General features: G+C 49.6%; 71 protein-coding genes (2 of these 71 only partly in view). 23 read left to right on the top strand and 48 right to left on the bottom strand.

Annotated features, from left to right (window positions below; translation table 11 throughout):
* A protein-coding gene (locus tag QFX30_RS01290; protein ID WP_300487089.1) for a hypothetical protein crosses the window boundary here: on the top strand, positions 1-121 show its 3' portion. 404 nt of this gene lie to the left of the window's left edge; the window shows 121 of its 525 coding nt (coding positions 405-525); the start codon falls outside the window, past its left edge; it ends in the stop codon at positions 119-121.
* Positions 122-648: 527 nt separating this feature from the next.
* Here QFX30_RS01290 and nikR read toward each other — a convergent pair.
* The 5 genes from nikR to QFX30_RS01315 form a co-directional block, all read right to left on the bottom strand.
* Complete coding sequence (gene nikR, locus QFX30_RS01295) at positions 649-1,068, bottom strand: nickel-responsive transcriptional regulator NikR (RefSeq protein ID WP_300487375.1); 420 nt, start codon at positions 1,066-1,068, stop codon at positions 649-651.
* Positions 1,069-1,358: 290 nt separating this feature from the next.
* Positions 1,359-1,652 carry a hypothetical protein gene (locus tag QFX30_RS01300; protein WP_300487092.1) on the bottom strand — a complete coding sequence of 98 codons (294 nt, stop codon included), beginning with the start codon at positions 1,650-1,652 and terminating at the stop codon, positions 1,359-1,361.
* Positions 1,649-1,855, bottom strand: a complete 207-nt coding sequence (locus QFX30_RS01305; protein ID WP_300487094.1) for a hypothetical protein — start codon at positions 1,853-1,855, stop codon at positions 1,649-1,651. Before QFX30_RS01305 ends, QFX30_RS01300 begins: the two co-directional genes overlap by 4 nt.
* Before the next feature lie 43 nt (positions 1,856-1,898).
* On the bottom strand, positions 1,899-2,147 hold the full coding sequence (locus tag QFX30_RS01310; protein WP_300487096.1) for a hypothetical protein: 249 nt from the start codon (positions 2,145-2,147) through the stop codon (positions 1,899-1,901).
* Entirely contained in the window at positions 2,144-2,554 is a 411-nt protein-coding gene (locus tag QFX30_RS01315) for a histidine kinase dimerization/phosphoacceptor domain -containing protein (protein WP_300487099.1), read from the bottom strand. The genes QFX30_RS01310 and QFX30_RS01315 overlap by 4 nt, the downstream gene beginning before the upstream one ends.
* Between QFX30_RS01315 and QFX30_RS01320 the strand changes: the two genes are divergently transcribed.
* Positions 2,483-2,893, top strand: coding sequence for a 4Fe-4S binding protein (locus QFX30_RS01320; protein ID WP_300487102.1), 411 nt, complete (start codon positions 2,483-2,485; stop codon positions 2,891-2,893). The genes QFX30_RS01315 and QFX30_RS01320 overlap by 72 nt on opposite strands.
* Positions 2,894-3,023: 130 nt before the next feature.
* Here the strand turns inward: QFX30_RS01320 and QFX30_RS01325 are convergent, their stop codons facing one another.
* Positions 3,024-3,521 (bottom strand): hypothetical protein, encoded by a 498-nt coding sequence (locus QFX30_RS01325; RefSeq protein WP_300487105.1) that lies wholly within the window; start codon positions 3,519-3,521, stop codon positions 3,024-3,026.
* 225 nt (positions 3,522-3,746) lie between these two features.
* Between QFX30_RS01325 and QFX30_RS01330 the strand changes: the two genes are divergently transcribed.
* Positions 3,747-3,908: a 4Fe-4S binding protein gene (locus QFX30_RS01330; RefSeq protein WP_013295546.1), complete on the top strand. Its 162-nt coding sequence runs from the start codon at positions 3,747-3,749 to the stop codon at positions 3,906-3,908.
* Positions 3,909-3,916: 8 nt separating this feature from the next.
* On the top strand, positions 3,917-5,098 hold the full coding sequence (locus QFX30_RS01335) for an NAD(P)/FAD-dependent oxidoreductase (RefSeq protein ID WP_300487378.1): 1,182 nt from the start codon (positions 3,917-3,919) through the stop codon (positions 5,096-5,098).
* A 53-nt stretch (positions 5,099-5,151) separates the two neighbouring features.
* On the opposite strand, the gene QFX30_RS01340 is transcribed toward QFX30_RS01335, so the two are convergent.
* Positions 5,152-6,000: a UbiA family prenyltransferase gene (locus QFX30_RS01340; protein ID WP_300487108.1), complete on the bottom strand. Its 849-nt coding sequence runs from the start codon at positions 5,998-6,000 to the stop codon at positions 5,152-5,154.
* Complete coding sequence (locus QFX30_RS01345; RefSeq protein WP_300487111.1) at positions 5,958-6,698, bottom strand: ATP-binding protein; 741 nt, start codon at positions 6,696-6,698, stop codon at positions 5,958-5,960. Before QFX30_RS01345 ends, QFX30_RS01340 begins: the two co-directional genes overlap by 43 nt.
* 45 nt (positions 6,699-6,743) lie before the next feature.
* Between QFX30_RS01345 and QFX30_RS01350 the strand changes: the two genes are divergently transcribed.
* Complete coding sequence (locus tag QFX30_RS01350) at positions 6,744-7,199, top strand: YbhB/YbcL family Raf kinase inhibitor-like protein (protein WP_300487113.1); 456 nt, start codon at positions 6,744-6,746, stop codon at positions 7,197-7,199.
* A gap of 60 nt (positions 7,200-7,259) precedes the next feature.
* Here the strand turns inward: QFX30_RS01350 and QFX30_RS01355 are convergent, their stop codons facing one another.
* Positions 7,260-7,868, bottom strand: a complete 609-nt coding sequence (locus QFX30_RS01355; RefSeq protein ID WP_048175191.1) for an acyltransferase — start codon at positions 7,866-7,868, stop codon at positions 7,260-7,262.
* A gap of 179 nt (positions 7,869-8,047) precedes the next feature.
* On the opposite strand from QFX30_RS01355, the gene QFX30_RS01360 reads away from it, so the two are divergent.
* On the top strand, positions 8,048-9,070 hold the full coding sequence (locus QFX30_RS01360; RefSeq protein ID WP_300487118.1) for an ATPase: 1,023 nt from the start codon (positions 8,048-8,050) through the stop codon (positions 9,068-9,070).
* Here the strand turns inward: QFX30_RS01360 and QFX30_RS01365 are convergent.
* From QFX30_RS01365 to QFX30_RS01500, 28 genes are all read right to left on the bottom strand, one after another.
* The gene (locus QFX30_RS01365) at positions 9,063-9,203 is read right to left on the bottom strand and encodes a DUF3096 domain-containing protein (protein ID WP_171770393.1); all 141 of its coding nucleotides are present in this window, start codon (positions 9,201-9,203) and stop codon (positions 9,063-9,065) included. The genes QFX30_RS01360 and QFX30_RS01365 overlap by 8 nt on opposite strands.
* A gap of 120 nt (positions 9,204-9,323) precedes the next feature.
* Complete coding sequence (gene argH / locus QFX30_RS01370) at positions 9,324-10,733, bottom strand: argininosuccinate lyase (RefSeq protein ID WP_300487121.1); 1,410 nt, start codon at positions 10,731-10,733, stop codon at positions 9,324-9,326.
* Positions 10,734-10,741: 8 nt separating this feature from the next.
* The gene (locus QFX30_RS01375; protein WP_300487124.1) at positions 10,742-10,897 is read right to left on the bottom strand and encodes a 30S ribosomal protein S27ae; all 156 of its coding nucleotides are present in this window, start codon (positions 10,895-10,897) and stop codon (positions 10,742-10,744) included.
* A complete protein-coding gene (locus tag QFX30_RS01380; RefSeq protein ID WP_300487127.1) occupies positions 10,898-11,200 on the bottom strand; it encodes a 30S ribosomal protein S24e in 303 nt (100 codons plus the stop codon).
* A 1-nt stretch (position 11,201) separates the two neighbouring features.
* On the bottom strand, positions 11,202-11,690 hold the full coding sequence (locus QFX30_RS01385; protein ID WP_300487130.1) for a GTP-dependent dephospho-CoA kinase family protein: 489 nt from the start codon (positions 11,688-11,690) through the stop codon (positions 11,202-11,204).
* Complete coding sequence (spt4, locus tag QFX30_RS01390) at positions 11,690-11,872, bottom strand: transcription elongation factor subunit Spt4 (RefSeq protein ID WP_300487133.1); 183 nt, start codon at positions 11,870-11,872, stop codon at positions 11,690-11,692. Before spt4 ends, QFX30_RS01385 begins: the two co-directional genes overlap by 1 nt.
* Positions 11,865-12,413 (bottom strand): DNA-directed RNA polymerase, encoded by a 549-nt coding sequence (gene rpoE, locus QFX30_RS01395; RefSeq protein WP_300487381.1) that lies wholly within the window; start codon positions 12,411-12,413, stop codon positions 11,865-11,867. Before rpoE ends, spt4 begins: the two co-directional genes overlap by 8 nt.
* Positions 12,414-12,442: 29 nt before the next feature.
* A complete protein-coding gene (locus QFX30_RS01400) occupies positions 12,443-12,973 on the bottom strand; it encodes an inorganic diphosphatase (protein ID WP_300487136.1) in 531 nt (176 codons plus the stop codon).
* A gap of 14 nt (positions 12,974-12,987) precedes the next feature.
* Positions 12,988-13,341: a PIN domain-containing protein gene (locus QFX30_RS01405; protein WP_300487139.1), complete on the bottom strand. Its 354-nt coding sequence runs from the start codon at positions 13,339-13,341 to the stop codon at positions 12,988-12,990.
* A gap of 24 nt (positions 13,342-13,365) precedes the next feature.
* The gene (gene eif2g, locus QFX30_RS01410) at positions 13,366-14,592 is read right to left on the bottom strand and encodes a translation initiation factor IF-2 subunit gamma (RefSeq protein ID WP_300487142.1); all 1,227 of its coding nucleotides are present in this window, start codon (positions 14,590-14,592) and stop codon (positions 13,366-13,368) included.
* Between the two features lie 24 nt (positions 14,593-14,616).
* Positions 14,617-14,997: a 30S ribosomal protein S6e gene (locus QFX30_RS01415; RefSeq protein WP_300487144.1), complete on the bottom strand. Its 381-nt coding sequence runs from the start codon at positions 14,995-14,997 to the stop codon at positions 14,617-14,619.
* Positions 14,998-15,018: 21 nt separating this feature from the next.
* Positions 15,019-16,803, bottom strand: a complete 1,785-nt coding sequence (gene infB / locus QFX30_RS01420) for a translation initiation factor IF-2 (protein WP_300487145.1) — start codon at positions 16,801-16,803, stop codon at positions 15,019-15,021.
* Between the two features lie 14 nt (positions 16,804-16,817).
* Positions 16,818-17,273 (bottom strand): nucleoside-diphosphate kinase, encoded by a 456-nt coding sequence (gene ndk, locus QFX30_RS01425; RefSeq protein ID WP_300487147.1) that lies wholly within the window; start codon positions 17,271-17,273, stop codon positions 16,818-16,820.
* Positions 17,270-17,431 (bottom strand): 50S ribosomal protein L24e, encoded by a 162-nt coding sequence (locus QFX30_RS01430; protein ID WP_300487150.1) that lies wholly within the window; start codon positions 17,429-17,431, stop codon positions 17,270-17,272. The genes ndk and QFX30_RS01430 overlap by 4 nt, the downstream gene beginning before the upstream one ends.
* 18 nt (positions 17,432-17,449) lie before the next feature.
* Positions 17,450-17,656, bottom strand: a complete 207-nt coding sequence (locus QFX30_RS01435; protein ID WP_013295525.1) for a 30S ribosomal protein S28e — start codon at positions 17,654-17,656, stop codon at positions 17,450-17,452.
* A 51-nt stretch (positions 17,657-17,707) separates the two neighbouring features.
* Entirely contained in the window at positions 17,708-18,079 is a 372-nt protein-coding gene (gene rpl7ae, locus QFX30_RS01440) for a 50S ribosomal protein L7Ae (protein ID WP_300487153.1), read from the bottom strand.
* A 289-nt stretch (positions 18,080-18,368) separates the two neighbouring features.
* Positions 18,369-18,572, bottom strand: a complete 204-nt coding sequence (gene hmtB, locus QFX30_RS01445; protein ID WP_013295523.1) for a histone HmtB — start codon at positions 18,570-18,572, stop codon at positions 18,369-18,371.
* Between the two features lie 225 nt (positions 18,573-18,797).
* Complete coding sequence (gene thrC, locus QFX30_RS01450; RefSeq protein WP_300487384.1) at positions 18,798-20,000, bottom strand: threonine synthase; 1,203 nt, start codon at positions 19,998-20,000, stop codon at positions 18,798-18,800.
* 64 nt (positions 20,001-20,064) lie between these two features.
* A complete protein-coding gene (locus tag QFX30_RS01455; protein ID WP_300487155.1) occupies positions 20,065-20,709 on the bottom strand; it encodes a stage II sporulation protein M in 645 nt (214 codons plus the stop codon).
* On the bottom strand, positions 20,699-21,793 hold the full coding sequence (locus QFX30_RS01460; RefSeq protein ID WP_300487158.1) for a tryptophan--tRNA ligase: 1,095 nt from the start codon (positions 21,791-21,793) through the stop codon (positions 20,699-20,701). Before QFX30_RS01460 ends, QFX30_RS01455 begins: the two co-directional genes overlap by 11 nt.
* Positions 21,794-21,805: 12 nt before the next feature.
* Positions 21,806-22,312 carry a tRNA-intron lyase gene (gene endA / locus QFX30_RS01465; protein WP_300487161.1) on the bottom strand — a complete coding sequence of 169 codons (507 nt, stop codon included), beginning with the start codon at positions 22,310-22,312 and terminating at the stop codon, positions 21,806-21,808.
* 119 nt (positions 22,313-22,431) lie between these two features.
* Complete coding sequence (gene hxlB / locus QFX30_RS01470) at positions 22,432-23,016, bottom strand: 6-phospho-3-hexuloisomerase (protein WP_300487164.1); 585 nt, start codon at positions 23,014-23,016, stop codon at positions 22,432-22,434.
* Positions 23,017-23,079: 63 nt separating this feature from the next.
* Complete coding sequence (gene npdG / locus QFX30_RS01475; protein WP_300487167.1) at positions 23,080-23,754, bottom strand: NADPH-dependent F420 reductase; 675 nt, start codon at positions 23,752-23,754, stop codon at positions 23,080-23,082.
* A gap of 35 nt (positions 23,755-23,789) precedes the next feature.
* Entirely contained in the window at positions 23,790-24,533 is a 744-nt protein-coding gene (locus QFX30_RS01480) for a sugar phosphate isomerase/epimerase (RefSeq protein WP_300487170.1), read from the bottom strand.
* A gap of 9 nt (positions 24,534-24,542) precedes the next feature.
* Positions 24,543-26,375, bottom strand: coding sequence for a PINc/VapC family ATPase (locus tag QFX30_RS01485; RefSeq protein ID WP_300487172.1), 1,833 nt, complete (start codon positions 26,373-26,375; stop codon positions 24,543-24,545).
* The gene (hisI, locus tag QFX30_RS01490; RefSeq protein ID WP_300487175.1) at positions 26,376-26,795 is read right to left on the bottom strand and encodes a phosphoribosyl-AMP cyclohydrolase; all 420 of its coding nucleotides are present in this window, start codon (positions 26,793-26,795) and stop codon (positions 26,376-26,378) included.
* 71 nt (positions 26,796-26,866) lie between these two features.
* Positions 26,867-28,150 carry a histidine--tRNA ligase gene (hisS, locus tag QFX30_RS01495; RefSeq protein ID WP_300487178.1) on the bottom strand — a complete coding sequence of 428 codons (1,284 nt, stop codon included), beginning with the start codon at positions 28,148-28,150 and terminating at the stop codon, positions 26,867-26,869.
* A gap of 49 nt (positions 28,151-28,199) precedes the next feature.
* A complete protein-coding gene (locus QFX30_RS01500; RefSeq protein ID WP_300487182.1) occupies positions 28,200-28,862 on the bottom strand; it encodes an RNA ligase partner protein in 663 nt (220 codons plus the stop codon).
* Positions 28,863-29,020: 158 nt separating this feature from the next.
* Between QFX30_RS01500 and QFX30_RS01505 the strand changes: the two genes are divergently transcribed.
* From QFX30_RS01505 to QFX30_RS01515, 3 genes are all read left to right on the top strand, one after another.
* Positions 29,021-29,869, top strand: a complete 849-nt coding sequence (locus QFX30_RS01505; protein WP_300487387.1) for a shikimate dehydrogenase — start codon at positions 29,021-29,023, stop codon at positions 29,867-29,869.
* Between the two features lie 138 nt (positions 29,870-30,007).
* Positions 30,008-30,961 carry a replication factor C small subunit gene (locus tag QFX30_RS01510; protein WP_300487185.1) on the top strand — a complete coding sequence of 318 codons (954 nt, stop codon included), beginning with the start codon at positions 30,008-30,010 and terminating at the stop codon, positions 30,959-30,961.
* A gap of 12 nt (positions 30,962-30,973) precedes the next feature.
* Positions 30,974-32,386, top strand: a complete 1,413-nt coding sequence (locus QFX30_RS01515; RefSeq protein ID WP_300487188.1) for a replication factor C large subunit — start codon at positions 30,974-30,976, stop codon at positions 32,384-32,386.
* A gap of 88 nt (positions 32,387-32,474) precedes the next feature.
* Here the strand turns inward: QFX30_RS01515 and QFX30_RS01520 are convergent, their stop codons facing one another.
* Positions 32,475-33,083 (bottom strand): hypothetical protein, encoded by a 609-nt coding sequence (locus QFX30_RS01520; protein ID WP_300487191.1) that lies wholly within the window; start codon positions 33,081-33,083, stop codon positions 32,475-32,477.
* A 99-nt stretch (positions 33,084-33,182) separates the two neighbouring features.
* On the opposite strand from QFX30_RS01520, the gene QFX30_RS01525 reads away from it, so the two are divergent.
* The 4 genes from QFX30_RS01525 to QFX30_RS01540 are packed head-to-tail and all read left to right on the top strand — an operon-like array spanning position 33,183 to position 34,932.
* On the top strand, positions 33,183-34,106 hold the full coding sequence (locus QFX30_RS01525; protein ID WP_300487194.1) for a hypothetical protein: 924 nt from the start codon (positions 33,183-33,185) through the stop codon (positions 34,104-34,106).
* Positions 34,107-34,156: 50 nt separating this feature from the next.
* Positions 34,157-34,444 (top strand): hypothetical protein, encoded by a 288-nt coding sequence (locus QFX30_RS01530; RefSeq protein WP_300487402.1) that lies wholly within the window; start codon positions 34,157-34,159, stop codon positions 34,442-34,444.
* Positions 34,375-34,755 carry a DedA family protein gene (locus QFX30_RS01535; RefSeq protein WP_367186118.1) on the top strand — a complete coding sequence of 127 codons (381 nt, stop codon included), beginning with the start codon at positions 34,375-34,377 and terminating at the stop codon, positions 34,753-34,755. The genes QFX30_RS01530 and QFX30_RS01535 overlap by 70 nt, the downstream gene beginning before the upstream one ends.
* 54 nt (positions 34,756-34,809) lie before the next feature.
* Positions 34,810-34,932, top strand: a complete 123-nt coding sequence (locus tag QFX30_RS01540) for a hypothetical protein (RefSeq protein WP_300487197.1) — start codon at positions 34,810-34,812, stop codon at positions 34,930-34,932.
* Positions 34,933-34,934: 2 nt separating this feature from the next.
* Here the strand turns inward: QFX30_RS01540 and QFX30_RS01545 are convergent, their stop codons facing one another.
* From QFX30_RS01545 to QFX30_RS01555, 3 genes are all read right to left on the bottom strand, one after another.
* Positions 34,935-38,879 carry a cobaltochelatase subunit CobN gene (locus QFX30_RS01545; protein ID WP_300487200.1) on the bottom strand — a complete coding sequence of 1,315 codons (3,945 nt, stop codon included), beginning with the start codon at positions 38,877-38,879 and terminating at the stop codon, positions 34,935-34,937.
* Between the two features lie 297 nt (positions 38,880-39,176).
* Positions 39,177-39,713 carry a DUF483 domain-containing protein gene (locus QFX30_RS01550; protein WP_300487203.1) on the bottom strand — a complete coding sequence of 179 codons (537 nt, stop codon included), beginning with the start codon at positions 39,711-39,713 and terminating at the stop codon, positions 39,177-39,179.
* Between the two features lie 11 nt (positions 39,714-39,724).
* Complete coding sequence (locus tag QFX30_RS01555; RefSeq protein WP_300487206.1) at positions 39,725-40,375, bottom strand: 2,5-diamino-6-(ribosylamino)-4(3H)-pyrimidinone 5'-phosphate reductase; 651 nt, start codon at positions 40,373-40,375, stop codon at positions 39,725-39,727.
* Between the two features lie 156 nt (positions 40,376-40,531).
* On the opposite strand from QFX30_RS01555, the gene QFX30_RS01560 reads away from it, so the two are divergent.
* Positions 40,532-40,900, top strand: coding sequence for a carboxymuconolactone decarboxylase family protein (locus QFX30_RS01560; RefSeq protein WP_300487209.1), 369 nt, complete (start codon positions 40,532-40,534; stop codon positions 40,898-40,900).
* A 12-nt stretch (positions 40,901-40,912) separates the two neighbouring features.
* On the opposite strand, the gene QFX30_RS01565 is transcribed toward QFX30_RS01560, so the two are convergent.
* The 3 genes from QFX30_RS01565 to mtxX all read right to left on the bottom strand — a co-directional run bounded on the left by QFX30_RS01565 (position 40,913) and on the right by mtxX (position 43,265).
* Positions 40,913-41,695, bottom strand: coding sequence for a TatD family hydrolase (locus QFX30_RS01565; RefSeq protein ID WP_367186119.1), 783 nt, complete (start codon positions 41,693-41,695; stop codon positions 40,913-40,915).
* 61 nt (positions 41,696-41,756) lie between these two features.
* Positions 41,757-42,524 (bottom strand): polyprenyl diphosphate synthase, encoded by a 768-nt coding sequence (uppS, locus tag QFX30_RS01570; RefSeq protein ID WP_300487212.1) that lies wholly within the window; start codon positions 42,522-42,524, stop codon positions 41,757-41,759.
* Between the two features lie 33 nt (positions 42,525-42,557).
* Complete coding sequence (mtxX, locus tag QFX30_RS01575; RefSeq protein WP_300487215.1) at positions 42,558-43,265, bottom strand: methanogenesis marker protein Mmp4/MtxX; 708 nt, start codon at positions 43,263-43,265, stop codon at positions 42,558-42,560.
* A 219-nt stretch (positions 43,266-43,484) separates the two neighbouring features.
* Between mtxX and QFX30_RS01580 the strand changes: the two genes are divergently transcribed.
* Both QFX30_RS01580 and QFX30_RS01585 read left to right on the top strand, forming a co-directional pair.
* Positions 43,485-44,195, top strand: coding sequence for a DUF4012 domain-containing protein (locus tag QFX30_RS01580; protein WP_300487218.1), 711 nt, complete (start codon positions 43,485-43,487; stop codon positions 44,193-44,195).
* Between the two features lie 114 nt (positions 44,196-44,309).
* Positions 44,310-44,912 (top strand): hypothetical protein, encoded by a 603-nt coding sequence (locus tag QFX30_RS01585; RefSeq protein WP_300487220.1) that lies wholly within the window; start codon positions 44,310-44,312, stop codon positions 44,910-44,912.
* A gap of 45 nt (positions 44,913-44,957) precedes the next feature.
* On the opposite strand, the gene hemL is transcribed toward QFX30_RS01585, so the two are convergent.
* The 4 genes from hemL to hisD form a co-directional block, all read right to left on the bottom strand.
* A complete protein-coding gene (gene hemL / locus QFX30_RS01590) occupies positions 44,958-46,220 on the bottom strand; it encodes a glutamate-1-semialdehyde 2,1-aminomutase (RefSeq protein WP_300487223.1) in 1,263 nt (420 codons plus the stop codon).
* Between the two features lie 70 nt (positions 46,221-46,290).
* Positions 46,291-46,908, bottom strand: a complete 618-nt coding sequence (locus QFX30_RS01595; RefSeq protein ID WP_300487395.1) for a cobalt-precorrin-8 methylmutase — start codon at positions 46,906-46,908, stop codon at positions 46,291-46,293.
* A gap of 12 nt (positions 46,909-46,920) precedes the next feature.
* The gene (aspS, locus tag QFX30_RS01600; protein WP_300487226.1) at positions 46,921-48,234 is read right to left on the bottom strand and encodes an aspartate--tRNA(Asn) ligase; all 1,314 of its coding nucleotides are present in this window, start codon (positions 48,232-48,234) and stop codon (positions 46,921-46,923) included.
* 42 nt (positions 48,235-48,276) lie between these two features.
* On the bottom strand, positions 48,277-49,554 hold the full coding sequence (hisD, locus tag QFX30_RS01605; protein WP_300487229.1) for a histidinol dehydrogenase: 1,278 nt from the start codon (positions 49,552-49,554) through the stop codon (positions 48,277-48,279).
* Positions 49,555-49,869: 315 nt separating this feature from the next.
* Between hisD and QFX30_RS01610 the strand changes: the two genes are divergently transcribed.
* The 7 genes from QFX30_RS01610 to thsA all read left to right on the top strand — a co-directional run.
* Entirely contained in the window at positions 49,870-50,178 is a 309-nt protein-coding gene (locus QFX30_RS01610) for a UPF0058 family protein (RefSeq protein ID WP_300487232.1), read from the top strand.
* 147 nt (positions 50,179-50,325) lie between these two features.
* On the top strand, positions 50,326-51,714 hold the full coding sequence (locus tag QFX30_RS01615) for a cyclic 2,3-diphosphoglycerate synthase (protein WP_300487235.1): 1,389 nt from the start codon (positions 50,326-50,328) through the stop codon (positions 51,712-51,714).
* A gap of 15 nt (positions 51,715-51,729) precedes the next feature.
* Positions 51,730-52,260, top strand: a complete 531-nt coding sequence (locus QFX30_RS01620) for a RimK/LysX family protein (protein ID WP_300487238.1) — start codon at positions 51,730-51,732, stop codon at positions 52,258-52,260.
* A 153-nt stretch (positions 52,261-52,413) separates the two neighbouring features.
* Complete coding sequence (locus QFX30_RS01625) at positions 52,414-53,226, top strand: 4Fe-4S binding protein (RefSeq protein ID WP_300487241.1); 813 nt, start codon at positions 52,414-52,416, stop codon at positions 53,224-53,226.
* A gap of 130 nt (positions 53,227-53,356) precedes the next feature.
* Positions 53,357-54,577, top strand: a complete 1,221-nt coding sequence (locus QFX30_RS01630; protein ID WP_300487244.1) for an FprA family A-type flavoprotein — start codon at positions 53,357-53,359, stop codon at positions 54,575-54,577.
* 3 nt (positions 54,578-54,580) lie between these two features.
* On the top strand, positions 54,581-54,994 hold the full coding sequence (locus QFX30_RS01635; protein ID WP_300487247.1) for a hypothetical protein: 414 nt from the start codon (positions 54,581-54,583) through the stop codon (positions 54,992-54,994).
* A 136-nt stretch (positions 54,995-55,130) separates the two neighbouring features.
* On the top strand, positions 55,131-55,214 hold the 5' end (the start) of the coding sequence (gene thsA, locus QFX30_RS01640; RefSeq protein ID WP_300487250.1) for a thermosome subunit alpha. It continues 1,542 nt past the right edge of the window; only the first 84 of its 1,626 coding nucleotides appear in the window; its start codon is at positions 55,131-55,133; its stop codon lies off the right edge, out of view.

Consider the following 55,214-nt stretch of genomic DNA (forward strand, 5'->3'; position numbering starts at 1 on the left):
AACAGCAGATTGGGCATTTGAGGATGGATACTACCCTGAGGATATAGCCTCCTTTGGTTTAACAGCCAGGGGTAACCTCTTAACACCCTCAGGAACTTTATGTGGGGTGAAGATAGAGTGATCTGACGTGCTCCTTTCCATCAGGTGAAGAGGAGGGTGAGAAAGAGGGATATCGCCAGACCCATGAGGAACAAAATTCCAACTGTACAGCAGCATGCAGAGATATCCCTTGCCTCCTCAGGAACAGGCATTCATACACACCCCCATCCTCTAATTAATTTTTTTAGGGAACTGGGATTCCATGAGACCTGCTGATTTCATTGTACTGAGACTGTCAAAATTTTTATTAAAGATTAAATGTCCTCCAATGACACTCAGGAGCTTTATTTTTCATATCATTTATTATCTACTTGATTATAATATTTTGATGAACATATATATAACATATGTTGAATGGGTGAACTTATTGTAAAGTCCGGGCCAGAGGATTAAAGATAGAAAACCCGATAAGAGGAAAGATACAGATCTAAACAGCTGAAAAACTGCTCTGAACCCCTAACAGAACATCCCTGCAGTCCCATGAAAGTGATAAGTGGTTGGGGGTCAGAATCAAATTCAGAACCCGCCAGTTATCCACCTCTTAAACCATCACCTCTCATATTCCACATCCTCTTCAGCTGAGACACTGGTGAGTCGCACGTGTTCAACTCCCCGGAGACCCATCATCCTCTCTGTGAGTTCACGTATCTCTGCAACATCACCCCTCACCACGAGGACCTCAAGGCGATGTTTTTCTGTGAGGTGAACCCTCATGACAGCGTCTATGTACTCCCTGTAGTGGTGCTGTATGTCGGCTATTTCCTCCATTGCCCCTGTGTGGTGGTTGTAGATCACCGAGACTATCCCTGTCCTCTCACCCTCCATCTCATTCATCCACTTGTACCTGACAATGTAGTCCTTTATGGCATCCCTTATCCCCTTGGACCTTGACTGGTATCCACGGTTCCTGAGTACCTCATCAAATTCTTCAAGAAGTTTACTTGGAAGAGACATGCTTATCCTGGTCATCGTGGCCATGGTATCACCCCTAATCTGTGACACCCTTAAATATGTGTATGAAGTATAAATAATTAAATATTATTAAATAGTATAATAATGCAATATAAGTATTACTATAACCTTATAACATTATCCATAGATGTATGGGGTATCATAAAGGTTCTGTAATCATCCTCCTGCTTTTAAAGATAGGGTAACCCTGTCAGATTACCACTCCAAAATGAATTACTCTCCTCAGAGGTTCCTCCCTGCCCTGCGGGTCCTCATGAGGTTTATCTCCCTGCAGGAGTCATCCCCCGCTACCTACCCCCAGGGATCTCCATGGTGACACTCCCAACACCCACCCCGAGCAGCCTGTCACCTAACATACCACTGGGCATGCTCTCTGCAATGCCTGTCCCCTCAAGGTGTTCCTTGGGTGGCCTGCAGAGCACCACAGCCTTTTCAATATCGATCCTCGTACGCCCTCCATCCTCATAAAGGTGGGCGTACCCGTAGACCCGGTCAAAACCATACATTGAGTTTCGCGGGGCAGTCACTCCACCAGAGGGGATATATGAACGCAAGGGCATCGGTCCTCCCGCTCTTCTCATGCTCCCCCCATAACATCCCCTGATAATGGTAGCCCCGCGTCCTGGCTGATCTCCCTGAGGTACTCCTCCTGACTCAGCTCCGACCTGAACTTCATCCTGTAGAGGTCCCTGACCCCATATGTGTGTCCTGCTTCACTGAGGCCCTCTGGACATCCCTGAGAAGGACGTCCTGGATGGATGCGCAAGGAGAATATAGACGTCATATTAATCCCCTACCATGTTATGTTGCAGGACACATCCACAACCTCAGGATGTCCAGAAATCGATTTTACAGGAGTATAACAGTCTTATTCCGTAGTGAAGCTCCCTGAAGGGTACAATTACCTCTGTAACCCCTCCATCCTCCCTGAGGAGTATCCTCAGGTCCCCATTTATCTGCCTGGCAAGGTTCAGTGCAAGTTCAAAGCCCATCCTCTTTTCACCTGAAAACCCCACACCATCATCCACTACCCTCAGACAGTACTCTGAGTTCATTCTGCTGATTTCAACCTTCACGGTTCCTCTACCTTCAGGAAATGCATGCTGAATGGAGTTGGATACCGTTCATTTACTATGAGGGCCAGTGGCATTGCTGTCTCAACGTTGAAGACATGGCGGGCGTCTATGTGGAATTCAACATCCACTGCATCAAATACTGATCTCAGGTGTTCAGCTATCCTCCTTATGCACTCATGCATCTTCACCTCTGCCAGGCTCCCCAGCCCATAAACGGATTCATGGATGGCTGCCAGGGTCTGGACTCTGGTTGATGTCCGGACGAGAGCCTCCCTTGCATCCTCACCGGCGGATCTTATCTGCGTGTTTATGAGGCTAAAGGAGAGGTTCAGGAGATGCCGGCACCCTACAAGTTCAAGATAGTGGTTAGTGGCTGTCCAAACAGGTGCATGAAGCCCCAGATCCACGATGTGGGTGTCGCGGGTGTTGAGTTCCCTGAGACGGTTGAGGAAATCTGTAACGACTGCGGCAGGTGCTTCGAGGTCTGCAAGGTGGAGGCCATAAGCGTACGTGGTGAGACATCCTACACCAACCATGACCTCTGCGTTGGCTGCGGTAAATGCATAAGGGAGTGCCCACACACTGCAAGGAGGGCCCGTGAAGAGGGTTATATACTCTACATAGGCGGTAAGGCTGGTAGAGAACTGGTTGAGGGTATAAAGACCCATGTTGACACTGTTGATGAGATACTGGAATACATAGACGCTGTTATCAGGGTCTACACCAGGTATGCCAGTAAGCCGTAGAGGAAGAGGCTCGCGTCAACCATGAAACTTGTCGGTGAAGAAAAGTTCATGGGTGAGGTGAGGGGGCTCCTAAAGGAGAGATCACATAACCAGTGAGAAGGAATAAAAAAAGGAGGAATCCCAGCGGGGATCACTCTAACTTTACAGTCTCAAGTATGGAGTCAAATGTTGCGTCATTCTTTGGTCCGCTGTACATGAATGCATAGCCGCTTGTCCTGTTGAGTTTCAGGTACACGAAGACCGTCTGGGTCGTTGAATCGGTGGCCTTAACCATTGCTGCGTTACGCCCGGCGACCTTTATTATGCTGGATGATACAACACCCTCATTGCTGGCCATCTCCTTCCTGACGGTTTCAGGATCCTTCAGGTAGTAACCTGCGCTTGCAGTGACCTCTGCAACTGCAAGTTCTGATGTGCTGTTACCAAGGTAAACTATGACATCCTTGGAGATTCCCGCCTCCTTCTGAAAGGCCTCCTGAGCCCCTGCAGGGTCAAGGGTCTCCCATGATGCGGGATATGTGAAGTTCAGTTTTCCGTCAGAGAAGCTCTTATACTGGGGCTCCTCACTCACACAACCAGATACAAGGACCGTTGCAGCCACAAGAAACAGAAATAAAATTTTCTTCATATTCAACCTCCCATAATAATTGTTGTCATGGATATGATTTATAATTTATCCCGGAGCCCACCAACATATATAGGTGGCCGTTGAAAGATCAGGAACTATGCGTGGTGGCCATGTGGCGGCCAGGTCAGGGTTTTTGGGAACTATATATATACTTCCTCCCCAAAGTATAAACACCCGCATGATTAAAGATTCATGATCTGTAGAATTGATTTTAGGTTGATAACCATGAAGGTGAAGGAATGGTGTATGTTCTGTGGGGAATGTGCAGGTGTGTGCCCACGGAACCTCATAGAGGTCAGGGAGAATTCCCTGAAATTTTCAGAGGACCAGTGTAGGGAATGCAACATATGCATACAGGTGTGCCCTGTTAGGGCCCTTGAGAGGTGATTGACATGGTGACTGAAGTTGATGTCCTTGTGATTGGCGCTGGACCAGCCGGTTCAACAGCAGCAAAACACGCCGCCATGGGCGGGGCAAGTGTACTCCTCATTGACAAGAAATCAGAGATAGGGGCTCCCAAGCGGTGCGCCGAGGGGGTCTCTGTTGGGGGCCTCGAGTCCCTGGGGATAGAGCCAAACCCCCGCTGGATCACAAAGAAACTTGATGGTGTGCGTCTGGTCTCCCCCAACGGCACAGATGTATGGCTGACCTCAGATAAGGTGGAGCTGCCAGAGGCAGGATACATACTTGAGAGGAAGGTCTTTGACAAGCACATGGCAATGGACGCTGCAAGGGCAGGGTCACGGATCATGGTGAAGACCCTTGCAACCGGGATGGAGAAGACCGATGATGGGTACCTTGTCAGCGCAGAATGCATGGGAAGGGAGTTTGAGATAAAGGCCAGGATAGTCATTGCAGCCGACGGGCCCGAGTCAAGGGTTGCAAGGTGGGCAGGCCTAAACACAACCACAAGGCCCAAGGACATGGAGTCAGCTGCCCAGTTCGAGATGGTCGGGGTGGAGATGGAGGACAATAACTGCATTGAATTCTACTTTGGAAGCGTGGCCCCAGGTGGATACGCCTGGATCTTCCCAAAGGGTGATGATATCGCCAACGTGGGCCTGGGTGTTCTCTCAACAGAGACCGATAAGAGCGCCTATGAGCACCTGCTTGAATTCGTTGAGTCATGCCCTGCAACAAGAAACGCCCAGCCTGTTGAACTCAACATAGGTGGGGATCCGGTTGGTGGCATGCCAAAGGAACTTGTGGCAGACAGCCTTATGGTTGTTGGGGACGCTGCAGGTCAGGTGAACCCCCTCACAGGTGGCGGTATAATAAGCGGTATGACCGGTGGTATGCTGGCAGGAAGGGTTGCTGCTGCAGCGGTCAGTGAGGGTGATGTCAGCAAAAAGAGGCTCAGTGAATACGAGAGGCTCTGCCGTGAGGAGATCGGGAAGGAGATAGACAGGTACCTCAAGGTCAAGGACTACATGCTTACACTCAGTGACAGTGAACTCGATTCAATCGCAGAGGCATTCCAGGATGTTGAGTTCGAGAAGGTGAGTACCAGAGAACTTGTTAAGAAGCTCATAAAGGTCTCACCAAAGGCCCTGCTTAAACTCGGCAAACTATTCTAAATTTATTCATTAACAGTACCCAACTTAAATCCTATCTCTTTTTAATCTAAGATTTAATACCTTAAAGGATTGAAAGAGTGAATATTAACAATTAGAATTACCGCTATGCATATCAGATAGAATACCACAAGAACCCTGTGGTAAATGAGATCAGCCATCTCCACCATACGCTCCCTTTCTGTAAAGTTTGATAGATAAAGTGGGACAGTGGCTATGAATGGCGGGACTATTACAAGGAGGATCTGCAGCATGCTAATGTAACCTCCAGTATAGCTCCAGGCAAGTAGAACACAGAACAGAACAGAAACCAGGGTTGTCGGAACCTTTCTCTCCTTGTACATCAGGTATGTGCCCATACCTGCAAGGTACATTAAAATGTAGACCGGAAGCGGGACAACGAGAATACCCCCCAGGAGGACAGCGGCGGATGCCAGCCTCAGAACAGTGTTTGTCGCGGTACTTGCAAATGGTGCAAGAGGAGTGTCCTTCAGTCTGATGGGTGGGATTGTATAGATGAACTGGTTAAGGACCATGAGAAGTAGTATCAGACAGAATACCGGATGAATGAGATATGCCACCACGGTGGACACCACGAGAAGGACGCCTATAAAAAGCAGGACCTCCCTGGGTTCAACATGGTTCTCTATGAAGGGCCTTCCCCTTTTCATGCGGTCGTTCCTGTCAGTTTCAATGTCAGTGAAGTCGTTAAGTGAATAGAGAGCCCCCCAGAGGAGCGTCACGGTGAAGAGTCCTGAAATGAATCTGATGGGGTCTGCATCTGAGGCATAGGTGAGTGCCAGAAGGTACATGTGGATGTTCTTGGCACACCAGCTCATTCTCGTTGAACGCAGGAGTGTACTCAGCATGATCTCATCTTCTCCAGAACTGTTCTTGGTCTGCATCCATATAATTCTATGTAACGCCTTATCTCTTCCTCATCAGCACCTGAATGGGCCCTTATTATATTTAAGGTTTCAGTTACTGTGTAATCTATCCTCACAGCCGTGAAGGGGATCCGGAGGGAGTGGAAGAGCACTGAAGAGAGGATGGGTATGTCAGTGAAGAGGTCCATCTTTTTACCCCTGAAGTAGAATCTCCAGGCTGTCTGGAAGATTATGTTCATGTTCCTGAATGCCCCCCTGTTTCTGATGTACTCATGGATGCATCTGAGGTAGAACTTCAGTGTTTCAGATCCCGCCGTGGCTGTCCACTGACTGAAACCCTTGAATTCTGAGAAATAGTGGCTGTCATGGAACCTGTCAGCAAAGACCACAGCATCAAATTCAGCAAGTTTCTTGTAAAGATCCCCCCTGTTATCTGCACCGAGCTCCGCCTTCATCTCATCCAAGAGGTGCCTGAACACATAATCTGCGTCCACATCGGCTGACTCAAGGTTACACGGCACTTCATATACATCAAGCCCCACCTCCTGGATACCCCTGTAGAGGTTGGCTGATTTACCTGTCCCTGGGGCGCCCACAACATGGAGTATGTTCCCGCGGGACTCCCTGATGACCTCAAGGGCTTCAAGGAGCCTTCTGTAGGACTCAGTCTCAACGAAGACGGTGTTATCAGATACCGAGTTAACCTTGTAGTCCATAATAATAATTAATGACAGGGAACATATAATCTGTTAGGTGATACCATGAACCTCAAGACCCGTGCATTCAATGATGGCGGAAGAATACCCTCAAGGTACACGTGTGATGGTGAAAACATATCGCCACCCCTGGAATGGGATGGCGTCCCTCCAGAGGCCCGGTCCCTTGCCCTCATATGCGATGACCCCGATGCCCCAACAAAGGTCTGGACCCACTGGGTGATATTCAACATACCCCCAGACTCCAGGGGCCTTGACGAGAATGTTCCAGACCTGGAAAGGCTACCTGATGGCTCAGTGCAGGGCTACAACGACTCTGGAACCATAGGCTACAGGGGCCCCTGCCCCCCATCCGGTGTGCACAGGTACTTCTTCAGGCTCTACGCCCTTGACACCATGCTTGACCTTGAACCAGGCACAGGCAAGGAGGACGTCCTCGAGGCGATGGAGGGTCATGTACTGGCTGAGGCAAGGATAGTGGGACTTTACAGGAGAGAATAGCTCATTCAATCAGTAGAGGTCACTGCAGACTGGAAAATCTAAGTAATACAGAAAAATCAACTAAATATTGTTGGGAACCCTAAGCTTGGCAGGAAGTGCCTTTATACGGGCAGGTGCACCTATTGCCAGTGACCAGGGGGGCACGTTCCTTGTTACAACCGCACCTGCCGCCACCATTGCACCCTCACCCACCTCTATCCTGGAGAGGAAGGTGGAGTTTGCACCTATGGATGCCCCCTGCCTTATTATGGGGCCCCTCAGTTTGTACTTGACCCTTATGGGGTAACGGTCGTTGGTGAAACAGGCACAGGGTCCTATGAAGACGTTATCCTCTATATAACTGTTCTTGGGCAGATACACATTTGACTGAATGCTGACATTGCTCCCTATCTTTGAGTGGCCCTCAATGACCGTATTTGTACCGATAAGTACATCGTCACCTATGGTTGTCTTCTCCCTTATGAGGACATTGTGACCGGTTCTGAGGTTATCACCTATGGTAACATCATTGTATATAACGGTGTTTGAGCGCAGAAGGGGGTTTTTACCTATAACAGGGGGTTTACTGAACTTCTTGTAACCATAACCCACTATTATATTCTCACTTTCCCTTTTATAACCCCATTCTTCTTCCTGATCACCGAAAAGAAGGCTTTTAATGTTTGGCATTTGCCTATGCATCCCCCAACACGGTTTTATTAAATTCAGGTACTAACAGGAAATGAAATCCAAATCCTCTCATTATATTAATATTGAGCGCATCTATAATATACTTTACTTCATGCAGATCATATCATTTAATTGGACCATAAAAGTAGTTCACCACATCTGAAGCTAGGAAGGATTCTATGGATGCAGATGAACTTGCGGTTCTCATAAGGGAGATCAGATCCGAGATAGGCCATGAGGATATGGAGGTACGGATAGCTGATACCATATTCAATGGGGAAAAAGATGAGCTCCTCATAGTCGCACCTGACCGTTCAGATAAGTCCATCATAATAGGAAAGGGTGGATGGGTTGTGGGCAGACTACGGGAGAGACTTGGTATCAAGAGGATCCATGTTGAATCAGAGATTGACCTCATCATGAGGAGGGAACGGGTTAAATTTGCACTTGAACGGCTGGCTGAACTCAGGGGATCCTTCAGGGTGCTCTCTCTCCTTGAGAAACCCCTGAGGAAACGCCTTGAATACCCAGCGGGACTTGACTTTCTCACAGAAAGTGACAGTGCACCCCTCAACTCCATAAGAGAGCCAGAAACTGCCGTGGCACTATCAGGGGGAACTGACAGTTCATTTTCACTCATAGCGGCTGTTAAACTTGGTTTAAAACCTATGGCATTGACTGCTGACCCCGGCACCATCGTACTGCCGGGGCACGTCAGGTGGGCTGTGGATGAACTCACAGCCTCCCTTGGGGTGAGACACCATTACATCAAGATGGACCTCAGTGAACTTCAGAGGGATGCCCTCGAGGGGAGGTTACACCCCTGCGGCAGGTGCTCATCCATGATTGAGGAAGTCATCATGGAGAAAATAAAGAATGAGGCAATTGATACTGTGATATTCGGTGATCTCCTCTCAACGGGATACGGTTCCCTCCAGGTGCACGATGATATCCTCCGTGTTAATCTACCGGCACTCTTTGCAGCCTCAAAGCAGGAGCTGAAGTCCGCTGTATCCACTTATGGCCTCAGGGCCACTTCAGGGTTTGGCTGTCCCCTTCTGGGGGAGGTTCACCGCAGGTATCCGTATATGAGGCGCTATTCAATCCAGAGGGTCCTCAGGGAGACCCGTGCTGGTGTTCTTGAACCTGGTGAGGCCCTGGAACTTGTATGGAGTATCTGTGGCTCCCGGAGAACTAACTGAATATCTTGAGGAGACCGTAGGCTATGAGGAACACGCCAACCAGATACCCCACAAGCTGGGGGTAGATTATCATCAGTATACCGATAAGCACCGCCAGAAGTCCAACAACCCTCGTTTCAGTTTCAGATTTCATGTAATAACTATATCTCAAAAATGATATATAAAATTTCTGTTCAGCGATAAAAAAATAACCCTTAAAAGGCCCTTCCAGACTCCAGTATATAAAATTTCTGGCCACTGGAAAAAACAACCCCTAAGTTGTCCTCTCAGACTTCACAAAGGCCCTGATTTCATCAATGGCTGCCCTGACCATCTCAGGGGCTGGTCCACCTGGAATCATCCTCATCCTGACATTTTCAAGTGGATCAAGGGCCCTCTTCACAAGTTCCTGGTCAAGTTCAAGTCTCTTCCCAGTGACCTCGAGGCTGACCTCGTCAAGGTACTCTGAATCTATGTCAGAGGGCCTGAGTCCATCGGCGATTGCCCTTGTGACCAGCCTTCCAACTATCCTGTGGGCCACCCTGAAGGGTATGCGGCGCTCCCTGACAAGGATATCTGCAAGGTCCGTTGCGGTTGCAAAGTTGGCCCCTGCAAGTTCAAGTGCCCTCTCCCGGTTAACCCTTATGCCCAGGAGCATTCCCCTCACGACACGGATCATTGACAGTGCAGTGTCGGTGGCCCTCCAGAGGTGTGGTGTGATCTCCTGGAGGTCCCTGTTATAGGTGTAGGGGAGGGCCTTCATGATTCCAAGTACAGAGAAAAGTGCCCCCTGGACCGTGGAGGTCTTTGCCCTGGCTATCTCGGCAACGTCAGGGTTCTTCTTCTGGGGCATTATCGATGATGTTGATGAGAATTCATCGGGGAGCTCTATCAGGCCAAACTCGTAGGTGCTCCAGAGTACCATCTCCTCTGAGATCCTGCTGAGGTTCACCGCCAGCACTGAGAGGTCAAATATTGCCTCTGCTATGAAGTCCCTTGCACTCACCGCGTCCATGGAGTTACCCATGTAATCAGAGAACCCCAGAAGTTCCGTTGTGAGTTCCCTGTTTATCGGGAAGGTTGTGGTTGTCATGGCCGCAGAGCCCAGCGGGTTGATGTCAATCCTCTTAAGGGCGTCCTGGAGCCTCTCATAGTCCCTCTTGAGGGAGTGGGCATAGGCCATGAGGTGGTGGGCAAGGGTTGTTGGCTGGGCATGCTGGAGGTGGGTGTAGCCAACCATGACAGTCCCTGTGTGCTCAAGTGCCATTTCAGCTATCCTATCAATAAAATCAAGGAGTTCGTGGCTGATTATTTTTATCTTCTCCCTCAGGGCCAGTCGAAGGTCAGTTGCAACCTGATCGTTCCTGGATTTACCTGTGTGCATGAACCCTGCTTCCTCGCCTATCCTAGCTGTCACGTAGTTCTCAACAGCCATGTGGATATCCTCCACCGAAGGGTCCATGTCAAGGGCCTCGAACCCCTCCTCCCTCAGGGTTTCAAGGGCTTCTATGATCTTATCCGCCACTTCCTCAGGTATTATACCCTCATGGGCCAGCATGGTTGTGTGTGCAATGTTACATTCAACATCCGCCTCAAATATGTGGTGGTCGAATGTGAGGGATGAGGTGAACTCTGCTGCCTCATCCTCCATACCCCTATTTAATCTGCCAGCCCTCAGGTTCAAGTTTCCACCTATTCCCTGTTTTTCCATTCGGTGTATCCGCATTTACCGCAGGCGTACCTGTCTCCATGGTCAGCCATGAAGACACCGTTTGAGCACCTCACACAGAAGGGGTTCTTCCTTATGAGTTTATCCCCCTTTACCTCATAGAGTTCGAACTTCTTCATCTATTCCTCCTCCTCTTCCTCTTGTGCCTCTGTGTTCTTCTTTATGATGTGTCCAGGTTCTATCTCAGTGAGTTTATCCATTGAATCATATATCTTGGCGTACCCTGAGGCCCTTGGCTCGCCGAATCCCTGGTCGATCTTGTCGACCACAAGGAGGTCCTTATCGGCGTCGAGCATTGCAACGAGTTTGTTCTTAACATCAAGGACCTTTGGTGTTGACTCACCCTCATATAAGCATTCGAACCTTATCTCCTTTCTGTTTAAGAGTGTATTTTCCTTTTCCTCGATTATTCTGATCTCCATTCTATGCCTCCTCAAAGTTTTTTATGAGTTCTTCAGCTCTTTTCCGTGTTTCAATGGCCCTCACCAACACAACACCCTCATTTGGCTGTCCATAAAGGATGATGGTGTCTGCCGGGGCCATTAAGATTGATGGTAAAACAGCCAGGTCCTCCTCTCCATCAACGACTATCATAAAGCGTTCGCCGGCTCTGGACCCATCTATGGCCTTTTTGATGGAGTTCCAGAGATCCTCTGTTATGGTGCCTGGCGGGTTTGTGGATCTGATAATGGTTGCTGTGTCATTGAATTCATGATCAGAATCCCTTCTCTGGATCCTGTTGTCTATTATGCTGATGTCCGGTTTCAGGCCATGCTCCAGTGCATTACGTGTTGTGACATCACCAACCGTTATGAGAAACGAATCCCCCACATCAATGTCTCTGAAGGATTCGTAGAGCTCTCCAAGAGGTTTCTTGAGCTCTGCCCTGAGTTTTTCCGGTAGAATGTACACTATCTGACCCTCAGTGCGTATTCACCAGGAAGTTTTATATCCAGTTCCCTGGCTATATCTGATTTCTCCGGATCTATGACTATGAGCAGTCCGCTCCAGTTGGTGGATGCTGGAACATTGCAGACCGGGCAGCGTTCGTCGCTGGTGATTCTCTTACACCTTGTGCATGCCTTCTCAGTCATTTTTACTCTTCCTCTTTTCTTCTTCAATCCATTCGAATTTACCAAGACCGGGCTGCCTCATGGTGAGTCCAACCTTCACGCCCTCTCTTCGTCCCTTGAGGCTCAGTGCGACTATCCTTGCCCTTACAAGGTCGCCCTCATCCAGGCGCTTACCTGTCTCCTTACCTGTGAGGGAGCCCTTCTTGGCATCATAGGTTATGTAATCGTCTGTAACCTGTGAAACATGAACAAGACCGTCCACCGGCCCAATGCGCACGAATGCCCCGAACTCTGCAATCTCTATTACCTCGCCCTCAACGATCTCATGGAGTTCTGGTTTGAAGAAGAGGGCTGTGAATGTCACCTCATGGTAGGCAGCGCCGTCACCCATTATGACCTTTCCGATTCCTATATCCTCTATCTCCTTTACGGTTATCATCTGGCCGAGGTTCCTGTCCATCCTTCCAACGTAGGTTTCGTTGAGAACCTCTATGGCAACATCCTCCAGTGGCTCCTCAAAGCGGTCTGGAGGTATTCTGACTGTATCAACAATTTTTGTTATATAATACAATGGGATCCCCCATTAAAGAATTACTCCATAAATTTCTCTCTGTAGAGTTCTATGGAGTGGTTTACGGCTTCAAGTGCCTTTTCAGCGCCCTCCCATCCGATTATCTCTGTCTCCTTACCCTCAAGGTTCTTGTAGACCTGGAAGAAGTGTGCTATCTCCTTCAGGATGTGTTCGGGTATGTCTGATATATCATTAACATCACTGTAGTGGGGGTCCTCCACGGGCACCGCCAGGATCTTGTCGTCCTGGTCCCCACCATCTATCATCCTGAGAAGGCCTATGGGCCTTGACTCTATGATGCAACCAGGGAATGTTGGCTCATCCATGAGTACCATGATGTCCATGGGGTCGCCGTCATCGTAGAGGGTCCGGGGTATTATACCGTACTCTGCAGGGTAGAATACCGGTGAGTAGAGCACCCTGTCAAGTGCAAATGCCTCGAGATCCTTGTGGTATTCATACTTGTTCCTTGAACCCCTGGGTATTTCAACAACTGCATATACTACCTCTGGTACTGATGGTCCAGGTTCAATATCCTTCCACAGATTCATAAAAAACCTCCTACTTATATATGCCCATCAACTGCAAGATATTTTTTCTGCCTCAGGTAAACAACAGGTATGCCCTCTGACCTCGCCCTTTTTCTGAGCTCCCGGTCAGTAGTGCAGAGCACGTCTGAGATCCTGAGAAGCGCATCATCAACAGATTCGCCCTCACGGAGTTTCTCATCAACCACCCTGAATGGTGGTCTTTGTGCAAGGGCAAGGCCAATGGAGGCAGCTATCCTCGCATCTCCACCTGAATGCCTCCTTATACCCTCAAGTTCCCCTATCACAAAGGATGGGACAAGGAGCTCATGGGTTGGGAAGAGTCTCTGGAGTTCAGATACTATGTCAACCCTGAACTGGTGGGGTATCATAAAAAATTGGTGTCTATAACCACCCTATTTAATGATACCATATCCTATCAGCCTCCATCTTGCTCCAACCCTTCTTGATAGGGCTACCCTCTGACCCTCCTCTGCGCAGGCGGGTAGTTTGAGAATGACGTCAGCGTCATCAGCCCTTGCTGATTTAACAACACCAACTGTTGTCGTGGTACCCACGTTTATCATAAGGGGTTCCCCTGTCTTTATGGGCTCCACCTTGGTCTCCTCCCTGGTACCCACGACTCTCTCAAGGAGGTGGGTCTCCATTGTGAAGGAGTGCCTCACAGGTGGGAGAGTACCGGGTTCACCGGCCACTGACCCTGAAAGTGAGTCGGCCTTGGTCAGTGAGGGGTCAAGGAGGGTTCCGACACCCACAAGGCCCCCGGGACCAACCTCGTCCATCTTCTCTCCCCCTGCCACGAGGCCTGTGATGGTGGAGTGTAGACTCATCCAGGACTGTTTACCGTCCTTTTTAACCTGTATGCCGGGTTTTATCTCTATCTCATCCCCGACCCTGAATTTACCCTGGACAAGTGAGCCGCCTATAACACCACCTTCAAGGTGTTCAGGGTCAACCCCTGGCTTGTTTATATCAAAGGACCTGGCCACGTACATCCTGGCAGGCTTATCAACATCCCTTTCGGGTGTTTTAATTCTCTCCTCAATTGTCTCAATTAGAATATCGATGTTGGCGCCCTGCTGTGCAGATACAGGTATTATAGGTGCATCCTCGGCACATGTACCCTTCACAAATTCCTTGATCTCCCTGTAACTCTCAAGGGCCCTTTCCCTGGAGACTATATCTATCTTGTTCTGGACAACGATAACATCCTTAACTCCTATCACATCCAGGGCCATGAGGTGCTCCTTTGTCTGGGGCTGGGGGCATGGTTCATTGGCGGCTATTACCAGTATGGCGCCATCCATGAGGGCGGCTCCAGAAAGCATGGTTGCCATGAGTGTTTCATGTCCCGGTGCATCCACAAAGGATACCTTTCTCAGAACTTCTGTCTCTGTACCGCACCTCTCACAGATCTCTGCAGTTGTGTAGCACATGGGGACTTCACACTGGGGGCACTTCCTGAAGGTTATGTCAGCATAGCCCAGACGGATGGATATACCCCTCTTGGTTTCCTCACTGTGGGTGTCTGTCCAGACACCTGAAAGGGCCTTTGTAAGGGTTGTTTTACCATGGTCCACGTGCCCCACAAGACCAATATTTATTTCAGATTGATTTTTCACGGATTACACCTATAAAATCTTTTATTATTCTTCATCGGCGCCGAGGAGCTCTTCAAGTGGCTTCTCACCCTTTTGGATTACCACGGTGTTTATCTGTACTATGTCTTCTGATACAGTGTTTCCCCTGAATGTTTTTCTTCTCCTCTCACCCTTCCGGGAAGGTTTGTACCCCACGCCACCTGATACAAGGCTTCTGACTCTTCTTGCACCTTGTACTGTCTTCTTCATGGGGAAACCGTTCTTATCACTTCCGCCTGTGATTTTCAGTTTGTATCCTTTAAGTCCTATTACTGAACCATCAAATTCGTCCCCTATTTTGAGGCCAATGAGGGCCTTTGATTCTGATGGTTCTACCTCCATCTGGATGCTCTTCTCCTTATCTGAAATCACAACCTTGAATGCCAATATATCTCCTCCTTTCTTCAATTAAAATGGTGCCTTCATTCCCCAGTCAGGATTCTTCTTCCGCTTGATCTCAGCTATCCGCTCCAGAAGATCAAGTTCTTCCTCTGAGAGATCACCTGAAAGTTCATCCAAGAGTATTCTGTAGTGGTTTTCGGGTATTTCAACGTAGAGCGTATCACCCTCATTGATTGTCTTTCCGTAAGCGGCGTCCTTGATTGCCATTGCAACCTTCTGACCGCGTGATGCTGATTTGAGGTTTTCACCCTTATCCTGCATGCTCTCAACGGTACCCACTGGTTCTCCTTCCTCGTTCATGAGTGGATAGCCCGGCTTTATGACACCTGCAAGGACTTCAACACCCCCAATTGCCGGCTTGCTCTGCCTGAAGACAAGTTTCGGGATGAGCCTTATGCTTGCAGGTTTTATAATCGCATCCATCCACTTTTTCTTCTTCTCTTCCTCAATGGCCCTTACCCATTCCTCATATTCTTCCATGAGCCGGTAGATGACGTTCCCCTGAAAGAGCTTAATGTCTGAGTTCTTGAGTTCCTGGGCCGCTGAGGGAATCACCTTCACGTTGAAGGCTATTATGGCCCCGTAGGACCTGTCCTCCTGGAGGGATATCCCTGCATTCACAACATCCCTCCTTGAAACGTCCCCAATGTCAGCCACCTTGATGGGGACGTCCATGTCCCTCAGTATCTTCACCACCGCTTCAAGGGACCCTAGGGTATCGGCCTTTACAACCACACCCGCCTCGTCGGTGTCTATCTTGATGTCCTCTATTTCACTGAGTATCTCTTCTCTGACCTTCTCTGGATCCGTCACCACACGGAGGGGTGAACCCGCCATTACATCGTCGATGTCAGGTGCCACGATCTTTATACCCGCAGCAGCCACCACCTCGTCCACCTTCTGGAACTTCTTTCTGGACTCCCTCATCTCCTCAAGGGGTCTGGGTTTCAGGAGGGACCTTATCCTGGTGAATATAACATCCGTTGATGTCATCATGGCGATGGTGTCGTTCTTACGGAGTATACCGTCGTAGATAACAGCATCAATTGTCATCCCGAGACCTGTCTCCTCCTTAACCTCAAGGATGGTCCCCCTGGCAGGGGAATCCTCCTCAATCTTCAGCTGTTCCCTGAGGTACTGCTGCGCAAGTCCCATGAGCATTGTGAGGAGTTCCGGTATTCCCTCCCCGGTAACCGCACTTATGGGTATTATGCTGACCTGTGAGGCGAAGTTGGTTACCCTGTCGAACCTCTCTGATTCAAAGCCCTCCTCGTGGAGTTTGCCCACAAGTTCATAGACCTTTGTGTCCAGTTTCTGCTGGACCTGAATGCCCTGTTTGCTGAAGGTCTCCATGAAGGGTTGTCCATTATGGGCCCTCCAGCCGTGGATCTTGTCTATCTTGTTTGCAGCCACCACGAATGGTGTCCTGTACATCTTCAGGATGTTGAGGGCCTCCTGTGTCTGGGGCTTGAATCCCTCATTTATGTCAACGATGAGTATTGCAAGGTCTGCAAGGGCCCCTCCACGTTTACGGAGAGTTGTGAATGCTTCATGTCCAGGGGTATCTATGAAGAAGAGTCCTGGCAGCGTCTCCCTGATTGAGAATTTTTTAAGGAAATCTCCGCATATGTTTTCAATGACATCCATGGGTATCTCTGTGGCCCCTATGTGCTGGGTTATACCACCCGCCTCCCTCGCGGCAACTGCACTGCCCCTTATATGGTCAAGGAGGGTGGTTTTCCCGTGATCCACATGTCCTAGTACTGAAACTATGGGTGATCTGATCTTCATTGAAATCTCCGCGTTCATTCCTCATATACCATTTCCCTATCAGGCATCTCGTAGCTGCAAATTTCTGATTCCTTAAAGAAAAGTTTAATCTCCCTCTCAGCTGATTCTGGAGAATCTGAGGCATGTATTATATTTCTACCTGTTTCAAGGGCGAAGTCTCCCCTGATTGTCCCGATTTCTGCCTCTGCAGGGTTTGTTGCGCCCACCATCTTCCTTATGATGGAGATGCAGTCCTTACCCTCTATGACCATTGCAAGGACTGGTGCTGATGTTATGTAATCCACAAGGTCCCTGAAGAATGGTTTTTCCCTGTGTTCCTGGTAGTGTTCCATTGCAAGGTCTTCCGGGATCTGGAGCATCCTTGCAGCGACTATCTTGAGTCCCTTATCCTCGAACCTGGATATTATCCTTCCTGCGAGGCGTCTCTTTACTGCGTCAGGTTTTAGCATTACAAAGCTTCTTTCCATCATTTTTTAACCCATTTAACTTTTCTTGGAACCCTTCCCAGTTTCATCATGTTTTTCTCGCATTTGCTGCTGCAGAAGAAATAGATGGCTCCGTCCTTTTTAACGTACATCTTTCCTGTGCCTGGCTCTATTTCTTCATGGCAGAATGAACAGACTCTCATTTACAAACACCTGCCTGATCAGGGGGTCCTGATTTCCTTTGCCTCTCTGATTGTGTCAAGGAGCATCAGGATATCGCCTTCCCTTATTGGACCCATGACGTTCCTTGTGAGTATCCTTCCCTTATCTCTTCCATCAAGGATTCTGCACTTGACCTGCATTACCTCTCCAGTCATCCCGGTTCTCTTGAGAACCTCAATAACCTCTGCTGGAGTTGCTTCCTCCATTAAACCACCTTTATATTAAATTGAAGGTGAAAGGCTTTTTCTGCCTTTCATCTATTTCTTAAGTTCTTCAACCTTTTCTATTATTTCGTTTATGAGGTCCTCGGCGTCGCCGGCTTCAACTATGGCTGCTGATGCTGTGCCGACGTTGAGGCCTGCGGCTGCACCCAGTTCATCCTTGGTTGGAATGTATATGTAGGGTATTTCCTTTTCCTCTGCAAGGAGTGGGAGGTGAGCCACGATTTCGGCTGGTTCAACATCCTCAGCGATAAGCACGAGCTTTGCGACTCCTCTTTCAACTGCCTTGGTAACCTCATTTGTACCCTTTGATATCTTACCTGTTTCCCTGGCTATTTCAAGTGCCTCTGTGGCCTTGTCAGCCAGTTCCTTTGGTACATCAAATTTCACATAAATTGCCTTTGCCATGTTATTTACCTCCTTTTTCATCTGGTTTTTCTACCATCCATCGGTAATTACACCAATCTGGACAACTAATCCAAATTATGGATTAACATGAGGTGGGTAGTACCCTTTATATGTTCTCTGTATATAAAACTTGCTGGATACAGATTTTCATCAGAAATCGTACTTAAATTAATCCCGGATAATCCAGTTAGACACCCAGGAAAACAAGGATTAAATATAGTTTTGGGTTCATCACATATAAAGTTTTGCCGCGGGCAAAAAGGGAATGGATGATGGATGTATGTGAGAATCACATCCTTTTAGCTGCTAGTTCAATGTCAGAAGCCTTAACAGTTTTTCTTCCAGCATGTTTTGCAAGTTTAACTGCATTCAGGGCGATCTCTTCACCTTTGGCTTCAAGGACTTTTGCGAGGGCTTCCCTTGCATCATCACTTACCCTCTCTGCACCGGCATTCTTTATTATTCTTCCAATTGGAGCTATTGGCAATTCCATAATTAACCACCTCATTTTATGTAATATAATCTATTCATATTATCCTATATAAATATATCGTTAATCTGGAGGTTTTTCTGGCTCATTGATTGGTTCATGGGGCACCTAAACAGAATCAGTATATTCACAAGTGGCTGGAGGGTGAGAGATTAACCTCAGGGTGTTCTAATGAAAAATAGAAAAACTTAAAACAGAAAAATTATTCATGGAAAATTTAAATGTTTATTATGCTCTCTTTCTCCTTATAACGGATCTGAGCTGGTTTATATCGGGTTCAACCTCAACTGGTTCCGTTGAAGCCCTTATGGCGGTGTCAGGATCCTTAAGTACATGACCTGTTACAACGCAGACCACTCGTTCACCCCTGTCAATGACACCCCCATCCACCAGTTTCAGCAGTCCTGCTATGGATGCTGCAGACGCCGGTTCAACACCTATACCCTCCCTCCTTGCAAGGAGTTTCTGGGCAGATAGTATCTCCTCATCGGTCACTGTCTCGGCATATCCATCTGACTCATATATGGCCCTCAGGGCCTTGAGGTAACTCACAGGCGCCCCGATCCTTATGGCGGTCGCAACCGTCTCAGGGTTCTTAACAGGCTCAATCTCCATCTTACCCTTCCTGAAAGCCTCAACCACAGGTGCAGCACCCTCCGCCTGTATGCCAGTCATCATTGGCCTCTCCTCAATGAACCCTGCCCTGTGGAACTCTGAGATACCCTTCCATATGGCTGATATGTTCCCTGCGTTACCAACAGGGAGGATGATGCGGTCCGGGGACTCCCAGCCAAGGTCATCCACTATCTCAAAGCCTATGGTCTTCTGCCCCTCAAGCCTGAAGGGGTTAACCGAGTTGAGGAGGTAGAGCTCCCCCATGAGGGCAAGTTCCGTTACCGCCTCAAGGGCCTCATCGAAGTTTCCCCTGACAGACAGGACCTGGGCACCATGGAACATTGCCTGTGCAAGTTTGCCAAGGGCAACCTTACCTGAAGGGAGGAGCACCACACAACCGAGACCAGCCCTTGCTGCGTAGGCTGCTAGGGAAGCGGAGGTATTGCCGGTTGAGGCACAGCCCACCGTATCAACGCCCAGTTCAACTGCCTTTGTGATACCGACACTCATACCCCTGTCCTTGAAGCTACCTGTGGGGTTGGAGCCCTCAACCTTCACGTATAGTTCAATGCCGAGTCCCCTGCCAATGTTATCGCACCTCACAAAGGGTGTTCCACCCTCATCGAGGCTCACTATCTTTGAGGGGTCCACGGGCATGAACTCCCTGTACTTCCACATGTTCTGCCTTCTGCAGCTGAATGTGTCCCTTGAAACCTCGACTTCACATTCAACCTCCAGCACTGACCCGCATTCACTGCAGGTGTATATGATCTCGTTCAGTCCATACTCCTTACCGCATGATATGCACCTTATCACATAGTCACCATCCATTGAATGTATTATCAGAATAAATTGTGGGTGTCCATTCCCTGAACACCACCTATATTGATGCCTTTATGTAGCTGTAGATTCCCAGTGTCAGGTTCGCCTCAACGAATGCAGCCACCACAAGGAACAGAACCCCTATACCAAGGAGCATGAGGGACTCCTGAAGCTCATCCTGGTTCCTCTCAAAGAAATGAGCCAGTCTTTCCATGAAGGACCCGTACCATGTCTCGGTGAACAGATCACTGAAGAAGTGGTAGGTGAAACTTGCAAGCCTCAACCCAGCTGCCCCGGCAATTATGAGTCCGGGGATCTCAAATATTCCATGGGGGGCCGTCAGGATTATGAAGTCCCCCAGTGGGGCCTGTGAGGCAAAGAACCCTATAAAAAGGCCGTTTATTATAAGGAACAGTACCGTGAAAACTCCCAGAAGCAGGCCTCCCCCATAGATGAGCAGGGCGGCCTGGAGGTTGTGAAGGAATATCGAAACCGTTGATAGTTTCAGTTCACCCTCCGCTATGCTCCTTCTGAATTCGTCCATCATTGGCTTCAGTAGCGGCTCGATGGCCCCTGAGAAAGCATATCCTGCAAAAAGGGATATGAGGAACAGGAAGGTTGAGGCCAGAAGGAAGGTCTCATTGCTCCTCATGAGATAAGCCAGTGTCCCCTCATACTTTTCCTTCTTCATTTTAACCCTCAAGCACCCTCCCCGCAGTGGAAAGGGCCTTCTTTCTTTTCCTGGAAAGTTCCTCAAAGAACTTCCTGATAAACTCTGCAGTATTATTTTTGCACTCACCACACATAAGTGTACCGTTTCTGCAGGATTCATAGATCTCCTCAAGTTCAGGGTCAGAGTCAGACATGTGGTAGAGGAGGGTCTCATAGATTATGCAGTCCTCGGGTACACCTCCAAGTTCCCTCTGCTCCTTCAGGGTCTCCCTTCCACCTGTCCTGGCATTCCTTATCTTCTCCTCAGCCTCCTCTGGCGTGTCACTGAGGAATATGGCGGATTTTGGTCTGCTGCTTGACATTTTACCCCCGGTAAGGCCCTCCATGAACCTGTGATAGGTTGATGATGGCAGGATGAAGCCGTACTTCTCCCTGAACCTCCCGGCTATGTCCCTTGTGAGCCTTATGTGGGGGTCCTGGTCCGGGCCGACAGGGACAACGGTGGGCTTGGGCCCACCCAGTTCCTCAAGCTGGGGGTGGAGTATATCCGCTACCTGTATTATTGGGGCGTACATGTGGGCCATGGTTGTTGATCCTGTGAAGCCATATATGGCCCTCAGTTCATTGAAGTTAACCTTCCCTGAGAGTACATAGGCAAGGTCCTCCACCATGAGGTTCTCTGACTGGAGGTAGACGTGTATGTTGTCCTTTGTGAGGTCAAGTCCCAGTGCAATGTAGCCTGCAATGTATTCCTCGATGGCTATCCTCCTTGAGGTCTCAAAGTCGATGCCCCTTGCAGAGTAGGCCTCCATGTCGGCGATGGGTATGAATATCTCGGCGCCCAGTTTATCGTACCACCTGAGCTGGTCCACGATCATCTTGTGGCCTATGTGCATTCTACCGCTTGGCATCATCCCTGTTACCACTGCAAAGTCGCTGCCACTCCTTATGGCCTCAAGTATCCTGTCGTAGTCCCTGTGACCGAATACTATGCCCCTCCTCATAAGCCAGCTGGGTTCAGGTACATCATCGAGGACTTCACTGAATGGCCTTACACCGAATTTTTCAATAAGATCCATGTATTCAAGGTTTGCTGATCCCCACGGGTCTATCAATCATATCACCTGCTATGGTCTTATCCAGTCAACAAGGTAGTAGGTTACATCTTCCTCATCGTCCAGGAAGGCCAGGAGGAGCTTCTTGTTCACCCCATGGGCCACCCTGACGTAGCTTGAAAAGTCCAGGGCATGGATGGTGTCATTCTCTGATATAACCCTCACAAGGTATGCTGAGTGCGTCCTGCCCGGGGCACCTCCCCTCTCATACACTCTGAACTCTGCACCGTACTTGAAGCCTGTCTTGACGATGTAACCCCTGTTCCTCAGGTCCCTGTAGACCAGGTACTTGCTGTAGAGGCCCTTCTCAGCCAGGAGTGATATGAATTCCTCCATTGAGACCTCATCGTCGTCCCTCTTAAGTGTGAGTTTACCCCTCTCCATGAGGTGTGCTGCCTCAATCAGTGAAATCTGCAGCCTGTCCTCATAGAGTTTACCGTAGTGGCTCTTGCCGTGCAGCCTCCTTGCATCCGAGTCCGGTTTTATGGTTACAACCTCGTCTCCCAGCTGTCCCTCCATCTATAAACCCCTCTAATTTATGGAATAATTGTATACACAGATTTCCGTGATTAAGATGACTGGAAATATATCAGGACAATGGCATGCCTCTCCTTAAGGTCCCTCCGAAGAGAAGAAACCTATTCAATAATAGCATGCCTCTCCTTAAGGTCCCTCTCCTTCTTCCCAAGGATGGCCATGAACTCTGCTATGAGCCCATCCAGGAAGAGGTGGGTGCTGTCCTCAAATAGTGTGCCCATTGGTGTGAGGTCATCATAGTCGCCCCTTAAAACACCGGAGGTGTAGTACTTCCAGGCCTCCTTTGTCTTGCTTGGTATGCATATTACAACGTCGCTGTGCTCTGTCAGCGTTGACTGGGGAGTTGCGGTTACCGCGATGACCGTTGCCCCAACAGACTTTGATGTGGTGGCTGCCAGTGTGACTGTCTTTGTTTCACCTGACCCCGAAATGGCAATGAGACAGTCCTCATCACTTATTGCGGGTGTTGTAACGTCCCCAACAACGTAAACCGTGAAGCCGAGGTGCATGAGCCTCATTGCAAAGGCCTTTCCAACAAGCTCTGACCTCCCTGTTCCCACGATGAAAACGGCCCTGGCATCCATTATCCTGTTTATCATCTCCTCAAGTTCAGACTCGTCAACCTTTTCAATGGCGTTTATGGCATGTTCAGTTATCTTATGGACAGTGTTTTTGAGTATCTCCATTTCAATCAACTTTATATTTTATATCATCTGCAGGTTCGTAATCCTTAGCCGCTTAACCCTCTTTTATTCCGGCAGGTTCGTAATCCTTATACCCGCATTCCTAATCCTGTTTTTGATGTTGAGGTTTATAAGAAGCGGTGTTATCTTCTCAATGACCCTTGCATTTTCAAGGCCACCGCAGTCAATGGCCCTCACACCATCTATCTTCTCTGCGAGTTCAGATGCAATATCGAGGGCATCTCTGTGGTCAGATGCAATGAGGCAGTCACAGTCCACAGGTCCTGTTATGTCAAGTAGAGCCGCTGCACTGATATTGTTGAATGCAGCCACGACCCTTGTGCCCTGATCTTCAAGGAACCTTGCAGCCCTCTCAGCAGCTGAACCATCCCAGAGGTCAATGTAACGCACCGCTGAACCCCCAAGGCAGCTGTCAATGGGTACAGTGGCATCTATGAGCACCTTACCTCTAAGTGCCTCCTTAACTGAACCCAGTGTGGCCATCTGCGCCTGCAGTGGAACTGTCAGGATTGCCACCTCAGCCTCCTCAGCGGCCTCAGCATTTGTGGCACCCTTAACCTTGAGGTCATCTCTTCCGGCGATTTCAAGGACCTTTTGAGCTGCATTGGCAGCTTTTTCAGCGTCCCTTGAACCTATGATTATTTCTTCTCCTGCTAATGCAAGTCTCAGGGCAAGTCCAAGGCCCTGGTCACCTGTTCCGCCAAGAACTGCGATCTTCATAATATCACCATGGTTACCTTTCTCAGATATTTTTACTAATCAATAATCTTCCTAAGGAATTCAATACTCCTCTCAACCTCACCTGGTGTTTTAACCTCAACCGTGAGAATACCCATGTAACCGATGCCCCTTAAACCATCAATAATGGCCCTGAAATCCAGTGAGCCATCGCCGAGGGCATCGTGGCTGTCAATTTCGCCGTTGTTGTCGGAGAGGTGGACATGTCCCACCCTCGGGGACACCATCTCCCCTTCACTGTAACCCATGGTTGCTGCGTGGGCAGCGTCCAGTGTCACCTGGATTTCAAGTTCCTCTGCAACCCGCCAGAGATCCTCAAGTTCCCTTAGAAGGGGACCCTCAAGGCGGGGCATGTTCTCAGGGTAGATACCGGCACCCCTGTCCTCCGCATATTCAGATATCACTGAAAGAGATTCAAGGTTCCGCTGAACTATGAGGTCCCTGTGGGGTCTTCCAAGGAAGGGGACACTGCCAGGGTGCACGACAACCACCTCGGAGTCCAGTTCAACTGCAAGGTCAACCGCGGATTTAACCTCAGCTATGGACGCCTCCCTGATCCCCCTGTTGAGGGATGCTATGTTTATGTCCGAGATGGGTGCATGCACCGTGAAATCAAGGCTGAAGGAGTCAGCCATCTCCACGTCATCCAGGGGGTACTCGTAGATTATCTCACAGCAATCTGCCCCTGCATCCTCAATCCAGGTGAGCATCTCCTCCAGTGGAAGTGGGGAGAGTGCAAGTGTTGATACACCTATCCTCATCCAGATCACCTAGGCTTCGGGCCGCACCCTTGCCCTTACAGGTATGTTGTGCTTCACTGCCTCCATGATTATATCTGCAAGTTCTATGTCCCTTCTGAGCTTTATGGTGCCCTTCTTACCCACTGTAGCTGTGAAGAGGTACTCATCCTCGACCAGTATGTCGAATGACACGCCCACAGCATCCCTGCCAAAGTTGAGGACCACGTAGTTTCCTGCGAGTTCCACCGGAACCTCAACGGTCTCCTCAAGTTCCTTCTCCTCAAGTGGCTCAACACCGATACTTATACCGATGTTCTTCTCGATCTCCTCGATGGTCTTTCCCTTCTTGCCTATTACCTGGGGGATGTACTTCTCCTCTATCCAGACCTTTGCCCTTTCATCGGATTCAAGTTCAACCCGGACCCTTGCACCGGGTAGCCTCCTGCGGAACTCCCTCTCGATTTCCCTCTCGGCTATCCTGTGGACAGGCGGTTTCCGTCCCCCTGGGGATGTCTTTGAGACATCCATGACTATCGTCTGCTCACCGTAGGTGTAGATCTCATGCATGAGCTCCCCTGACTCAAGGTCCCTTATCTCTATGACCGGCCTTGCAAGGTCTGCCTCCTGCATACCCGTCGGAACCTTAACGGTGAGGGATACGTCGTAGACAGCCTTCACCTCTCCGTCCTCAATGAATATGGTTGTGTCAACCACTGAGGGTATCACCCCAAGCTCCACCCTGCCCAGGATCCTCTGTATGGCATCTATGGGCCTTGTGGCATGGACAACCCCAACCATACCCACACCTGCAAGCCTCATGTCAGCGAAGATCCTGAAGTCGCGGGTCTTCCTTAGCTCATCATAGATGGTATAGTCGGGCCTTACAAGGAGAAGTATGTCGGCGGTCTTCTGCATATCCCGTTCGATGGGTGCGTACTGGGTTATCTCGTCACCCACCTGGAGGTCCCTGGGGGACTCCATGGTCTTCACAACCGCCCTCATCTCCTTGCTGTAGAACTCTGCCACAGCCTGGGCAAAGGTACTCTTACCTGCCCCAGGCGCCCCTGCTATGAGAACGCCCTTGGCAGTGTCCCTCAGCCTATCAATCAGCTTCTCTGAGAGCCTGTAGTCCTCCAGTGAGACCCTGGCAACCGGTCTCACGGCGGTTATCTCGAAGGCCTCTGAGAAGGGCGGCCTCGCTATTGATATCCTGTACTCCCTGAACTGGACAACAGTGGCGCCCTCCATCTCTATCTCGATGAAGCTTTTGAAGTCGCTCTTGGCCCTTTCAACTATTTCACGGGCCATCCTGCTTATATCTGCATGTTTGAGTGGTTTATTGTCTATTTCAACCAGCCTTATTTCCCCTGGCCGCCCCTTCTTGGCCATGGGTACAACGTTTTCCTTGAGGTGCACCGACATGGTGTAATCATCAAAGTACTTGCTTATCTCGAGTTCCTCATATTCCAGGACCTCGGGTTTAATGTAGAACACGTCAAGCCCCTGGGCCTTCCCGACCTCTGCCTGCACCCTGTCGCTGGTTATGAGGAGCGCATCGTACTCCCTTGCAGTTGCCCTTATCATGGCGTCTATCTCACCGCCCCTTGAGAGTGAAATCTCATCCACTGTGGGTCGGCGCCCTACAAAGATCATTGATATTATGTTCTCCTTGTGGAGCTTCTGGAGGTTCTTGAGCTCCTCAAGGCCATTGAACCCGGTTTCCCTTCCCCGGTTGGCCTGGTATTCAAGTTCAGATACAACTGCCTCGGGCACTATCACCTCGCTGCCCCTGAACTCCTCCTCCTGCACTATGCCGGTGATGCGCCCATCAACTATAACACTTGTATCTGGAACGATCTTCATCTAACCATCTCCATATATTTCATCAGGATCAAAGATCCTTACGGCGTCCTCCCTGACCCTGAGTTCATCCCCATCAATGCTGCGGTAGAAACAGGACCGGTAACCTGTATGGCAGGCACCTCCCTCCTGTTCCACCTTCAACACAACCGCGTCGGCGTCACAGTCCACAAGGACGTCCTTAACACGCTGCAGGTGTCCCGAACTCTCACCTTTGAGCCAGAGCTTCCCACGTGATGTGCTCCAGTAGTGGGCCAGCCCTGTCTCCAGTGTCCTCTCCAGGGCCTCACGGTTCATGTAGGCCACCATGAGGACCTCACCTGTCCTGTGATCCTGTGCCACTGCAATTATGAGGTCCTCCCCATTGATATTATGTCTGAAATTTAAAATGTTAACATCTCCTGATTTATTCTTCTCTTCCAAACAGCACAACTAATCTGTACTCATTTATTCTTTTATCTTCTTCAACATACACAAACTACTGACATTCAAACCTATTCAGAGCAGATCTCCTTCAACCTATCCACAACCTCAGTCCTATCCACAGCCTCCTGTGAAGCGTCCTCCATGTCCCTCAATGTGACCTTACCCTCCTGGAGGTCCCTTTCACCTGTGAGAACCACGAACCTTGCCCCAATGTTATCAGCATATGAAAGTGCCTTTCGGAGTTTTCTCCCTGCCAGATCCATGTCAGCCGCTATACCCTCACCTCTGATCTCCTGTGTGATCCTGATCGCCTCCGGGAGTGTTGATTCATGTATGGGTATCACGAAGACGTCAACCATCCTCATGTCCCCCTCATCCATTTCAAGGGCGTTCATGAGGCGGTCGAAGCCAAATGCGAAGCCCGTTGATTCAACCCTTTCGCCCCCAAAGGTTTCAACAAGGTTGTATGTGCCGCCCCCGCAGATCTGTCGCTGGGCGCCGAGTCTGGGTACATAAATCTCAAATACTGCGCCGGTGTAGTAGTCAAGTCCCCTTGCGATTCCAAGGTTCACATGGTACTCCCCAAGACCGAAGTACTCAAGGGTTTCCACAAGTTCAGCGAACTCCTCAAGGGCACTGAGGGACTCCGGGTAACCCTCAAGGAGCCCCCTCACATCATCAAGTACCTCGGGACCCCCCTGTGTGCCTATGAGGTTCATGAGGAGATCCCTGCTCTCGGGGGATATCTCGACCCCGTCAAGGCAGGATTCCAGTTCATCAACGTCACCCTTATCTATTATACCCATTATCCTGTCCTGGAGTTCATCCTCTATTTTCTCCCTGCCAAGGATGCCCCTGAGGATTCCAAGGTGCCCGACGTGGACCTCGAAACCCTCGAGTCCAAGCCTCCTGAGGGTCTCGGCTGCAAGGGTTATGACCTCTGCCTCTGCCAGGGGTGACCTTCCACCTATGAGTTCACAGCCGAACTGCCAGAACTGCCTGAAGCGGCCCGCCTGGGGCCTCTCATATCTGAAGCAGCTCCCAAAGTAGTACATCTTTATCGGTTTGGGTTCACGCTGCATCTCATTCATGTAGAGCCTGGCGACCGGTGCTGTGAGTTCCGGCCTCAGTGCAAGTTCCCGGCCACCCTTATCTGTGAAGTGGTAGATCTGGTTCACCACCTCCTCACCGGATTTCACTGTGAAGAGTTTAAGATCCTCAAATATGGGTGTTTTGATCTCATGGTAGCCGTAGGTCTCAAATGTCCTTCTGAGTACGTTTTCAACCTCTTTCCTGTTTCTCATCTCAGCGAAAAGAAAATCTCTGGTTCCTCGCGGTCTTGATATATCCATGGCAGTAATTCCTCCAGTAAAAATGATAAAGGGGATGATAGGAGATTCATCATTCATAATATTTAAGGTATTCCTTGAGCATCTTGGGGAAGGATGTGGCATGCAGGAACCTCAGTCCCAGGCGCTCTGCCCACACCCTTATACCGTCATCAGCAGCCACAACACCGGCGCCGAGCTCCTTGGCAAGAAGGAGGACGTCGAGGTCCGGGGCACTGTCAAGGGTTCCCTTCCTGAGGGCTGAACGGTACTTCTTCCTGAGATCCTTTATGGCCTTCCCAAGCACCTCACCCTCGATTTCAATCTTATTAACGCCACGGGATGCCATGATTATGGACTGTATCCCGGCCTCCCAGAGGAGGGTCTCTGAAATCCGGAGCCCCTTGTTCATCCTCTCCCTTATATCATGGACGTATTCATAGAATATCTGGGAGGGTATCTGGGTGTCATAGCGGTTGGGTGTCTTCTTGACTATCCATGTCTCGGCCTTCACCAGGGTCTCCTCGGGGCATTCATACCTTGTCATGTAGTCGGTGAATTCCTTGTAGGTGATGGGGGGCATGTGACAGCTTATGTTGAGCTTTATCCTGCTCCTTGCGATGATGTCGAGCATGGTATCCACTGACCTGTTGAGGTCACCGTCACCCAGCATCTCCCGGAGCTGGTTATCTGTAAAGGCCGTTGTATCAAGGACAAATCTCTGCTTGGCAAGCATGTCACGCCCTCCCCTTCAATATGGGTAACTGATGGAGACAATATTTATCGCTGATGATAAATAAATATTGCAGAGGAAAAGTTGTTAAACTGAGAGATGGGAATAATTCTGAAATGAAGCCTGAAACAGGCCATTAACTGGATGGTGGTTGTGATAAACTGATAACCGGCAATACACAGCTCACGGGAATAATAGGTTACCCCCTAACCCACAGCCTCTCACCACAGATGCACAACGCGGCGTTCAAAGCCCTTGGGATGGACTGGGCCTATGTGCCCTTCCCTGTGAAACCCTCAGGGCTTGAAGAAGCTGTTCGGGGCCTCGGAGCCCTCAACGTGAGGGGTGTGAACGTCACAATACCCCACAAGGAGTCTGTGCTTGAACTCATCCACAAGGTTGATGAGACAGCCTCCCTCATCGGGGCCGTGAACACCCTGAAGTTTGAGGATGAAACCATAAGGGGATACAATACAGACGCATCTGGCTGCCTTAGGGCCCTTAAGGAGGTCACATCAGTTGATGGGTCCTCTGTCATCATACTCGGGGCCGGTGGGGCTGCGAGGGCCTGCGCATTCCAGCTCGTGCTGGAAGGGGCAGATGTAACCATACTCAACAGGACCCCTGAAAGGGCCAGGGCCCTTGCAGAGGATATCAAGGGGGCCCTCGATATTAAGGTAAAACATGGTGGCTATGAACTAATACCAAGCTCTTTGGATGGGGCCGATATCCTCATAGACACAACACCCGTCGGGATGTACCCCCACATGGATGATGAGCCCCTTGTAAGAGCTGAAATCATGCATGAGGGCCTCGTTGTATATGACCTTGTCTACAATCCTCCGGAGACATGCCTCCTGAGGGAGGCCAGGGCAGCAGGCGCTGTTCCGGTTTCAGGTCTCAGGATGCTCCTCTATCAGGGTGCTGAGGCCTTCAGGATATGGACAGGGAGGGATCCTCCCCTGGATGTAATGGAACAGGCCCTTCTTGATGCCCTCAAGGGAGTTTAAATCTCTCCCAGATGTTTCAGGCACAGAGGTATGTAACCATTAACCTCCTCAGAAAGATGAATATACCACATTATCCAGAAATGTTAACCCCATCTTGACCCCACTGAAAATATGATTCTTAACCTTACCGGTGATCTTATGAATGGACCTTGGGTAGAGAAGTACAGACCACAGAAACTTGATGATATAGTTGGCCAGGAACACATAATACCACGCCTCAAACGCTACGTTGAAGAGAAGAGCATGCCGAACCTCATGTTCACGGGGCCTGCTGGTGTTGGTAAAACAACAACGGCCCTTGCCCTTGCAAGGGAGATCCTCGGGGATTACTGGAGGCAGAACTTCCTGGAGCTAAACGCCTCAGACGCCAGGGGCATAGATACCGTGAGGACCAGCATAAAGAATTTCTGCCGTCTGAAACCTGTGGGGGCGCCCTTCAGGATAATATTCCTTGACGAGGTTGACAACATGACAAAGGACGCCCAGCATGCCCTCAGGAGGGAGATGGAGATGTACACCAAGACATCCTCATTCATACTCTCCTGTAACTACTCCTCAAAGATCATAGACCCGATACAGTCAAGGTGCGCCATCTTCAGGTTCCTCCCCCTCAAGGGCCGCCACATAATAAGCCGCCTGGAGTACATCGCAGAGCAGGAGGGCCTGGAATACGAGCCACAGGCCCTTGACACGGTGGTCTACTTTGCAGAGGGTGACCTCAGGAAGGCCATAAACATTCTCCAGTCAGCGGCCTCACTGGGTGAGAGGATAACAGAATCCAGCATCTACGAGGTGGTCTCAAGGGCCAGGCCAAAGGATGTGAGGAAGATGATAATGACCATCCTGGATGGGAAGTTCATGGAGGCCAGGGACATGCTCAGGGAGATCATGGTCCTCCAGGGTATAAGCGGTGAGGACATGGTCACCCAGATCTACCAGGAACTCTCAAGGCTCGCCATGGAGGGATCCATCGAGGGGGAGAGGTACATAAAACTCATAGAGGCTGTTGGAGAGTACGACTTCAGGATAAGGGAGGGCGCCAACCCCAGGATACAGCTTGAAGCCCTCCTCGCAAGGTTCCTGGAACATTGAGAGGGTGGATCAATGTCATGGACAGAGAAGTACCGGCCCAGGACCTTTGATGAGGTGGCCGGGAACCAGAAGGCCATAGCAGAGATAAAGGAGTGGATCAGGGGGTGGAAGGCAGGCGAGCCCCAGCCCCCCCTCCTCCTGGTGGGCCCCCCAGGTACCGGGAAGACAACCATAGCACACATAATAGGTAGGGAGTTCTCAGACACCCTTGAACTCAATGCCAGTGATAAGCGCTCACAGGATGCCATAATGAGGACTGCCGGTGAGGCGTCAGCCACTCGCTCCCTCTTCAACCATGACCTCAAACTGATCATCCTCGACGAGGTGGATGGTATACACGGCACCGAGGACCGGGGGGGTGTCCAGGCCATAAACAGGATACTCAGGGAGAGCAAAAATCCGATTGTGTTAACCGCCAATGACCCCTACAGCAAGAGACTTCAGAGCATCAAACCAAAGTGTAAGGTCATAAACATCAGGAAGGTCCACACATCATCCATAGCCGCGGCCCTGAAACGGATATGCCGGGCAGAGGGTATCGAATGCCCCAACGATGTCCTCAAGGAACTTGCAAAGAGGTCCCATGGGGATCTGCGTTCTGCCATCAATGACCTTGAGGCGGTGGCCGGTGGTGAGGAGCGGGTTGGTGAGGAACTCCTCAGCATGGGTGAGAAGGACTCCACCTCCAATCTCTTCGACGCCGTGAGGGCTGTTCTGAAGAGCCGCGACTTCTCAAAGATCAGGGAGGCCATGAGGGTGGATGATGACCCGACACTTGTACTTGAATTCATTGCAGAGAATGTTCCAAGGGAATATGAAAAGCCCCATGAGATCAGCAGGGCCTATGAAATGCTATCACATGCGGATATATTTTTTGGCCGTGCTGTGAGGAGCAGGAACTACACCTACTGGCGCTACGCCTCTGATCTCATGGGTCCCGGTGTCGCCCTCGCCAAGGAGAAGACCTACAGGAAATTCGTCAGGTACACAGGTTCATCCTCCTTCAGGCTACTCGGGAGAACACGCAAGCGTAGGAGCCTCCGTGACAGTGTTGCAGGTAAGATGGCTGAGAGGATGCACATATCACCCAAGGTTGCAATTTCAATGTTCCCCTACCTGGAGATAATATTCGAGAACGATGAAATGGCCTATGAGATGAAGGAATTCCTTGAACTCACAGACGAAGAGGTTAAACTGTTCAGGAAAAGAAAGATAAAGGCTCCCAAAGCGAAGAAGACACGTGAAAAGTCTGATAAAACCGGCCCACTTTACACCCAGAAGAAGAATTCCCAGAACACAGATAAGTACAGTAAGTCATCTAAAGGTAAAATCAGTGAATCCAATGATGATAAATCCTCAAGATCCGATTCAGGTGATGATAAGCCTCGTGAGAAGCAGACTTCACTCTTCCAGTTCTCAGGGTGATCATTGAATTAATTTACCCCTTATTTTTCCCTGTAAATCCCCCCAATGAACCTCTTTTCTCAGACATTACCGCAACTGCAAGATATAACTAATCAACCATTTCCCCTATGAACTCAAGGGACTTCCGCATCTTATCCCTGAACTGGGGTACATTATCATTGAAGAACTCCATGAACTCCGCCACGGTTGGGTTGTTGGTGATGGTGATTTCAGTGCCGAGCCACGACTCAATCCACCCTGCAGGTACAGTTGAGAGGGGGTATATGACCGTGGCTGTTGACCTGTGATGGTACCTTATACGCTCACCCCTCACCATGTCCTCAAGTGCCGCTGCAATGGAATGGTCCAGCGTGGCTGGAAGTGCGGTGACCTCCCCTTCACCGATTTTTATGCCGTACTTTCTTGTGTAGGGCTCGAGGATCACATGGAGGGCATGGGCCATCTCACCTTCGGCCTGGATCCTCACACCCACCCTGGGTCGCAGGGTTGATGCAAGGACCCTGGATGCCCTTGAGCATATCTTCTGGAAGACCCCTGACCTTACAACCCTGATCTCAGGGTACCTTGAACTGAACTCCTCCTCCCTCCTCCTTGAGAACCTTGAGAACCGCAGGTTGTTTATGAGGACCTCATTCTCTGTTACACTTACAAACCTTGTATCCACTCCCAGCTCGGATAGTGCTCTGAGTATCTCCATTTTACCGGGCAAGTTACCATCCTCTTGATTGATAGAACAGAGGAATGTATTGGTATATAAATCTGTGGTTGGAGTAATAAATAATGTGGAGGTGCTCTAATGTTCGGACTCTTTGGAAGGAGGAGGGATGAAAGGGAAGTTATTGAACTTGAACCCGACGGGCCGGTGGACTGCATCGCAGATTTCACCTACAACTTCCACTGGCAGCACAGAGGTGAGAAGCTTGACCCTGATGACAGGATCCCCGGTACATCCTGCACCTTCAGGGATGTTGTTGAACACCTCAAGGGTGGAGGTGAGGTAGTTATAAGGGGGGATGCCGGCCACAGACTCGCCTCAAGCATGGGGGCGGACCTTGCATACTTCGGGGGAACCGGTGGCGCCCTGGATACAGGTGTCCTGACCGTTGAGGGGGACGTGGACACCCGTATGGGTATCAGCATGGTCTCAGGCACAATTTATGTGAAGGGGAAGGTTAAGGACCCTGTGGGGAACGTAGTTGAGGTTAAATCCGATAGGAGGGGATATAAGAAGTTCCTATCAGTAACTGACATCCTTAAATCGGGCCTCAGGGACGAAAAACCCGTTAATTTTACATTCACCCCCGGCAGGATGGTCATAGATGATGGTCATATCAGGGACACCCTCTGCGCCAGGCTTGATGTTGACGCCGAGGTGATCCACAAAGGGGACGTGGACCTATCAACCGGGATACTCATGAGGCGCGGGAAGGTCCGGGTGAATGGTAACGCCGGTAAAAATACAGGGGCGCTCCTCAGCGGGGGGACGGTTATCATAGATGGTGACTGTGACGACTTCTCTGGCATAGACATGAGGGATGGTTACCTCATAGTGAACGGAAATGCAGGTAAATTCATGGGGGCCCAGCGGAAGGGTGGAGTGATACTTGCAAGGGACGGAAAACCTGTCCCCCCAACTTCAGAGCACAAATTAAAGGATGAGGACAAGGAAATCCTGCTGGGACTGGGTTTCAGGCCACAGTTATTCCGTAGATTTTCATAGAAAAACCACGTACCCTGAAAAAATTTATAGTCAATGATAGAAAGGTCACCATGCTTGATATAACCATGACCCTTACAGACTCTGTGATCAGATTCATAGAGGAAACCGGGTATCCCGTTATAGTCTTTCTCATGGCCCTTGAAAGTGCCTTTATCCCAGTTCCAAGTGAGGTTATAATGCCCTTCAGCGGATACATAGCATGGCAGCAGAATCTGATCCTCACTGGGGTTGTAATTCGGGTGCGCTGGGTAACCTTCTGGGTTCTCTTCTGGCCTATATTGCGGGTCTTAAGGGAGGGCGTCCCTTACTGGAGAGGTATGGCCCATACATCATGGTAACAGCTGGCAAGCCCAGGATGGCCTATGAATGGTTTGAAGGGTATGGGCACGAGGCCGTCCTCATCTCGAGGATGCTGCCGGTTATCAGAACCTTCATATCCCTCCCTGCAGGTATAGCCAGGATGAATCTGAAGAAATTCGTTATCTATACATTCGCCGGTTCCCTGCCATGGTGCCTCATCCTTGCATACTGGTTATCTTCTCGCTCCTCGCTGGACTTCACTGAGGCCAGTGTTCCATGCGCTCGACTACGCCATACTCATCGCCATACCCCTGATCCTCCTCCATTTACAGGAAAAGATGAAATCTAAGGAACCTCATGTAAGTAAATGGAGAATTCATGTTAAATCTAAATTCTGGAAGCCATGGATGCATGGAAATGTGTTAGGACTATTGAAAATCTTGGAATTATGAAAAAGCCATTAGCAGAGTTAAACAGGAGAAAAACCCAATTATCGTCACACGTTAAAAAAAATAAAGGGGGATGAAATTATTTTCTGAGGGGTCCGAAGTAGTAGCCAACTCCGAGAAGGCAGAAGATTCCAAGTATGCCAAGAACAGCGTAGAGCTGTGTGCTGCCTGATTTCTCCTCTGCCTGTGGGGTTGAGATCTCATAGGCACTTCCAGGTTTCTGTTCTGATGCTCCTGCAACACCCGGGGATGATGAGCCTGACTCTGAGGCGGAGGACTGTACCGGAACACCTGCATGGGTGCCTGGAGATCTTCCTCCTCTTCCTGTGGTTCCATGGGATCCTGTGGTGGTTCCATGATCTGAACCCTGGTTGTTTCCCTGGTCTGTGTCTGTGGAGGTACCCCCACCCGTTTCTGTGGAAGTCCCCTCACCCAGCATCTCGGATATTGCTGCAACTTCGGCCCCTGAGAGGGATACAAGTCCCCTTGTATGGGCCTGCCTCACATAGCGTGCTATCATCTGGAGGGCTGATGCATCAAGCTGTGACCTCACAGAACTGTCAAAGAGGAATGTATCGGCAATCCTCCTCCAGACATCGGCTGATGCCACGTCCACGAGGGCATCACTCATGAAGAGGTCCCTCACCTGCAGTGCTATTGATGCGCTGCCAGATGGACCCTCACGCAGTTTGCCCTGGATCCATGCGGGGTTGAGGAGTGTCACTGCAAGGTCATCGTAGGCTGACTCCTGGAGGGTCCTTATGATGGGTGTTCCGTAGGCTGTTTTTGCAATGTAGCTGTTTATGTTTCTCCCTGTGAGGTAGTTAACCATGAAGTTCACGGTGACCGAGACCCTGTAGAGGCAGGTTCCCTCGCCGGGTGCCCTGTAGGGCATTATCACCATGCTGGCGTCAACTGTACGAAGGAGTGACTCCAGGAGTTTTGGGCTCTGGAGGCCGTTGAGGTCCCTTCCATAGGCATACGAGTAGTAGCTGAGGTAGGTCTCTGCAAGCTCTTCGGCTGTCCAGTCATCCCGTGACCAGAGTATCCTGTCGACACCTGCACCATGGGGGTCTGCACCAGGTGGCAATCCAAAGATCCTGGTCCTTGCAAGCCTGTCAGCCATTGCATCGGCCGCTGAACTGTTCATCCCTGAGGCCACCAGTTCACTGTAGATGCCTGATCTGAGGGCAAGGTAGTGTTTTCGCACATAGTTCATCTCAGATGACTCGTTGAGGTTCGCTATCCTCTTAATTGTATTGTCTATGACGTCCATTGCCCCTGGGATCGCCCCTCGGAAGTTGTGGAAGTCGCTTATCACAACATCGATCCTTGGCCTTCCAAGTTCACTGAGTGGGATGATCTCTGTCCCGATGAGTGCTCCGCTCTCATAGACCGGTTTAACACCCAGGAAGTAGAATATGGCTGCGATGCTCTGTCCACCGGTTGATATAATGTCACCTATATCCACGGCAACGGTTTCAGGGTACCTTCCACTGTTTGCCTCCCTGTGGCGTTTAAGCATCTCCTCTGCAGCCCTTGATCCCATCACCACCGCTGCGGGGTCAGGGATGGATGATGGGTCAAAGGTGTACATGTTCCGGCCTGTTGGAAGCGCCGCAAGGTTGATTATGGGGCTTCTCGCTGGAGCTGGCTGTATGAATTCCCCGTTGAGGGCCCTCAGGAGTGAGGCCATCTCGTTACTGGCACTCATGATGAGAAGGTTTCTTATCTCATCCCTCCTTGCCGTTCTGTTTGCAGGGTCAAAGGATATGATTGCATCAAGGAACCTCTCAAGGGTTTCACTGTCAGGGAGCTCCCCGAAGGTGTGGAGCCCGTAGGGCATGAGGATCTCTGTGAGCTCATGGAGGTACTCCTCAAGTCTCAGTCTGAGGACACTGAAGGGGGTTGAGTTACTCACGTTGAGCCTCACTTCGAGGCCAGCCCTCTTCACACCATCCCTTATGAGGGATTCCAGGACGTTCATCCTGTCCCTATCCCCTGATGCCTCTGCAGTGCTGTAGGATCCCAGGAGGTCTGCAAGTTCCTGGTATACGCCGTAGAGTTCAGTCCTCATGACCGGTGGTATGAGGTATGAGATGGTAACGGCGTATGCCCTCCTCTTGGCAGGGTTTATAACGGCCTCAAGGGGGTCCTCCATCTTGAGGAGGTGTATGTTGGGGATGGATCCTATGAGGGTGTTTGGCCAGTCATCCTCTGTCATGGCATTCACATGGCCCGGTAGCAGCTCCAGTGTCCCGTGCTGCCCCACGTGTACCACTGCGTCGGCCCTGAATCCATTCTGAAGCCAGAGGTAGAAGGCTATGAACTGGTGTGTCGGTGGTAGTGTGCCGTTGTTGAGTGTACCGTTCCACCTCCAGACCGGCTGCGGACCCATAAACATGTTGCCGAGCATGAAGCCGGGGATCACAATGCTGCTGTTGTAGACCATGATGTTACCTGGAGCCGGACCCCACATTGCCTCAACCTGGCGCCTGAGGGTTACCGGGAGCTTTGAATACCACCTGAGGTACTCTGAAACCGGCACCGTGATGCATCCAGCCTCAACCAGTTTCCGGAGTTCTGACTGTGTCATGTTCCTGGGGTTTCTTCCAGCCCTGTTTATGAGTTCATAGATGTACTCGGGGGTCAGATTTCCGTTTCCAGTGGTGTAACCTGCTGCCCTCATTGCAAGGAGTATGTTGCTCAGACTGCCGTAGAGGTTGAGGCCATTGGTTGCCGGCATCCCCTCATCATGGGTGCTGTCAAAGTAGACGATGGCCACCCTCTTGTCACTGTTCACCTTCTTCCGGAGATTCACCCAGGCAAGTGTTCGCTCAACCAGCTGGTTTATCCCGGGCTCATAGGCCACGTATTCCTTGAGTGTGACCCCGGTTAGCGGGTCAGGGTCAGAGACCCTGTTACCACCTATAAGTATGGGTTCTATTCGCCCCTGCATCTCAAACATGGCGAGCCAGTAGTACTCCAGGCCCCTGAGGCCCTGCTGTCTGCTGCTGTTTATGTAATCATCCAGTGAGGTCTGCAGGAACACCGGGAGCGGGCCCTGAACAGGTACGTTGAGGTCAGTGAAGAAGGTTATGGTCTGGTTGTCTGGCCAGTAACCGAACTGTACACAGGCAACAAGGGCGTCAATCACCGAACTGTTGTTGACCATGAAGAAGCGCCTCGAGGCCCCTATGGGGTCTGAACAGTAGAAGTAGGGTATCACGTTGAGTCCCTTTGCCTCGAGTTTCTGTATGAGGGTCTCATAGACGTCCATGTTACCCGATAGGTAGTATCGGTTCAGTATAGCAACCCCCACCCATGGGGCCCCTGGCCTGTAGAGGGTGGTGTTCATGTACCATTCTGTGTAGGATTCTCTGTCTGTGTAAACACGTGGTGCCAGTGGATGGTAGAGGAAGTCCTGCATTCCAGGTACCAGTTTTGTGTCGTTTGCAGTGAGGTTAACGGCCCCGCTGAGCCTCAGGACCTCCAGGAGCGTCCTCTTTATGTTCTCCCGTGAGAGTGCAGGTGCTGCCACCGGACCATAGGCTGGAAGGTTGGTTACATTAACACCTGTCACGTTGGGTTTTACAGGGCCCAGGACGAATATTCGCGCCCCAGGTTTCATGCTGGCTGCGAGGGCCTGGAAGTCGACTGCTGCATCGAATTCCGTCCCATAGCTCATCCCTGTCACCGGGTAACCGGGTCTTGTGAAGAGGAAGAATATATCTGCGTTCTTCACGTCATTTTTGAACTGGCTGGATGCCGTTGAGTTGAGGTTGAAGGTGTCCATGGTGTATATTTTCAGACTGAAGTTGTATCCAGCGGGGAGGAGGTCGTTGTGGTATGCGTCGTTCATTATGGGGTCGACGGTTCCCACCACGCAGCCTGTGAGGAGCACCACCATGTTTGTATCCTTCAGCATCTTTGACTCTGTTGTGTTGGTGTCGTTGTCTGCCGCTGAGACTGATGGAACTGAAACAATGAGCAGAATAAGTGCTATCAGCAGAAACTTCTTCATTTTTTCACCTCCTTTAAATTTTTAATAATTTGCTGATTCAATATCGTAAAGAGATTTGATGGGATTCTATTTAAATCTTAATTAAAATATTCTAAGTATGAACAATTTAAAAAAGAGTAGGTCAAAAGTAATACCTGATTCATGTTTTAAATGAAATGATTTCTCATATGGTAAGCCAAAAAAAGATTCAATCAAGGACTATCTTCTCAAAATACCCATCCAACCTAAAATCAAAAAAAGATTCAATCAAGGACTATCTTCTCAAAATACCCATCCAACCTAAAATCAAAAAAAGATTCAATCAAGGACTATCTTCTCAAAATACTCATCATATGCCAGATGAAAATGCGGGAGCTTCATGCGGAGTTCATCCTCAAGTTCAAGTATCCTCTTAAACTCCTCCATGTCTGCAAAGGCTATGAGATTCCTCTCCCATGCCTCCCTGCATCTGAGGCTACAGGGTATGAAACCTGATGGTAGCACAAGGGCGCATTTACCCGGGGGAACCTCAAGTTCATCCACCTCTGCAAGGTGATCCTCATCAATCGCATACCTGGTGTTCTCAGAGAAGCTCTTTATGCAGCACTCAGGGTAGCCAAGGAGTCTCCCTATGTTCTCATCATCACCCCTGTACACACCAAGTTCCGTGGATATCATGGGATCCAGGGCAGGCCTCACAGGCGGATTGTACCGTGAGGTTATCTCAATCTGCAGCTGGAGCCTCGACATGAGCTGGTTGAACTGGAAGTCATCCATACGGCAGACGACCTTCAGGCAGTCCCTGCATCCATCTTCCCTTATCCTCAGTATCCTCTCATAGATCCTCTCTAGCATGAAAACCACATCTACCTCTTTACTGTGTACTCAACTATGAGGTCCTCCCCCAGGGTGTAGAACCTCTCAAGTTCAAGTTTTATGGCCTCAGACATATCGTCTATGCCCTCACCATCAACCAGTGTCCTTGCCTCCCTGCCACCGGCGATCATCGGGGCTATGCACACCCGGACCTCATCAACAAGGCCCTCCGTTAACATGGAGTAGTTGAGGGTTGAGCCCCCCTCGAGCATCAGCCTCCTGACACCCATCTCATGGAGCCTCTCAAGGAGCAGGCAGAGGTCCACCCTGTCTTTTCCTGCAACCACAACCTCAGCCCTTTTTCTGAGTTCATTAACCCTTGATGCCGGGGCACTCTCCGAGACACCTATCACAGTGGGGGCCTCATGGTTGAGGACCCTGAAATTCAGGGGTGTCCTTGCCCTGCTGTCAACAACCACCCTGAGAGGGTTATCCCCTTCCTCTGCATCGACCCTGTGGACGGTGAGTCGAGGGTCATCTGCGAGTACCGTGTTTATTCCCACCATTATGGCGTCACATTCCCTTCGAAGCTCATGGACCCTCCTGAGATCCTCCTCACCGGATATCTCAGAGCTACCTGTCTTTGTTGCAATCTTACCGTCCAGTGTCATTGCTGCGTTGAGTATAACGTATGGCCTCATGAACCCTCTCCTCCAGTCTATAGGTTTATATCCACCATACTATTAAATTAGTGTGGAAACTGATGGTCTGGATGACGGTGGGGCAGTCGACACCGCCACCCATACTATCAAATTAGTGTGGAAACGAGTGGGGTTTCCAGATGGGGAGGTTGAAGTATGGACAGATACACTGCTGGAATGGAGATACTTGAGAGGATACACAGGGAGTCCTACAGGAAGCTGCGTGATGAACTTGAGGATGTTGCACCTGATCTTTCAAGGTTCGTGGTTGAATTTGCATACGGTGACATCTACTCCAGGGATGCGCTGGATCTTAAAACAAGGGAACTTGTCACCGTGGCTGCCCTTACGGTTCTTGGGGCTGAAAAACAGTTGAAAAGTCATGTGAAGGGTGCCCTCAATGCCGGGTGCAGCAGGGAGGAGATAATTGAGGTCCTAATCCAGATGGCTGTCTATGCAGGGTTCCCTGCAGCCATAAATGGTGTTACTGCGGCAGCTGAGGTTTTCAGGGAGATGGATGAATAAATCCAGAGGGCCTCAGAGGCCAAAAATTCTTTCTGCATTGGATGTTGTCACCCTGTCAACATCCTCAACATCGGTTTCCTTGATCTCTGCTATTTTCTTAACCGCTTCAGCCACAAATGCTGGCTCGTTGCGCTTCCCCCTGAAAGGGGAGAGGTAGGGACTGTCTGTCTCTGTAAGCATACTCTCCAGCGGGAGGTCCTCCACAAGTTTCATGTGGTGATCTGAGAAGGTCACAAGTGTGGATATTGATATGTGGTAGCCAGCGTCCATTATCCTCTCTGCAGTGGATAGGCTGCCGCCGTAGCAGTGAAAGACCACCTCTGGTATGCTGTACTCCAGTACAATCTCAAGGGCCCTCTCCTCGGCGTCCCTTGCATGGACAACCAGGGGCATCTCATGTTCCTCTGCAAGTTTGGCGAAGATTCTGAAGGCCTCCTCCTGTCTTCTTCTTCCTTCAGCATCGTGGGTGTGGTGGAAATCCATCCCTGTCTCACCTATGGCCACGATCCTGTCAATGTGTGATTCTATCTGCCCCGAGACCTCCTCTATGAGTTCAGGTCTGGCCTTTGATGCGTCGGCAGGATGGAAACCCATGGTGGGGTATATGAATCCTGGATAATCTGAGGAAAGTGCAAGGGCTCTCCTGTTGCCCCCGAGTCCAACACCGGAATCTATAACAGCCCTCAGTTTTCCCTTTGCCCTTTCAATAACTTCTTCACGGTTTCTGTTGAAGTCCTTGAAGTCCAGGTGACAGTGAACATCTATTATATTGATCCCTCCATTGATAGCTTGGATATCATGTCCTTTTTATATCCATTTTAGGACATTATAGCCTTAAAAGTCACTTGAAGCGAATCTAGGCACCGAATCTCCTCTCCCTCTGCTGGTATGACCTTATAGCCCTTAAAAAGTCAACCTTTCGAAGTTCTGGCCATAGGCTGTCGCAGAAGTACAGTTCTGAATAGGATGACTGCCAGAGAAGAAATCCGCTGAGGCGCTCCTCACCACTGGTCCTTATTATGAGGTGGGGATCCTCCAGTCCAGCGGTGTAGAGGTTCCTGTTTATCATGTCCTCATCTATGTCCTCAGGGTCAATGCGGCCGGCCCTGACGTCCTCGGCGATTTTCCTTGCGGCGTCCACTATCTCCTGTCTGCCATCATATCCTATTGCGATGTTCACAAGTCGATCAGAGTATCCCTCAGTTGACCTCTCAGCAACCTCTATAGCCTTTCTAACATCTTCAGGGAGCAGTTCAAGTTTTCCGACTGCCTTGACCCTGACACGGTTTTTATGGATCTTCTTATTGCTTGCTATGGCCTCGAAGTTCTCCTTGAAGAGCTTCATTAGTCCTTTAACCTCGTTTTCTGGCCTTTTAAAGTTTTCGGTTGAGAATGCATAGGCGGTTACTATCTCTATTCCAAGGTCAACACACCAGTCCAGGACCTTCTCTAGTGTCTCAATACCCTTCTTGTGACCCTCTATGGGGTCCAGGCTGCCCTGGAGTCGTGAGTATCTTCTGTTACCATCCATTATAATGGCAACGTGCCTTGGCATTCTTTCCCTTTTTAGGTTGCGCGATATGTACCACTCATAAAGTTTGTAAAGAGGTTTTAAAGGTGACATTTCCCATCTACCTGACCAGAGTTTCTATTAATACTATAAATTTCTATGATCTCTCCAATTGGTAGCAAGCCAGTGGGCGAATCTAAGTGCCCTGTAGTAACCTTCAGTGGTCTGTGACCTAGATGTGTCAACAAAAATCCCATTAAATCCAAGGGCCACAGCTCCATGGCTTCTGGCCGTGCCAACGAGAACCAGTGATCTGAATATGAGGTTACCTGTTATCCCATCGGGTGCTATGATGACGTTGCACCCATCCCTCACAGCTTTCTCTATCAGTATATGGTAGTGCCTCACTTCATATTTATCCTTTACCATTGATGCCAGAAGTTCACCATCACGGATTGAACTGTCCACTGCAGGGGACCTTCCAAGGTCACCTGGCCGTCCCCCCGATATTATACCAATGAATGGCTCTGTTCCTGTTTTCATGAGAAAGTCCCCTGCTGCAGTGGCTATGTTGAACCTTTCGGTGACTGTTTCACCCTCATCTATACCGACGGGTGCGAGGAAAAAGCTCCCCTCCCCTGTCTCTATCCATGAAGCCCTCATCAGGGGGCCGTGATTCTTGAGTTCTGCCATTATACTTGCTGATGGGAGAGATCCCCTCACATATGCATATTTTCCCTCTTTTAAACTCTCGATGAATTCTTCCTCGGAGTAGACCAGTTCAACATCAAATTCAACTGAAGACGCAGCCCTTTCGATGTTCCTGTTCTCACCGACCCCTGCCACTATTCTCATTAGTTCACATCCCCCTGATTTAAAAATCTCTGGAACCACAGCAACATTTAATATATGTATTCTAAGTATTAAATATTCAGGTCTACATGATACGTGATGCCAAAGTATATATATAAATGTGGCAAAATTTAGGTCAACGTAAATCATCTGGAGCGTGCTTTTCAATGTTAACTTCTTACGTGATCCAAAAACCCAGATAAGCTAAAGGAAGGTAATAATATGGATACAAAAAATAAGATAATCCTCGGTCTCTTCATAGTTATACTTGGTCTTTCAGTTGTAACTTATGAAAACTACATCACAAACTCACAGAACGTTTTTGTGGGAGAAAAACACGTTCTGCTTCTATGCGCAGATCCCAGTGAACCAAGGCCTGGTATAGGGGCCGTTGACATGGCCTTCATAATAACCCTGAACGAGGGTAACATAACCAATGTGACAGCTGTCTACCCCCACAACATGGCCCATCCAACAGCAGAACCCCCGGCTTCACTGAGGGCGCAGGGAGTACACAGGTGGCTCCTACATGACGCCCTCTGGGAAAACGATACAGAGAAGGGTGCCAGACTTGCACAGGAGATAGTGGAATATAACACCGGCGTGAAAACAGATATCGTCGTGATAGTGACACCCCAGGCAGTGGACGGCATCCTCCAGGCAATAGGCCCAGTATATGTGGAGGGTGAGGGCTATGTCTCAGGAAACAGCATAACATTCCTCAGGGAGGAACAGCAGCAGGGAGCAGCAAGGGGCGTTGCGGTTCAGTCACTAATGAGGGCAATATTCAATGCCACAAAGGACCGTTCAAAGTATATGGCCATGGTAAACGCGGGGATCCAGCAGTACCAGCAGGGAAACATTGTCGTTGTACCTGAAGGTGTCTTCATACAGTTCCTCATATCCACCGGACTTGAAAGGGTGACCACCTGATAAACTATTTATTTTTGAAAAAAATCAAAGGATGCCTCAGCATATGAAAAATAAATGATTCAACACAAAACTTAACTACTATAATGTAAAATAAATTATATCTGGGGGATCTCCTTGTCCGAGGAAAACATGGAAAAAACCAGAGGATACCTCATATGTACACAATGCGGGGGCTACTACCAGCTGGAAGATGGTGAGGACCCATCTGATTTTGATTCATGTGAATGTGGAGGCTCACTGGGATACTACAGCACACTAGAAGAGTTCTATGATGAACGAGATGAAGATGAAGAGTTCTATGAAGGACCGGATGAACCAGAACGTGAAATTTCCGGTGAAAGTGACCGGAAAAGAGCCCTCCTTGAAAACCTCTCAAAGAGAATAGAAAACGAGGAGAGAACACTAAAGGAGATAAAAAGTGGTGAATGGTCTCTCATGGAATTCGTGGCAAAGAAAAGGATAATAGACGATGTTAAGGAGCAAAAAAAGATTGTTGATGAACTCCTTGATGAGGAGATAATAGACAGCAATCTGGTAACTGGTGGCAGGGGAGAGGCAGAGAGTTTCATATCACAGGTGCGTGAACAGAGGGAGTTCCTTGCCGAACGTGAGGGAAAGACGCTTAACAGCAGATTTTTAAGGACTACTGTAACGGTTCTTCTCATATTTGTGGTTATATGCTTCCTCTACTTCTTCATAGCCATGAAATTTACATGAATTATACGGCCGAAGCTATACCATCCCTCGCCGTAAAAAAGATATTTAAGTTTTTAAATTTCTGAGTACATCCTCTACTGCCTCAAGGGTACTGTTTATATGATCCATTTCGTGTGCAGCGGATATGAAACAGCACTCAAACTGTGATGGTGGTATGAAGACACCACTCTCCAGCAGCCCATGGAAGTACTTCATGAAGAGTTCTGTGTCTGATTTCCTGGCATCAGCGTAGTTTCTCACCTCATCCTCAGTGAAATATATCTGGAACATTGAAGCCAGACCTGCAACCTGATACTTAAGGTCCATGTCAAAGAGGAGATCCCTCAAACCTTCCCTCAGATGGGACCCCATCCTCTCAAGACTTGAATACATTCTATCATCAAGTATTTTAAGGGTTTCAAGACCTGCCGTCACAGATACGGGGTTTCCATTGAATGTACCTGCCTGGTATACGCTACCAGCCGGCGCAATGTTCTCCATTATCTCTCGTGTACCAGCAAGGGCCCCCATTGGGAAACCACCACCGACTATCTTTCCCAGTGTCACGAGGTCAGGCTTCACGCGGTAGTACTCCTGGGCGCCACCTGCTGCCAGCCTGAAGCCTGTTATGACCTCATCAAAGATGAGTATAATGTCGTTCTCCCTCGTTACATCCCTGAGGAAGTTCAGGTAGCCGTTTTCAGGTTCTATGCACCCCACGTTACCCATCACAGGTTCAACCAGGATGCATGCTACCTCATCCCCCATCCCATCAATGAGTTCAACCATCGCCTCCTCATCATTGAAGACCGTGGTTAGAGTATTTTTCACGGTATCCTCAGGTATACCGGGTGAATCGGGTGCAGCGGCGGCACCTGACCCTGGTTTCACGAGGACGTAATCGTGGGCCCCATGGTAGGATCCCTCAAATTTGACAATCTTATCTCTCCCTGTGTACGCCCTTGCAAGCCTCACAGCGGCCATGGTGGCCTCTGTACCAGAGTTCATGAACCTGACCATCTCAGCACAGGGGACCCTGTCTATTATTGTCTCTGCAAGTTCTATTTCCCCCTCAGATGGTACACCATAGGTTGTGCCCCTCTCTATCTGCCTCTCAACCACCTCGACCACCCTGGGGTGTGCGTGTCCCAGGATCAGGGGTCCGTATGCCAGGCAGTAGTCGATGTAACTCTTACCATCAACACTCTCCAGTATGCACCCTTTACCCCCCGCCGCAAAGAAGGGGTATGGCTCAAACCTCCTAACAGGTGAGCTGACACCACCCGGTAGAACCCTCTGTGCCCTTTCAAACAGTTCTTTCGACTTCATGATGTAACCTCTAAACATTTCTAATCCTCGATGATGCTAAGAACCTCCAAACTTATCCTCAGGAGAACCTCTAAACTTCCCCTCCATCTGATAGTGCTATAAGAGCATTTGCAGCTGCCACCGCCACAGGTGTGCCCCCCTTGGGGCCCCTGGTTATCATGTGGGGTATTTCGGTTTTCCTTAGGGCCTCCTTAGATTCTGCAGCCCCCACAAATCCCACAGGAACGCCTATGACCGCCTCTGCATCCATTATGCCTTCAGCTGTAAGTTCAATCACCTTCATGAGGGCTGTTGGGGCATTCCCTACAACCACAATCCCCCTGAAGCCCCTCTCTGCAGCGTACTCCATTGATGCAGCTGCCCTCGTGATGTCCCTCTTTTTTGCAATCTCCCTGACCTCAGGGTCCCTTATGTGGCAGCTGGCAGGTCTGGATATCCCTGCACGGACCATTTCAATGTCGGTGAGTATCTCACCTGAACTCCTGAGTGAATCAAGGGCTGCATCCACAAAGTCCTGGCTGAACTCTGTCAACCTGGCATATTCAGGGTCAGCGGTAGAATGAACTATGCGCTCAACTATGGCCGCCTCCTCATCCCTGAGAGATCCTAACTCTTCAGATATCAGTTTTCTGACTATTTCCCTGCTCTTTCTGGCTATCTCATAGCCCTGACCTGTGGATGCGCCCATCAATGTTATCACCTAAGGTGTGAGTCTCCTCCTGTCCCTTGGGAAGAGGACCGTCTCCCTTATATTGTTTACACCGGTGAGGGTCATGTTGAACCTTTCAGCCCCAAGGCCCCAGCCTGCGTGGGGTGGCATGCCGTACTCAAAGGCTGCAAGGTAGCTCTCAAAGGAGTCCGGATTCAATCCCTGCCTCTTTATCTTCTCAACCAGGAGGTCATGCTGGTGGACCCTCATGGCACCTGAGGATATCTCAAGGTCCCTGTACATGAGGTCGAATGCATAGCTCCTCTCTGGGTCGTCCTCATCTGGCATCACATAGAATGGCTTTATTGCGGTTGGCCATGAGGTTATGAAGTAATAGCCGTCCATGACCTCACCAAGGGCCTTCTCAGCCGCCCTTGGAAGGTCCTCGCCGTGTTTCATTGGGACTCCCCTGGATTTTACCAGTTCAACTGCCTCATCGTATTCCAGCCTCTCAAAGGGAGTTTCGGGCACCTCAAGGGTCCTTCCCAGGGTTTCAAGGGCGTCGGTGCAGTGCTCGTTAACATCCTCTATGACCCTCACAACCAGCCTTTCCAGTATCTTCATGACATCCTCATGGTCAACGAAAGATGCCTCTATGTCGATGGATATGACCTCGTTGAGGTGCCTGAGGGTGTCGTGCTCCTCTGCACGGAATATTGGTGCTATCTCATAGACACGGTCAAGGCCCGTTGACATCATCATCTGCTTGTAGAGCTGTGGGCTCTGACCCAGGAAGGCCTCCCTTTCAAAGTAGGTTATCGGGAAGAGCTCAGTACCCCCCTCTGTTGCAGATGCAACAAGCTTTGGGGTGTTGATTTCAAGGAAACCATTCTCTTCAAGGAATACCCTGACTGAGTGCAGCATCCTGCTCTTTATTTTAAATATTGCACTCACTGATGGTTTTCTGAGGTCAAGGAACCTGGCATCAAGCCTCGTGTCTATCTCGGCCTTCACCTTCTCTGTGGGGTCAAGTGGCAGTGGCTGCTTTGATGGGTTCAGGACCCTGAGGAATGATGGTATTACTTCAAAGCCGCCGGGGGCCTTATCTGACTCCTGCACCCTTCCACTGAATGCAACAACGGATTCCTTTTTGAGCTTTCTCATGGATTTGAAGAGGTCCTTCTCAATCTTCTTGCTGGGTGCTGTTATCTGGATGAGCCCTTCACGGTCCCTGAGGAGAACGAATATTATCCCTCCAAGGTCCCTTATCTCATGGACCCATCCCATGACAGTGACTTCCTCTCCATCCATTTCAGGTTTTATGTCCTTTGAGTAGTGAGTCCTTCTAAGATCTCCAAGTAACAATCAGATCACCTCTTGTCGCTAAAGTGAATTATCAGAGTAAATTCAGTCACTATCAAGTCTCCTACGGAATGACTCAGCATGGGCATGGAGGCCCTCGTATTCAGCAAGACGCAGGACCGTGTCCTGGATGTTCCGGAGCCCCTCCCTGGTTATCATCTGCACCGTTGGTTTCTTGAGGAACGACTCCGTTGATAGGCCCGAGTACATCCTGGCGCAGCCAGAGGTTGGCAGCACGTGGTTGGTCCCTGAACCGTAATCCCCTGCCGCTACAGGTGAGAGGTCACCCAGAAATATGGATCCTGCGTTACGGATACCCTTGAGTGTTTTTTCGGGAGAATCCGTCATTATAACAAGGTGCTCCGGTGCGTAGGCGTTGCTGAAGTCCACGGCCCCCTTAATATCCTCGGTTAAAACTATCATTCCGTATCTTTCAAGGGACTCCTCTATGATATTGGCCCTTTCCATGTATTTAATATTTTCACGTACCTTCTCCTCCACAGTGGCTGCAAGATCCTTCGAGTCTGTCACAAGGACACTTGCTGCCTGGGGATCGTGCTCTGCCTGTGCCAGTATCTCAAGGGCAATGTACTCCGGGTCTGCAGATTCATCTGCAATTATGAGTACCTCTGATGGGCCTGCCGGGAAGTCTATGTCTACGTCACCGTATACCAGTTTCTTTGCTGCGGTAACAAATATGTTCCCTGGCCCCACAATCTTATCCACCGCCCCGATCGTCTCTGTACCGTAGGCCATTGCAGCAACCGCCTGGGCGCCTCCAACACGGTATATCTCATGTGCACCTGCAATGTCGGCCGCCACAAGGACAGCGTCAGGGACCGAGCCATCGGATGCCGGGGGTGTGCAGCACACTATCCTTTCAACCCCTGCTATCCTTGCCGGTATAACGGTCATTAATATTGTTGAGGGGTAAACGGCCCTTCCACCGGGTATGTAGCAGCCAACACTGTCAAGGGGCCGCACTATCTGCCCTGCGCTCACCCCCGGTCTGATTTCGGCCATCCACTCAGAGGGCAGCTGGAGCCTGTGGAACTCCTCGATGTTCCCCGCAGCTTCAGTGAGCGCTTTCCTGACCTGGGGGTCCAGGTTTCTATGGGCCGCCTCTATTTCCTCCTGACTGACAGTTAGGGTCTCAGGGGAGACGCCATCAAATTTTTCTGTGAGCTCCCTCAGGGCCCCATCACCACCCTCTCTCACCATTGAGATGATATCTGCCACCGGCCCCAGGACCTCATCAACATCAATTCTTGCTCTCTCAACAAGCTCACCGACCCTTTCATGATCAAATTCTATTATCCTCATTAGGATGATCCTCCATGGAAAGTTAAGGTGAATGGTTAGTTTTATGGATCCATCACTTTTAAGAATTTGCAGATGATACACCACCACCCAATGGTTAATAATTTAAAAAGTTTCAGTAATATAAAACTTTATTTATCAGTTTTAACTTAACTATGGGAAGATGAAGGAAGATATTCATGGATATCCACTAATCTACTATAATTTTTACATTAATTCATATTATATCTTTAATTTTGATAAAGGGGCTGTCAATCCACCAAAATTTTTAAATAATAAATTTAATACACACTTATAAGGAGACTGAGGCTGGTAACCATGTATAAGGACGAAATGATACAACTGCACCAATTTCTGGTATATGTTCTGAAGTACCTTGAGAATGGATACGATATAAAGGATGAATGCCAAGAGTACTTCTCCCTCAACATCAGCCCCCACCACATCCACCGCACAAAGGCCGAGCATAAATACGCTATTTTTGTACTCTCAAGTGCCATCTCCGAGATCCTTGCAAAGAAGGAAGGACACAACCTCCCACCAAATGTTGTAAATGGCCTCTCAGAACTTGCAAAACGGTCAAGAAAGGAAGTCGTGAAGATGGAAGCCAAACTGGAGGCAAAATAGACCATCAATCCATTCTCCAAAATCTAAATTTTTCTAATTTAGATATGGTGCCAGCCAGAAAACAACATAATATCCCTTACCATCTACCAACCATCTACCAACTATTTTAATAATTCCCTTCAACTTATATCATAAAAGGTGTTTTTTATGAAGGCCACAGAAAGCATGATCTGTCTTGTTGATGGAGAGCACTACCTCCCTGTGACAAGGGCGGCTGTTGAAACCCTTGATTCAATGGAACACATTGATGTCAAGGCACTGATCTTCATAGGGGGAACCGAAAAACTCAGGACATCATCACCTGAGGAGTACACCGAGATGATGGGAAGACCCGTCTACTTCGGTGATGATCCCCACAGGATACCCTATGACCTCATAGCCAGGCTCATCAGAAAGTACGGTGCAGACACGGTTATGGACCTCAGCGATGAACCCGTCCTGGATTACTCAAAGAGGTTCAGGATAGCATCGGTTGTCCTTGAGGAGGGTGCTGTCTACAGGGGCCCTGACTTTGAGTTCCAGCCCCTCACAGAATATGATATACTCAAAAAACCATCCCTCAAGATTCTCGGGACAGGTAAGAGGATAGGTAAAACCGCTGTATCCGCCTATGCGGCCCGACTGATCCATGAACGTGATTACAACCCCTGTGTTGTGGCGATGGGTCGAGGAGGCCCTGAGGAGCCAGAGATTGTGAGGGGTGACAGGATAGAAATAACCCCCGAGTTCCTTATGGAGCAGTCAGACAGGGGGGTTCATGCAGCCTCTGACCACTGGGAGGACGCCCTCATGAGCCGGATACTCACGGTTGGCTGCAGGCGCTGCGGTGGCGGTATGGTTGGGGATGTCTTCATAACAAACATGAAGAGGGGTGCTGAGACAGCCAACAGTCTAGACGCCGACTTCATAATCCTGGAGGGGAGCGGGGCTGCAATACCCCCTGTGAAGTCAGACAGACACATAGTCCTTGTTGGCGCAAACCAGCCCATCATAAATATAAAGAACTTCTTCGGGCCCTTCAGGATAAGACTGGCGGATCTTGTGATACTCACAATGTGCGAGGAGCCCATGGCAGATGATGAGAAGGTTAAGGAAATCGTTGAGTTCATAGAATCCGTGAACCCCGATGCAGAGGTTGTGACCACAGTCTTCAGGCCCAAACCACTTGGAGATATCAGCGGAAAGAATGTCCTATTTGCAACCACCGCCCCCGACTCTGTGAAGGATATCCTGGTTGAATACCTTGAGTCTGAGTACCGCTGCCGGGTTGTTGGCACGACTCCACACCTTTCAAACAGGCCGCTCCTACAGCGGGACATTGAGAGGTACATAGATGACGCTGATGTGATGCTGACAGAGCTCAAGGCGGCTGCGGTTGATGTTGCAACGAAGGACGCCCTTGAGGCTGGGCTCGAAGTCATCTACTGTGACAATATACCCATTGTGAGGGACGGTTCCCAGGATGAACTTGATGACGCCATAATCAGGGTGGTGGAGAGCGCCATAGCTGACTTCAACCTCAGAAGAACCCCGTAGGGGGCAGGTGGTATATTGGATGACTCCGAGATCAGGAAACTCTTGAGGTTCACCCTCAGTGAAAAGAGGGTTATAGAGGAGCTTCAGATACCCCCTGATGCATTCATACCCCTTCTTTTTTCCATCAGGTATGGTGGTGACTGGAGCCTCAGGAAGAACTCCGGGCGTTTCATGGCTGTGAAAGAGAAGGTCACCCGCTTTGATGAGGATAAGATGACAGGTCGGACTCTGGAGATAGTTTACCTCTTTCTGAACCCCAGGGTGGTGAGGGAGGAGGGTACCGTTTACCGGCTCGAGAAGTGCGGCTCAAAAAATGAGAGGGAACTTGTGAAGAGGCCCTACCGGGTCGTGGTGGATGGTGATTACATCCTCAGGGCGGTGCTTGATCCCCTTGATTTTAAGATTAAACTTAAGAGGCTCAGGAAGCCCCTTAAATTCACAGGTTCAGGGGCCTATGGTGTCTCACATGAGATGGAGCACCTGGAGGGCAGGGAGTCCCGGGGAACCCCCTTCTGGGAATTCGAGTATGAAATAGAGGACGATTGAAATTTCAGGGAAGTCCCAGAAAAAGCCCTTTCCCCAGAATCCGAGTATGACAATAGAGAACGGCTGAGATCTCCGATAGAAATGCCCTGAACCCACACACCAATATATTCATATATGTAAATATAGGAATATGGGTGTGGATGGTGATGAACAGTGGAGAACAAAAACTCTGACTGCTGTGAAGATAAGGCTGAAGTCAATGGCGAAAAATGTGAATGCAGATGTAACTGCGGATTTCTGGAGTACCCTGATGAATGCAGGGTTCCGGAGCCAGAAAATCCATTAGAAAAGGCAGATGATGAATTCCTAGGTCGACTCGAAGAATATGCACGTTCACTTGGGATCAGTAATATTGGGTACGCCAGGCTGACACCCGATGTTATCCTTGCCGGTGACCCCCCCTACCGCAATGCAGTGGTCCTCACAGTGGACATGGACGACGATCTCGTACTGACTCCCCCAGGCAGAAAGGCAAGGGAGATGAACGACGGGCTATACGATAAACTTGCGGACTTAACCTTCAGGGTGGCTGATTACCTCAGGATTAACGGATATGGTGCCGTGGCCATTCACCCCATGAGCGGCCTCATAGACCTCCCCCTCCTCGGACAGAATGCAGGTATCGGTTTTAAGGGGAGGAACGGTCTTCTTATAAGCCCCGGAAAAGGCCCAGCCCAGAAGATATCCGCGGTCCTCACAGGAATATCAGACCTTCCCTATGGCTCCAGGGATCATGAATGGATACCCTTCTACTGCAGGAGATGTGGCAGGTGCATAAGGGCATGTCCACAGGACGCCCTGGTGGAGGTTGAGACGTGCTGCGGATCCAGGGTTATGCTACTTGATGATAGATGCACCGGCTGCAGTGATGGATGCACCCACTGCATAGAGAGTTGCCCATTCTACAGAAAGAACTATGAAAATATAAGATCCGCGTTTAAGAAAGCAGTGAAAATGCAGGAGTAGGTCATCTGGCTTACAGATTTCAGCCATCATATAATTTGATGGTATTGATCTGGCAACAAAAAGCCGTCGCCATAAAAAAATGCCATATTTTAATAATAATGGCGGACATAACTGGTAGATGGTGTATAAGATGAAGGCTGATGCAGTAAAGATTGCAGATGGTGTCTACTGGGTTGGTGTCATGGACTGGGACATCCGGAACTACCATGGCTACACCCTTGGAGGCACAACATACAATGTGTACCTCGTCTTTGGAGACGATAAGGTCGCCCTTGTTGACAACACATACCCTGGAACATCCCCCCAGATGTTTGGAAGGATAAGTGACGCCTTTGAAAGGGAGGGAAGGGATGAAAGGATAGACCTCATAATCCAGAACCACATAGAGAGGGACCACAGCGGCTCAATCCTGGAGGTATGGAAGCGCCACAGGCCAGAAATAATCTGCACAGAAAAGGCCGCTGAGGGACTGAAGGAACATTACCCCCTCCCAGATGAAGCTGTATTTAAAACCGTGAAAACAGGGGACTCCGTTGACCTTGGAGGGAAAACCCTCACATTCCTTGAGGCCCCAATGCTCCACTGGCCAGACAGCATGTTCACCCTCCTTGGTGAGGATGGGATCCTATTCTCAAATGACGCCTTTGGCCAGCACCTCTGCATCAGCAGAAGGTTCGACAAGGACGTGCCTGAAGCCGTGCTGATGGACGCCGCCATGAAGTTCTATGCCAATCTGTTAACACCACTATCACCCCTTGTACTAAGAAAGTTCAGTGAGGTAAAGGAGCTTGGGCTTCTCGAGAAGATCAGGATGATCGCACCATCCCACGGCCAGATCTGGACAGAGCCCATGAAGATCATAGAGGCATACACGGCATGGGCAACAGGGGAGTGCAGGGACAAGGCCACGATAATATATGATACCATGCACTACTCAACCAGGATGCTTGCACATGCACTCGCAGAGGGGCTCATGGCCGCGGATGTGGATGTTTCAATGCATTTCCTCCACGAGGATGAAAGGAGTGAAATCGTAAAGAACATCCTTGAAAGTAAGGCTGTATTCATTGGAAGCCCCACAATGTTCAACGGGCCATTCCCGAGTCTCGGGGATATAATGTACTACCTCAAAGGGCTCACATTCGATAGAACCGGATTCAGGAGGCTGGCGGTTGTATTCGGATCAAAGGGATGGGGTGGGGGTGCAGTGAGGACACTCAAAGACGAAATCAGTGCCGCAGGCTTTGAGGTTGCAGAGACCCTTGAGGTCAGCTACGTCCCGGATGAGGATGACCTGGCACGCTGCTACAGCATAGGAAAATCAATCGGCAAAAGGATAAAGGAGATGTAACCTATGAAGTCCGTTAAATTTCAGGGAAATCATGACCCTGAGAAAAAAATTGTTGTTAGCCTCTTCTGGACGGTTCGAAAAACCATAAGAGAGGAGGGATGCGCCCCTCTAAGGATCAAAAGGATCATAACATCAAAGAACACCTATGAACCCGAGGGCAGGAAACTCCTCAAGCTCTCAGATGAGATCATGGACGATATACTCGATGATATCAAGAAGGGTAAAACTGTTGAATTTGAGATGACAATGGGTGAGGAGTCACTGAGGGTCTGGATCGACGCCGAGGGCTTTGCTGTTGAGGCATCAAAGACGCCTGAACTTGAGGAGGAAATCGTTGAAAAGATAGAACATGAGACCTCAAAGCTGACACCTGACTTCTGCCAGACCTTCCTTCCAAGGATCTTCCCCAACCAGTAGCAGGAAACCGGAACCATTCATTTTTCTTCTTTTCAGTTCACAGCACCCTGAAATTGGGGTTGTAACTCATTTGCACAAATTATTTATAGAACCTTAAACCCATCGATAATTGCATACTTATTTAAGAGGTGATTTAATGGCACAGGGACAGCAGCCCATATTAATATTACCACAGGGCACAAGCCGTTACGTTGGAAAGGAAGCCCAGAGAATCAACATC

The sequence above is a fragment of the Methanothermobacter sp. genome (assembly GCF_030055435.1).
Taxonomy (GTDB): Archaea; Methanobacteriota; Methanobacteria; order Methanobacteriales; family Methanothermobacteraceae; genus Methanothermobacter.

What these genes read in the sequence shown, in the direction of transcription:
- uppS (WP_300487212.1), bottom strand. Translation starts at nt 42,524, where the DNA reads ATGTCACCTTTAAAACCTCTTTACAAACTTTATGAGTGGTACATATCG.
- QFX30_RS01530 (WP_300487402.1), top strand. Translation starts at nt 34,157, where the DNA reads ATGCTTGATATAACCATGACCCTTACAGACTCTGTGATCAGATTCATA.
- QFX30_RS01400 (WP_300487136.1), bottom strand. Translation starts at nt 12,973, where the DNA reads ATGAATCTGTGGAAGGATATTGAACCTGGACCATCAGTACCAGAGGTA.
- mtxX (WP_300487215.1), bottom strand. Translation starts at nt 43,265, where the DNA reads ATGAGAATAGTGGCAGGGGTCGGTGAGAACAGGAACATCGAAAGGGCT.
- QFX30_RS01525 (WP_300487194.1), top strand. Translation starts at nt 33,183, where the DNA reads ATGTTCGGACTCTTTGGAAGGAGGAGGGATGAAAGGGAAGTTATTGAA.
- QFX30_RS01510 (WP_300487185.1), top strand. Translation starts at nt 30,008, where the DNA reads ATGAATGGACCTTGGGTAGAGAAGTACAGACCACAGAAACTTGATGAT.
- QFX30_RS01355 (WP_048175191.1), bottom strand. Translation starts at nt 7,868, where the DNA reads ATGCCAAACATTAAAAGCCTTCTTTTCGGTGATCAGGAAGAAGAATGG.
- QFX30_RS01435 (WP_013295525.1), bottom strand. Translation starts at nt 17,656, where the DNA reads ATGGAGGAAGCAACTCCAGCAGAGGTTATTGAGGTTCTCAAGAGAACC.
- infB (WP_300487145.1), bottom strand. Translation starts at nt 16,803, where the DNA reads ATGAAGATCAGATCACCCATAGTTTCAGTACTAGGACATGTGGATCAC.
- QFX30_RS01340 (WP_300487108.1), bottom strand. Translation starts at nt 6,000, where the DNA reads ATGCAGACCAAGAACAGTTCTGGAGAAGATGAGATCATGCTGAGTACA.
- QFX30_RS01365 (WP_171770393.1), bottom strand. Translation starts at nt 9,203, where the DNA reads ATGAAATCTGAAACTGAAACGAGGGTTGTTGGACTTCTGGCGGTGCTT.
- nikR (WP_300487375.1), bottom strand. Translation starts at nt 1,068, where the DNA reads ATGACCAGGATAAGCATGTCTCTTCCAAGTAAACTTCTTGAAGAATTT.
- QFX30_RS01375 (WP_300487124.1), bottom strand. Translation starts at nt 10,897, where the DNA reads ATGAAGAAGTTCGAACTCTATGAGGTAAAGGGGGATAAACTCATAAGG.
- QFX30_RS01520 (WP_300487191.1), bottom strand. Translation starts at nt 33,083, where the DNA reads ATGGAGATACTCAGAGCACTATCCGAGCTGGGAGTGGATACAAGGTTT.
- QFX30_RS01515 (WP_300487188.1), top strand. Translation starts at nt 30,974, where the DNA reads ATGTCATGGACAGAGAAGTACCGGCCCAGGACCTTTGATGAGGTGGCC.
- QFX30_RS01615 (WP_300487235.1), top strand. Translation starts at nt 50,326, where the DNA reads ATGAAGGCCACAGAAAGCATGATCTGTCTTGTTGATGGAGAGCACTAC.
- ndk (WP_300487147.1), bottom strand. Translation starts at nt 17,273, where the DNA reads ATGATGGAAAGAAGCTTTGTAATGCTAAAACCTGACGCAGTAAAGAGA.
- QFX30_RS01405 (WP_300487139.1), bottom strand. Translation starts at nt 13,341, where the DNA reads ATGATACCCCACCAGTTCAGGGTTGACATAGTATCTGAACTCCAGAGA.
- npdG (WP_300487167.1), bottom strand. Translation starts at nt 23,754, where the DNA reads ATGAAGATCGCAGTTCTTGGCGGAACAGGTGACCAGGGCCTTGGACTT.
- hisD (WP_300487229.1), bottom strand. Translation starts at nt 49,554, where the DNA reads ATGAGGATAATAGAATTTGATCATGAAAGGGTCGGTGAGCTTGTTGAG.
- QFX30_RS01485 (WP_300487172.1), bottom strand. Translation starts at nt 26,375, where the DNA reads ATGAAGATCGTTCCAGATACAAGTGTTATAGTTGATGGGCGCATCACC.
- QFX30_RS01430 (WP_300487150.1), bottom strand. Translation starts at nt 17,431, where the DNA reads ATGAGAGTCTGTTCATTCTGCCATGAAGAAATAGAGCCAGGCACAGGA.
- QFX30_RS01635 (WP_300487247.1), top strand. Translation starts at nt 54,581, where the DNA reads ATGAAGTCCGTTAAATTTCAGGGAAATCATGACCCTGAGAAAAAAATT.
- QFX30_RS01320 (WP_300487102.1), top strand. Translation starts at nt 2,483, where the DNA reads ATGCCGGCACCCTACAAGTTCAAGATAGTGGTTAGTGGCTGTCCAAAC.
- QFX30_RS01560 (WP_300487209.1), top strand. Translation starts at nt 40,532, where the DNA reads ATGGACAGATACACTGCTGGAATGGAGATACTTGAGAGGATACACAGG.
- QFX30_RS01350 (WP_300487113.1), top strand. Translation starts at nt 6,744, where the DNA reads ATGAACCTCAAGACCCGTGCATTCAATGATGGCGGAAGAATACCCTCA.
- QFX30_RS01500 (WP_300487182.1), bottom strand. Translation starts at nt 28,862, where the DNA reads ATGCTTGCCAAGCAGAGATTTGTCCTTGATACAACGGCCTTTACAGAT.
- QFX30_RS01540 (WP_300487197.1), top strand. Translation starts at nt 34,810, where the DNA reads ATGGATGCATGGAAATGTGTTAGGACTATTGAAAATCTTGGAATTATG.
- QFX30_RS01330 (WP_013295546.1), top strand. Translation starts at nt 3,747, where the DNA reads ATGAAGGTGAAGGAATGGTGTATGTTCTGTGGGGAATGTGCAGGTGTG.
- hmtB (WP_013295523.1), bottom strand. Translation starts at nt 18,572, where the DNA reads ATGGAATTGCCAATAGCTCCAATTGGAAGAATAATAAAGAATGCCGGT.
- QFX30_RS01300 (WP_300487092.1), bottom strand. Translation starts at nt 1,652, where the DNA reads ATGAGAAGAGCGGGAGGACCGATGCCCTTGCGTTCATATATCCCCTCT.
- QFX30_RS01360 (WP_300487118.1), top strand. Translation starts at nt 8,048, where the DNA reads ATGGATGCAGATGAACTTGCGGTTCTCATAAGGGAGATCAGATCCGAG.
- QFX30_RS01345 (WP_300487111.1), bottom strand. Translation starts at nt 6,698, where the DNA reads ATGGACTACAAGGTTAACTCGGTATCTGATAACACCGTCTTCGTTGAG.
- spt4 (WP_300487133.1), bottom strand. Translation starts at nt 11,872, where the DNA reads ATGACTGAGAAGGCATGCACAAGGTGTAAGAGAATCACCAGCGACGAA.
- QFX30_RS01305 (WP_300487094.1), bottom strand. Translation starts at nt 1,855, where the DNA reads ATGACGTCTATATTCTCCTTGCGCATCCATCCAGGACGTCCTTCTCAG.
- QFX30_RS01610 (WP_300487232.1), top strand. Translation starts at nt 49,870, where the DNA reads ATGTATAAGGACGAAATGATACAACTGCACCAATTTCTGGTATATGTT.
- QFX30_RS01545 (WP_300487200.1), bottom strand. Translation starts at nt 38,879, where the DNA reads ATGAAGAAGTTTCTGCTGATAGCACTTATTCTGCTCATTGTTTCAGTT.
- endA (WP_300487161.1), bottom strand. Translation starts at nt 22,312, where the DNA reads ATGGAGGGACAGCTGGGAGACGAGGTTGTAACCATAAAACCGGACTCG.
- rpl7ae (WP_300487153.1), bottom strand. Translation starts at nt 18,079, where the DNA reads ATGGCAAAGGCAATTTATGTGAAATTTGATGTACCAAAGGAACTGGCT.
- QFX30_RS01550 (WP_300487203.1), bottom strand. Translation starts at nt 39,713, where the DNA reads ATGCTAGAGAGGATCTATGAGAGGATACTGAGGATAAGGGAAGATGGA.
- QFX30_RS01480 (WP_300487170.1), bottom strand. Translation starts at nt 24,533, where the DNA reads ATGAGGATAGGTGTATCAACACTTGCACTCTCCCCACTTCCACTGGAG.
- hemL (WP_300487223.1), bottom strand. Translation starts at nt 46,220, where the DNA reads ATGAAGTCGAAAGAACTGTTTGAAAGGGCACAGAGGGTTCTACCGGGT.
- hxlB (WP_300487164.1), bottom strand. Translation starts at nt 23,016, where the DNA reads ATGGAGATACTCAAAAACACTGTCCATAAGATAACTGAACATGCCATA.
- hisS (WP_300487178.1), bottom strand. Translation starts at nt 28,150, where the DNA reads ATGGATATATCAAGACCGCGAGGAACCAGAGATTTTCTTTTCGCTGAG.
- QFX30_RS01630 (WP_300487244.1), top strand. Translation starts at nt 53,357, where the DNA reads ATGAAGGCTGATGCAGTAAAGATTGCAGATGGTGTCTACTGGGTTGGT.
- QFX30_RS01555 (WP_300487206.1), bottom strand. Translation starts at nt 40,375, where the DNA reads ATGAGGCCATACGTTATACTCAACGCAGCAATGACACTGGACGGTAAG.
- QFX30_RS01595 (WP_300487395.1), bottom strand. Translation starts at nt 46,908, where the DNA reads ATGGGCGCATCCACAGGTCAGGGCTATGAGATAGCCAGAAAGAGCAGG.
- QFX30_RS01580 (WP_300487218.1), top strand. Translation starts at nt 43,485, where the DNA reads ATGGATACAAAAAATAAGATAATCCTCGGTCTCTTCATAGTTATACTT.
- QFX30_RS01380 (WP_300487127.1), bottom strand. Translation starts at nt 11,200, where the DNA reads ATGGAGATCAGAATAATCGAGGAAAAGGAAAATACACTCTTAAACAGA.
- QFX30_RS01325 (WP_300487105.1), bottom strand. Translation starts at nt 3,521, where the DNA reads ATGAAGAAAATTTTATTTCTGTTTCTTGTGGCTGCAACGGTCCTTGTA.